36 protein-coding genes and 1 tRNA gene are annotated in these 47,127 nt (G+C 31.5%); 25 read left to right on the plus strand and 12 right to left on the minus strand.

Features of this window, described 5'->3' with window-relative positions:
* The 6 genes from ACWVCY_RS11515 to ACWVCY_RS11540 all read left to right on the plus strand — a co-directional run.
* The coding region (locus ACWVCY_RS11515) for a S8 family peptidase (RefSeq protein ID WP_455142973.1) at window positions 1-2,687 on the plus strand (2,687 nt) is incomplete at its 5' end.
* Window positions 2,684-3,580, plus strand: a complete 897-nt coding sequence (locus tag ACWVCY_RS11520) for a hypothetical protein (RefSeq protein ID WP_455142974.1) — start codon at window positions 2,684-2,686, stop codon at window positions 3,578-3,580. The genes ACWVCY_RS11515 and ACWVCY_RS11520, both read left to right, overlap by 4 nt.
* 220 nt (window positions 3,581-3,800) lie before the next feature.
* Window positions 3,801-5,006, plus strand: a complete 1,206-nt coding sequence (locus tag ACWVCY_RS11525; protein ID WP_455142975.1) for a glycosyltransferase — start codon at window positions 3,801-3,803, stop codon at window positions 5,004-5,006.
* A gap of 88 nt (window positions 5,007-5,094) precedes the next feature.
* Complete coding sequence (locus ACWVCY_RS11530; RefSeq protein ID WP_455142976.1) at window positions 5,095-5,529, plus strand: hypothetical protein; 435 nt, start codon at window positions 5,095-5,097, stop codon at window positions 5,527-5,529.
* Between the two features lie 173 nt (window positions 5,530-5,702).
* Window positions 5,703-6,506: a hypothetical protein gene (locus ACWVCY_RS11535; RefSeq protein ID WP_455142977.1), complete on the plus strand. Its 804-nt coding sequence runs from the start codon at window positions 5,703-5,705 to the stop codon at window positions 6,504-6,506.
* A gap of 116 nt (window positions 6,507-6,622) precedes the next feature.
* Complete coding sequence (locus ACWVCY_RS11540) at window positions 6,623-6,958, plus strand: hypothetical protein (RefSeq protein WP_455142978.1); 336 nt, start codon at window positions 6,623-6,625, stop codon at window positions 6,956-6,958.
* 13 nt (window positions 6,959-6,971) lie between these two features.
* Here ACWVCY_RS11540 and ACWVCY_RS11545 read toward each other — a convergent pair whose 3' ends face one another.
* Entirely contained in the window at window positions 6,972-7,508 is a 537-nt protein-coding gene (locus ACWVCY_RS11545; RefSeq protein ID WP_455142979.1) for a GNAT family N-acetyltransferase, read from the minus strand.
* 204 nt (window positions 7,509-7,712) lie between these two features.
* Between ACWVCY_RS11545 and ACWVCY_RS11550 the strand changes: the two genes are divergently transcribed.
* Window positions 7,713-8,744 (plus strand): glycosyltransferase family 4 protein, encoded by a 1,032-nt coding sequence (locus ACWVCY_RS11550; RefSeq protein ID WP_455142980.1) that lies wholly within the window; start codon window positions 7,713-7,715, stop codon window positions 8,742-8,744.
* A 40-nt stretch (window positions 8,745-8,784) separates the two neighbouring features.
* Here the strand turns inward: ACWVCY_RS11550 and ACWVCY_RS11555 are convergent, their stop codons facing one another.
* Window positions 8,785-11,646, minus strand: coding sequence for a hypothetical protein (locus ACWVCY_RS11555; RefSeq protein WP_455142981.1), 2,862 nt, complete (start codon window positions 11,644-11,646; stop codon window positions 8,785-8,787).
* A 237-nt stretch (window positions 11,647-11,883) separates the two neighbouring features.
* On the opposite strand from ACWVCY_RS11555, the gene ACWVCY_RS11560 reads away from it, so the two are divergent.
* A complete protein-coding gene (locus ACWVCY_RS11560) occupies window positions 11,884-13,731 on the plus strand; it encodes a hypothetical protein (protein ID WP_455142982.1) in 1,848 nt (615 codons plus the stop codon).
* 14 nt (window positions 13,732-13,745) lie between these two features.
* Here the strand turns inward: ACWVCY_RS11560 and ACWVCY_RS11565 are convergent, their stop codons facing one another.
* Both ACWVCY_RS11565 and ACWVCY_RS11570 read right to left on the minus strand, forming a co-directional pair.
* Window positions 13,746-14,384, minus strand: a complete 639-nt coding sequence (locus ACWVCY_RS11565; protein ID WP_455143008.1) for an adenylate kinase — start codon at window positions 14,382-14,384, stop codon at window positions 13,746-13,748.
* A 22-nt stretch (window positions 14,385-14,406) separates the two neighbouring features.
* The gene (locus ACWVCY_RS11570) at window positions 14,407-15,147 is read right to left on the minus strand and encodes a hypothetical protein (RefSeq protein WP_455142983.1); all 741 of its coding nucleotides are present in this window, start codon (window positions 15,145-15,147) and stop codon (window positions 14,407-14,409) included.
* 358 nt (window positions 15,148-15,505) lie between these two features.
* Between ACWVCY_RS11570 and ACWVCY_RS11575 the strand changes: the two genes are divergently transcribed.
* From ACWVCY_RS11575 to ACWVCY_RS11590, 4 genes are all read left to right on the plus strand, one after another.
* Window positions 15,506-16,249, plus strand: coding sequence for a glycosyltransferase family 2 protein (locus ACWVCY_RS11575; RefSeq protein ID WP_455142984.1), 744 nt, complete (start codon window positions 15,506-15,508; stop codon window positions 16,247-16,249).
* Between the two features lie 228 nt (window positions 16,250-16,477).
* A complete protein-coding gene (locus ACWVCY_RS11580; RefSeq protein WP_455142985.1) occupies window positions 16,478-17,026 on the plus strand; it encodes a Rab family GTPase in 549 nt (182 codons plus the stop codon).
* 35 nt (window positions 17,027-17,061) lie between these two features.
* Entirely contained in the window at window positions 17,062-17,931 is an 870-nt protein-coding gene (locus tag ACWVCY_RS11585; RefSeq protein WP_455142986.1) for a hypothetical protein, read from the plus strand.
* 21 nt (window positions 17,932-17,952) lie between these two features.
* Window positions 17,953-20,442 carry a S8 family peptidase gene (locus ACWVCY_RS11590; protein ID WP_455142987.1) on the plus strand — a complete coding sequence of 830 codons (2,490 nt, stop codon included), beginning with the start codon at window positions 17,953-17,955 and terminating at the stop codon, window positions 20,440-20,442.
* Here the strand turns inward: ACWVCY_RS11590 and dcd are convergent.
* Complete coding sequence (gene dcd / locus ACWVCY_RS11595) at window positions 20,439-20,981, minus strand: dCTP deaminase (RefSeq protein WP_455142988.1); 543 nt, start codon at window positions 20,979-20,981, stop codon at window positions 20,439-20,441. The two genes, ACWVCY_RS11590 and dcd, sit on opposite strands and share 4 nt — an antisense overlap.
* Window positions 20,982-21,112: 131 nt before the next feature.
* Between dcd and ACWVCY_RS11600 the strand changes: the two genes are divergently transcribed.
* The 3 genes from ACWVCY_RS11600 (at window position 21,113) to ACWVCY_RS11610 (ending at window position 24,053) form a co-directional block, all read left to right on the plus strand.
* Window positions 21,113-22,174: a hypothetical protein gene (locus tag ACWVCY_RS11600; RefSeq protein WP_455142989.1), complete on the plus strand. Its 1,062-nt coding sequence runs from the start codon at window positions 21,113-21,115 to the stop codon at window positions 22,172-22,174.
* Between the two features lie 14 nt (window positions 22,175-22,188).
* A complete protein-coding gene (locus tag ACWVCY_RS11605; RefSeq protein WP_455142990.1) occupies window positions 22,189-22,875 on the plus strand; it encodes an MBL fold metallo-hydrolase in 687 nt (228 codons plus the stop codon).
* A 200-nt stretch (window positions 22,876-23,075) separates the two neighbouring features.
* The gene (locus tag ACWVCY_RS11610) at window positions 23,076-24,053 is read left to right on the plus strand and encodes a hypothetical protein (protein ID WP_455142991.1); all 978 of its coding nucleotides are present in this window, start codon (window positions 23,076-23,078) and stop codon (window positions 24,051-24,053) included.
* 7 nt (window positions 24,054-24,060) lie between these two features.
* Here the strand turns inward: ACWVCY_RS11610 and ACWVCY_RS11615 are convergent, their stop codons facing one another.
* A complete protein-coding gene (locus ACWVCY_RS11615) occupies window positions 24,061-25,848 on the minus strand; it encodes a hypothetical protein (protein WP_455142992.1) in 1,788 nt (595 codons plus the stop codon).
* Between the two features lie 97 nt (window positions 25,849-25,945).
* Window positions 25,946-26,047 (minus strand) — tRNA-Cys (locus ACWVCY_RS11620).
* Between the two features lie 473 nt (window positions 26,048-26,520).
* On the opposite strand from ACWVCY_RS11620, the gene ACWVCY_RS11625 reads away from it, so the two are divergent.
* Both ACWVCY_RS11625 and ACWVCY_RS11630 read left to right on the plus strand, forming a co-directional pair.
* Window positions 26,521-27,384, plus strand: coding sequence for a hypothetical protein (locus ACWVCY_RS11625; protein WP_455142993.1), 864 nt, complete (start codon window positions 26,521-26,523; stop codon window positions 27,382-27,384).
* Between the two features lie 181 nt (window positions 27,385-27,565).
* Window positions 27,566-28,876 (plus strand): hydroxymethylglutaryl-CoA reductase, degradative, encoded by a 1,311-nt coding sequence (locus ACWVCY_RS11630; RefSeq protein ID WP_455142994.1) that lies wholly within the window; start codon window positions 27,566-27,568, stop codon window positions 28,874-28,876.
* Window positions 28,877-28,893: 17 nt separating this feature from the next.
* On the opposite strand, the gene ACWVCY_RS11635 is transcribed toward ACWVCY_RS11630, so the two are convergent.
* The gene (locus ACWVCY_RS11635; protein WP_455142995.1) at window positions 28,894-29,580 is read right to left on the minus strand and encodes an NUDIX hydrolase; all 687 of its coding nucleotides are present in this window, start codon (window positions 29,578-29,580) and stop codon (window positions 28,894-28,896) included.
* A gap of 102 nt (window positions 29,581-29,682) precedes the next feature.
* On the opposite strand from ACWVCY_RS11635, the gene ACWVCY_RS11640 reads away from it, so the two are divergent.
* From ACWVCY_RS11640 to ACWVCY_RS11650, 3 genes are read left to right on the plus strand one after another with little or no spacing between them, the layout of a single operon-like run.
* Window positions 29,683-30,066: a hypothetical protein gene (locus tag ACWVCY_RS11640; RefSeq protein WP_455142996.1), complete on the plus strand. Its 384-nt coding sequence runs from the start codon at window positions 29,683-29,685 to the stop codon at window positions 30,064-30,066.
* A 16-nt stretch (window positions 30,067-30,082) separates the two neighbouring features.
* Complete coding sequence (locus ACWVCY_RS11645) at window positions 30,083-31,843, plus strand: hypothetical protein (RefSeq protein ID WP_455142997.1); 1,761 nt, start codon at window positions 30,083-30,085, stop codon at window positions 31,841-31,843.
* Window positions 31,843-33,786: a tetratricopeptide repeat protein gene (locus ACWVCY_RS11650; protein ID WP_455142998.1), complete on the plus strand. Its 1,944-nt coding sequence runs from the start codon at window positions 31,843-31,845 to the stop codon at window positions 33,784-33,786. The genes ACWVCY_RS11645 and ACWVCY_RS11650 overlap by 1 nt, the downstream gene beginning before the upstream one ends.
* A gap of 21 nt (window positions 33,787-33,807) precedes the next feature.
* Here the strand turns inward: ACWVCY_RS11650 and ACWVCY_RS11655 are convergent, their stop codons facing one another.
* Together ACWVCY_RS11655 and ACWVCY_RS11660 are read right to left on the minus strand one after the other, a co-directional pair.
* A complete protein-coding gene (locus ACWVCY_RS11655) occupies window positions 33,808-35,967 on the minus strand; it encodes a hypothetical protein (protein ID WP_455142999.1) in 2,160 nt (719 codons plus the stop codon).
* 214 nt (window positions 35,968-36,181) lie between these two features.
* Window positions 36,182-40,492, minus strand: coding sequence for a 3'-5' exonuclease (locus ACWVCY_RS11660; protein WP_455143000.1), 4,311 nt, complete (start codon window positions 40,490-40,492; stop codon window positions 36,182-36,184).
* Window positions 40,493-41,082: 590 nt separating this feature from the next.
* Between ACWVCY_RS11660 and ACWVCY_RS11665 the strand changes: the two genes are divergently transcribed.
* Together ACWVCY_RS11665 and ACWVCY_RS11670 are read left to right on the plus strand one after the other, a co-directional pair.
* Window positions 41,083-41,343, plus strand: a complete 261-nt coding sequence (locus ACWVCY_RS11665) for a hypothetical protein (protein WP_455143001.1) — start codon at window positions 41,083-41,085, stop codon at window positions 41,341-41,343.
* Window positions 41,344-41,363: 20 nt separating this feature from the next.
* Window positions 41,364-41,741 (plus strand): hypothetical protein, encoded by a 378-nt coding sequence (locus tag ACWVCY_RS11670; protein ID WP_455143002.1) that lies wholly within the window; start codon window positions 41,364-41,366, stop codon window positions 41,739-41,741.
* A 10-nt stretch (window positions 41,742-41,751) separates the two neighbouring features.
* Here ACWVCY_RS11670 and ACWVCY_RS11675 read toward each other — a convergent pair whose 3' ends face one another.
* On the minus strand, window positions 41,752-44,220 hold the full coding sequence (locus ACWVCY_RS11675) for an N-6 DNA methylase (protein ID WP_455143003.1): 2,469 nt from the start codon (window positions 44,218-44,220) through the stop codon (window positions 41,752-41,754).
* Window positions 44,221-44,310: 90 nt separating this feature from the next.
* Entirely contained in the window at window positions 44,311-45,069 is a 759-nt protein-coding gene (locus ACWVCY_RS11680; protein ID WP_455143004.1) for an A/G-specific adenine glycosylase, read from the minus strand.
* A 255-nt stretch (window positions 45,070-45,324) separates the two neighbouring features.
* Between ACWVCY_RS11680 and ACWVCY_RS11685 the strand changes: the two genes are divergently transcribed.
* The 3 genes from ACWVCY_RS11685 to ACWVCY_RS11695 form a co-directional block, all read left to right on the plus strand.
* Window positions 45,325-46,140, plus strand: a complete 816-nt coding sequence (locus ACWVCY_RS11685) for a hypothetical protein (protein ID WP_455143005.1) — start codon at window positions 45,325-45,327, stop codon at window positions 46,138-46,140.
* 46 nt (window positions 46,141-46,186) lie between these two features.
* On the plus strand, window positions 46,187-46,648 hold the full coding sequence (locus tag ACWVCY_RS11690) for an Lrp/AsnC family transcriptional regulator (RefSeq protein WP_455143006.1): 462 nt from the start codon (window positions 46,187-46,189) through the stop codon (window positions 46,646-46,648).
* A 219-nt stretch (window positions 46,649-46,867) separates the two neighbouring features.
* Window positions 46,868-47,127 (plus strand): hypothetical protein (locus ACWVCY_RS11695; protein ID WP_455143007.1); only part of this gene is annotated, 260 nt, incomplete at its 3' end.

Genomic DNA, 47,127 nt, shown 5'->3' on the forward strand with positions numbered 1-47,127 from the left:
CAACTAATAAAGGCAAAGGAGTAACTTTACTCTTAATACTATTTTTTATGATTACTTTAACAAATTATTCAGAAAATTTTCCCTTAATAGGTATATTAAACGAAACTATATCTGTTGAATCTGGCTTAAAGACAATTCCTTTCTTAGATTCCCCATCTAAGGATAGAGACAATTCACCAGACTTGATTTTCTCGTATAACAGCTTAGAAGATATGGAAAGTAATTTTAGTACAATGTATTCACTTGTTAACCCTTCAAAAGCTTTGGAACAGAACTTAACAGGTAAAAATATAACAATTGCTATTATAGACTCAGGAATAAATGATAATAACGATTGGATATCAAATCTTATAGGTAAATTTTCAACAACTAATAATAATTCTGATGTCGATGATCTAAACGGACATGGTACTTTAGTTGGCTCAATAATAGCTAAAATAGCCCCAGAAGCAAAGTTAGTGAGTATTAAAGTGACTGATAAATCTGGGATTATAAAATCAGAATGGTTACATGATGCATTTGAATTAGCAAAAACTCTGAATGTCTCGATAATACATTGTTCAATTGGGTCAAAAAACCTTAATTTATTTAATTATTCCTTAATTCAAGAGATAATAGCTCAAAACATAACCATAATTGTTGCTGCTGGAAACTCTGGCCCATATGGACAGAGTATTGAATCTCCAGCAAGTTTTTCTGAAGTCATTTCAGTTGGAATGGTCGAAAATAGAACTTTTATCCCGTCGATCTCGTCCTTAGGACCCCGTCCTCTTGGAAATCTAGGTCCCGATATTGTGGCACCAGGTGTAAATATTTTTGGATATAATTATAATAATGAATCAATAATGGGCACAGGTACTTCCTTTGCTGCTTCATTTGTTACTGGTGGTGTCGCACTTCTAGCAGAGGCTTTTCCAACAAGTTCACCAACGTTATTAAAGGCTATAATTCAAGAATCAGCTCAATTTCTTAATAATATATCACCCATAGTTCAAGGAAATGGACTTTTGGATATTAGTGCTGCATATGGATTATTGGCAAATACTAATGATAGTAAACCACTAATTTCATTCTCTCCAAAAAAAATCTCATCTAATTTTTTGTATTTTGGACATTCAGTAAATGGTGAAAATAGAACATATCAATTATCAGTTTTTAGTTATCTTAATTCATCTTTAAAAAGCTTGAATTCAACTTTAATATCTCCAATAAATATTACTACATCAAATATTTCACAATCATTGGTAAAGGGATTTAATTCTATAGATCTGGCGATTTTTATACCTCCTGATCTAAAAATGTCTCACTATACCAGAAATATTACATTTGAATTTGAAATTAAAATGAATAATATAACTAAAAATATCCCAAAGAATTTCTCAATTAATATTGAAAATAGATATCCAGGAGGTAATATATTATTTTATCAAGGATATGATAATGATATTTATGTGCCTGACGGACCTACTGGTCGTTATACTATTCTTCAATCTGTTTTAGAAAGAGAATTTGGATTTAATGTTTGGGGAGGAATGAAGATACAAAAACCTTATGGACCAATAATTAATGTTAATAAGCAGGGCCTCACGACTGAGGACCTCCAGAATACTCAAATCCTCATTCTATCTGATATTGAACATGCTATATCAGACGTAGAGATAGACGTTATACAGTCGTGGATATCTTTAGGTCGTTCTCTAGTGATTTTTTCATATCCATCCTTTATCTATAATGAAACAGAAATTTTATCTAATCAAAGCTCTATTAACAGGTTGGTGCAAGATTATGGACTAAAAATAGCTAATGACCCAGATTATAGCATCGATAGAAGGTTTAAGCACTTCAATACAGCCCAAATTAATAATTCTTATGGGATTTTTGATCAAGATGACTTGAAATTCTCATATAATGGTACATCAATATCAATTGATTATTCGAAAGGAGCTAGGGTTCTAGCAACTGCACCCGATCTTTTGAACGAAAATAAATTAGTTCCTACTGCTGGATTTTGGGAGGATTCAGATTCCAAAGGAAAAATTGTGTTATTCGGAGGAATTTCTTCATTTGATGATTTAACACTATATAATAAAAAGAATCCTGAAAATCTGAAAGTAATTACTGGATTAATTAGGTGGTTAATACAATTTCAACAGAATCGCTATAGCTATTTACTTACATCAGACCCACCGCAATCTAAAAGACAAACACAAATCCAAATCTCTTTTCCTGAGGAAGATTTTAAGGGAAAATCCTTTAATGGTACAATTATTGAAGCTAATGGATCCTATACTCAATGCACCTTCATAAGAAAAAATAATATTTATATTGCTAAATGGACTCCAAAAGCTCCAGGTAGTGCGGTATTGTGGATCAATTTACAGATTCAGGATGAAGTACCTATAAATGGAGTATTAGAATTCTATGTGCTCGATGGAAGCATGCCTGACTTTCTCACCATCTTCCTGCTAGGTGGATTTATCTTTATTGCACTTGTTTATTATTTTTTATCAACTAGGAAACCTATTCAGACCTCACCCGTTGAACAAAGATTATATTATGAGATGTCGAAAAAGAAAAGTAAACCCAAACACAAAGGGCTAGAAATAATGTCAGTTTGCCCAGTTTGCAAAACTCCTCGATATAAAGATGAATCTAAATATTGTTTTAAATGTGGTCAAGAGTTATGATTATTGTAACTCATACTGATCTCGATGGAATTTGTTCTGCAGCACTCTTTATACGAAAATATGGAAATAATGTCGAAATCCAGTATGCATCGGTTAAAGAAGCGAAAGAATTACATCAATCAGGATTTTCTCCAGATTACACATGTGATCTCCCTAAAATTGGGAGATCAATAAATATAGATCATCATAAATCAAATTATGAGGATTTAGTAACAAATAATCGCATGTCTGAAGATGATTTAGTCAATCCTAAAGCCTCTTCAGCTACTGAATTAGTTTTTAGATATTTAAAGTTTTCAGATGATCCTGTTGCCCTTCAAATTCGTGAGCTTGGAAATTTAGCTGATACCGCTCAGCTCCCAATGGAATATAAACCTCTAGATGTAATTTTAAACTTGAATAACAGTAATTATATAGTTATGAGGGATATTAGTAATTTATTAGCATTGGAAGGAAAGAATATTCTAGAAACAGAGTGGTTGGCTTTCCAGTATAAGCAAGTGGCTAAAGAATATTCAGAAACACGGTTAAAGATAGATTCATTTATCGAAAAATATCAGATATTTCCACGTATACTAATCCTTGATACTCGTGGAAAAATCAATGAAAAATTAGCAAAAGAGGTTTTTCAACCTCTATTTCATTTTAATATTGCAATAATTGCATTAGTATATATGAAAACACCTGAAGAACCTCTTAAAATAAGTCTGAGAGTAAAAAAGTCAGAACAGGAAAATTATGATGTATCTCTTGTAGCTAAAGCGCTTAATGGTGGCGGGCATAGAATGGCTGCTGGTTGCAATCCAAATCCACAGGATTTTCCTCTCAATCTAATCAATGAGCTTAAAAAGATTAAAAAACCTACTGATTCAATAGAAACAATGATATTATAGTAAATTATAATTAATTAGGCAAGTTGTTATCCATTAAAGATCTAATCAAATGGAAAGTATAATCTTTGTCTTTATACGATGAAGAGCGCAAATCGCTATTTATAAGATGAACCATAAGACTTATTCAGTTACTAAAAGATTTTCTTAATTATAAAGAGAAATATCAAAATAAAAATCAAATTGTATCTGCTTCTTAATAAAAAAATTTGGATTTGATGATGTGAGAATTGCTATCTTTTCAGATTCATGGGTACCAAACCTAAATGGGGTAGTTATATCGATTATCAATGAGGTAATGAATCTACGTGATAATCATGAGTTTGTAATATTTGTACCTAAATTAAAGCAAACCACTCCTTTTAAAATTGAAGATGTACCAATCTATGAGATAAAAAGCTTTCCTTTTCCTCCCTATCCTGGTTATAATATAGCATATCCTACATTGAGATTTACTCATGCTTTAAGAAAAGAAAAATTTGATTTTATTCACTGTCATTCACCTTTTTCTTTAGGTTATGGCGCTATCCTATCAGCAAGGGTATTCAATGATCTTCCTCTGCTAAATACATATCATACAGATTTGGTACGATATTCAGGACATTTAATTGGTGGATTTCAAGCAGAACGATTTTCTAAAGCAGTTTCTCAAGCGGTTTGGTTCTATGTGCGTTCATATTACCGATTCTCTGATGTTGTTATCACTCCCTCAAAAACGCTTCAAAGAGATTTAATTAAACACGGTGTATCCCCTCCAGTTTATTCTTTACCTAACATGATATCTCGAGTCTTCTTTAGAAAAACTATTGATTCATCGAAAGATGTAAAATTTCAAGATGAATTAAAAAAACGATTCAAGATTAAACCAGAACATCGTATCATCTTGTACTGTGGGAGGATTTCCTTCGAAAAAAAACTTGAAGTTGTTTTACATGCATTTAAAAAAGTAGAAGAAAAGTATCCCGCTGCATTTCTTCTTATTGTTGGAGATGGTCCTCATTTAAATTCATATAAAAAAAAGGCTATAGATTTAAATCTTAAGAATTATGCATTTTCAGGCTTTATAAGTCACACAAAACTCCCAATTGTTTATCAAATGGGAGAATTTATGGTCACCCCAAGTGATACAGAAACCCAAGGACTTACTGTAATAGAAGCAATGAGCCAAAAACTACCAGTTATTGGAGTTGCGGGTGGAGGGGTATTGGATAATATTGAACACGGAAACAATGGATTTCTTGTCGAACCAGGAGATATATCCGCCTTTTCAGAGGCAATAATGACTTTTTTAGAAAGCGATCAGCTCCGAGAAACAATGGGAAAAAATGCATACAAAACAGCTTTAAAATTTTCTCAGGATGGATTTATTGCTTTATTAGAAAGTGCTTTTCAGAAGACTATAGAAATACATTCTTCAAAAAAGTCCTAGCTCGTTCTCAGTTGAAGCGAATGTATTTATATGTTTAATTAACATATTCATCTTTGCTTTAAAATTAGTATTAGGTGATGAAAAACTCATGTTCTTACAACAAAATCAAGCAGATTTAAGTGATCCAGTTACATTAATTCTACTAATAATATCTATTATCCTTGTTGCTATATTTTTATATTTAGGAACCAGATTAATAATTGGTAAGAAGGATATGGATAAAGGTTATGTCATTAGGCTTCTTGTTATCGCAGCAATTATTGTAATTCTAGTAGCATTAGTTATTGGTGCAATCGTTGGAGTTGTCCAATCACTTCCATTCATAAATGAAGCTGCAGCAGGATTAGTGCCTGTACTTATCTTTGTAGCGATCGTATATTTAATTAAATATCTGCTAATCCCTGAAAAAGGTGAAGTCTGGCAATCTTCAATGTGGATCGCTATAATTATGTTATTTTTAATTTATCTGATTAACGCGATTACGATTGAATTTTTTTCAATACCAATAGTTTATGGGATTTGATAAAAGATAACCTATAACTTCTTTTTTTTTCTAAAATTCTCCTGAATCTAGAAAAATGATGCTATATAGGATTTTGATTTTTCACAAATAAGCTAACATTTATTATTGAGAATCTATCACCTAAAATCGAATAATTTATTCCATTTCAGTGAAACCTAGGAATGAAAGTAAAAATGCGAAGAAGCTCATTAGATACAACTACTCGTGCTTTAGGAAGATTAAAGTCTCTAATTGTAATATCTGATTGGATTAATTTTGCTGATAATAATTTCAAAGGAAAATGGAATTATAAAACTCAAGATGTAGTATTTATAGATACTACAAGTGTTATCTTAGTTCCAGTGGACTTCACACGAATTCTTAAGAACGGAGAATCCTTTATTCTTCTATATGGGGCGGGAATATACTGGACTAGATTTTCAGTGATTAAAAGAGCAATTACCACGGATTCAAGATTTATTACTGGACTTTTAATACCTGAAAAGCAATGGTTAGATTGCCATTTTAACACGGAACCATTTATCTTCCCTCCTATGCATAATTTCATTATTAATGATTTTCTTCAAGAATTTCCTTTCAATGCACTCCGACCCAGAGAGGACGATATTGATGGGGCACGTCGACGAGCTTTTGGTCGAGGATTGATATTAGCACAATTAGTATTTCCATTAAAAGAATCTTTGATGCTTTTAAAGAAGGCTACTGAGAGATATGAGAATTTTGATGCTCCTGATTCTCCAATGCGAATCCTTATTTCTGAATTCACCTCGGAAATTAAAAATGAAATTATTATTGAAAAACCTCAAAGTGATTATCAGATTATGATTCCTGGAATTCGTAATATAAAGTCTAATCTTCTAGAAATATTCCCTGAAAAATGGAAGACTGAAATTTATTTGAGAGGATTAAGGAGGGATATTGCCCATATTGCAAAGGATTTTGCATTTATAGGAGCTCCATTGATCTTAAGATCATGAAAAGGAAGATAGGATAGGATATGATAGATATCTTTGCAATAATAATACAATAACCTTTTAACTAAACATTCTATTATATCCTAATAAATCTCAAATTCATGCAGGGTTGAGTTCTTTTGTCCAAGATTTGGAATGAAGACCAAGCAAAACTTTTGGATTTCTCTGTTCGGAATTTTTTTGCCACTTTTAAGCAAAGAAATAAATATCAATCTAAGAAATATTACTTAGCTGTACCATTTGATCGTGGTTATCGATCTTTTGATATTGTAGCCAATTCATTAGAAGAAATTATTTTTAAGGCAAGTGAAACACTAAAATCTACTGAATTTGATCGTTTAAACATTGAAAAAGAAGATGGAATCCCCATCCTAACTATTTATCTCGAAAAAGGATCGATAGTTGTAATTAAAGATATAATTACAGATAAAACGATCTGTAGCATTCAACTTTGATTTTACATTAATATTAATAATATGTTAAATTGTCTGGTACTATCAATCTTAAACGCACTAGGTCAGTATTAGCATATTTTAAATATTCATATGGTCTAAATCCTAATTTTTTGTAGAAATTTAATGCTTTAAGATTGTTACGTTGAACTCCAAGCTCAATTCCTCTTTTATTTGCTTTCTTACTCTCTTCTATCAAATAATCCATAATCTCTTTTCCCACGCCTTTATGTTGCCATTTCTCACCTATTACAAATCCTGTAATCCAAAGGATTTCGGGTTCTTCATTCAACCATAAATAACCAATTGAGAGTTCATCAATTAGTATGATAAAAACACGCTGAAATTGGTCTTCTATTGCCTCAGCAATATCTCTAAACCATGATTTCCAATTAAATTTTCCTTGCCATGCTTCAGTCACAACATTATCCATTTCTGAAACTGATAAAATACTAATAAATTCTAGATCATCTTTTTCTGCATAACGCAGTACTAGTTTTAGTTTTTCAGAAATTATGACATGCATTGAATCAAACATTTCGAATTCATTCACTACTTAGTTCATTAAATGTTCTTAGAATCATAAATATTTTGATTATGAATGGACTATTGATAAATATAAATCTACACTAAACAAACTTAGAAAAAATAATTTGAATTTTCTGTCACAAAAATGTTTCTATTTCATCATTATTTGAAGACCATTGCAAAAATCTAAGTAAAAAAATGCTTATCCTTCTAGCGGAGTGCTATCTGAATGAAAGTCAATTTTATTCTTGATATGGAACGAAGTTTAATCGGTAGTGGAGTATATAGCTCAGCAGTACGGCTAGCAGAGAAGCTAAAGGAATACGGAATACATACTGATATTAACGGAGAACAGCATCCATATGATATATACCATTTTCAGACATCTTTACCCCAATCTTTCTTGAAGGCAAAGATTCTATCAAAACAAAAAAAGCGTAAGTATAAAATATTAATGACTGGACATACAACAATTGAGGATTTTCGGAATAGTTTTCTTTTTTCAAATAGAATAGATCCAATATTAAGCCCATATCTTCGGAAATACTATTCCTATGCTGATTATCTTATTGCTGTCAGTGAATACAATAAAAAGATTCTACTTGGATATGGTTATGATCCTTCTAGAATCAAAATAATCTCAAATGGAATTGATCTTTTAAAAGTAAGAAAAAAGCTTGATTTGAGAAAAAAAACGCGTAAGTTTCTTGGAATTAATGAAAAACAACTATTAGTTGTTACAGTAGGCATATGTATATATCGAAAAGCCCCTGATATATTTATTGATGTTGCTAGGACTATTCCAGAACAACAATTTCTATGGATTGGAAAATATCTTCCTTTAGGGACAATCGCTCACTCAAATTATTTACGCAAAAAATTTGAGCTCTCCAGACAGCTGAAAAACATGCAATTTACTGGATATGTGTCTAAGTTTACCCTGGAAGGACTTTTAAACGCGGCAGATATTTTTCTTTATGTAAGTCGGGAAGAGAATCAAGGAATCGCGCTTTTAGAAGCTATCGCTTATGGATTAGTCCCTGTAGTTCATGACCATCCTGTATTCAGCTGGCTAACCCATGAAATAGATTGTTTAAAAGGAAAATCAGTCCAAGATTATTCAGAACAGATCAATCGATTATTAAATGATTATAATCTCCGACAAATACTACAAAAAAAAGGAGAACAGACATTAAAAGACCATGATATTAATTATTCAATCAATCAATTAGCTGATCTTTATTCATATCTTGAATCATAAAAAAAGGAAAAAGAAGTAAAGAAAGAACTAATATAAACGTTTATAGTCCTTTATTTACTCGAAACATCCCAAATACAATTATAACAGCAACAAGAGCAAAAAAACCAAAGCCAAGAAGGGAAATAATAATATCTAGACCTGAATCTTGATCAGAACCAGTTGTAGTTTTTTCAATTATTTTAAAATTAATAGTACCAATGGGATCTAACCGTTTGTCCAAAAATAAATCAATGATGTAGGTTGCTGGTGGTGAATCAAGATCGATTGATAGATCAATTTTATAAACACCATCCTCTTCATAGGCAATAAACCTGCCGGAAGTAAGATTTCCTGAAACACGACATGATAAATCTAACCCACCAATCTTTTTTCCTGTTTCTAATAATCGAACTGTAAAATTAATAGTTTTAGAATCTCCCTGTTTTATTTCGGGAATATCTAAAGAGATAATTTCAAATGTACCACTGATTGTAATTTGATGGAGACTCATATTCAAATAAGCTTGATCTTGAATATCGAATATATGAGGAGTACTCCAACGGACTTTGAAACTATAGTTTCCAGGTATGAGTGCTGGATTAACAGGATCTAACCAAAGTACTGTTTGCTCAATAAAGTGAAAATGAAATGTCTGTTTTATTTCTACTTCAGGAGTAGCTGTTTCATCCAGAAAGAAGATAAGGTCGAGATCTGTCATAGGAATTTCTAGTTCTGATGTAATATTTCGATTAGGATAATTCACTTCAAGTGTATCATTGTAGTTTAAAAATTTTAAAGTTAAATTACCACCTAATAATTCTGTAATATAATAACTTGTTCTAGGTAAATTTTCTTCAACAACAACAGTTCTAAACCTAACTGTAGGAATATCAATAGGTATTACAATTTTTACTGGAGCACCTCCACTAGTTGATGTCACAGTTATAGTTAAGTTAGCAGTTATATTACCAAAAATACCTCTCTTAGGAATTTCAAAATTTAATCCCATGGTATTAACCCTTGAAAAAGGATCGCTAAAATTCCCATCTAATATTGTTTCTCCTTCACTATTATAAGGAATAAAACCAAAAGTTTTCCAAGTGATGTTCTCACGAGAGGTCCATTTACTATTCCATCTATAAACTACCTCTGCAGAACTAATAATAAGATAATCTAAAGAATAAAACTCTCCTTGAGACGAATTAGCTTCAAGGTAGCCTAGAAGGGTAATATTATCACCTGGTGAAATTGTTTGAAGATCAGTTTCCTGTTCATAATAGATACGATAATCTGAAGTGTTATCAGGAGCAGTCTGATTCGTAGACCCGCGTAATATATAGAGATCCTGTTTGACATAATTCATCTCATCTTTTATTACATAGGTTATGTTCACGGTTTTATCGTCGATAAAATCACCTTGTGAGTCTGCACGATGGATAATAAAAACAAAGGTCCATGTTCCAAAGTACACCTGATGTGTAGGCAATTGTAACTCGATTGTAGCAGTGCTATCTCCACCCACAGAAGTATTTACAGCCTCTTCAGCTTTTATACGATATTTACTTTCTAATGTCTCATTATAGCCTTGATGAAACCAGGTAGAATAAACGCTTCCAGTTTTTAAGGGAGCTCCTGGATCAATAATAGTTGTTTTTTCAGCTATTACTGCATAATTCACAATAAAATTATCAATGAACCAATATGAAGTTTGATTATTTGAATAGGAGTTTGTATCTGGTAAGATTAATCTAAACGTTTTGGTAATAGGTGTAGAGGTTGCCTCTGTATCAACTGGAAAGGTAATAGAATTCCATTTGTGATTGCCTACACCTACGTCAGGAATTGTTTCATTTTTCCAAGATGTTCCTTTCCAGTATGAAAATGTCAATCTAGGAGGTACAATTGCCAAATAACAATCATCTAACCATCCAGTATATAAAGTATCAGCTGCAGCTCCAGCATCAATTCCCCAAAAGACCACCCGTAAGTAACTTGAATTTATTGGTGTTGTCCAACGTAGAATCATATTATAGATATAACCTAGGTCATCTTCTACTAAAGTTCTCGAATCAGTAGAATCTATTTGGCCAATGTTAAATCCACTAGCATTATATGCCTCAATTCTTAGTTTCCAATAATTTGCCTCTGTTTTTCCAGTAGCTTTAGCAGAAAGAGAAATAGTCCGTCCTCCTGCAATTGTAATGTTTTGTGTTACTAAAAAGCCTTCAGTTCCATTTATTTTTGCATAATTGGAACCATCAGCTGCATTATCTGGATCAGATACGATTTGAACAAAAGATGAATTTACATCCCAGCCAGTTGTGTCACCAGTTTCAAAGCTTGGGTTTAGTAAAAGATTTTCTCCCTTTGACATGTAATCAAATGAAACATAATAACGACTTGAATTTAAGAGAGTTGTTTCATTATAAAAGATTTCTGCAGCAATCTTATCTGCATCCATCCCTTCTGTTAACGTAAGATATCCCTCAGAGGCAGTTACAGAATCAAAATTAGCATTATACCAATCAGGAACGGATAAATTATCGAAATAAGGATCTTTTAAGATATTCTGATAATTACTCCTGAAATCAAAAGCAACCTCATCAATTGGGGATTCTAGTTGCCATTCTAATGATCCGTTCATCTCAGAATATTTACTATCAGCAGTGATTTCTAACCATTCACCCGGAGCATAAATATCTTTATTAGTAGTTAATGTTGTTAATCCAGATGTCACAGAAGTCCCTATTCTTGATTGAATCATTGGTTCGTTATTATTTTCTGCTGAATAAGTTTCTTTTAGCGTATTTTGTCTCGAATAAGAAATTGTTTGGGAATTCTGGTAAATTATTAAGGAACTTGGAATACTAAATGTTATTATTGTAAGAATGCTTAGAATTAATAAATTTCGAATTATGTTCATATGGCTCACCGTAATCAAGGTTTCTTAGATAGATTAATTTTTCTTTTAGAAAATCTCTATAAATAGTTGTATTATATCCTAAATCTCCATTGTGGGGTCTGATTGGTTTGATCCAACCTTATTTTTTTAAGTTTATTAAACGCTTAGTTGGCAAAAAATTAAAGACATTTATTCTGTACAAAAATGAAAAAATACGAAAGCTTTAATTTATTGGTGATCTTTAGATTAAATGATAACATGATAGGTCTTAGAGAACAGTTAGGGCAGCGAATTCAAGAAGGAAAACTAGCAATTAGTAACGAAGATTATTCTTTAGCTATCTTTTCCTTCCAAAAAGCTATAAAACTAGCTTCAGACCAATCTCCAGTTCTCAATAATATTATTGGGGTTTCTTATGCATATTTAGCTCTTTCTTTTTTCTATAAAGGGGATGAAATGCAAGCTCGTACCAATATAGATAAGATTGAACCATTTTTTGACCACAAACCATTTAATACTCAAGGATATGCTGCAATTTTATTGAGTATTGGACTGGATTTTCAACGTTTAAAGGCATATGAATTCTCAATAATTCCAATGAAAGTGGCTTTAAAACTTACTAGAGAAAGTTCTTTAACTGAAGACTTAGAAGCAATTTCAATAATCTCACGAAATCTCGCATATTCTTACTATAAAATGCAAAAACAGACAGCTGCTGCTAAGTTGTTTAGAATAGCAGGTGATCTAGAAGAAAATCCGAAAATAGCGATTGAACTATATCAAAATTCGTCTTATCTTTATTATCAAGAAAATATGAAAGAAGAGGCTCTTAATATTCTTGAAACAGCTTTTAATAAAGTTGACATTGCAGAAAACTCAGGTTTAATTAATTATCCTTTAAAACTAAAGAAAGAAATTGCTCATTTTCAAGCAATAATCGCATACGAAATTTATCAACATTATATTTCTTATAACGATCTTAATCAATCCTTAGATTACATAAACCTTAGTCAATCAAAATTTTCTTTTATTGATAAGGAGTTTTGGCCAACTAAAACACTTTATGAAGAAGCCATGATTTATAATAAATTAGACAAAATTAATAAACGTGACAAATTACTTGAAAAGGTAGTAGAACATAAATACACCGAAGATACTAACATTTTCATCATAAGAGCAGGACTTCTTCTTTTAATATCTTCTCTCGAAAAAAATAACTTCCCAAAAGTTGGGTATTATCTTCAAATTCTTTCAAATATAGAAATGGAGTATTTAAATCCTTCAATAGCTAATATAATTTCACAGATTCGAGAAATTTCGAGAAAATCATTAAAGAGAGGGCAAATTCAAACAAATCTTCGATTTACATTAAAAGATCTGGATTTACCAGTTGAAAAGTTAATAGAACAATACGAGTCTCTCTTCGAGGAAAGATCATTAACATTTACTCAATTCAAAGAGAAATCTCAGAAAGAAATTGATCATTCTATTGGTTTAACTGGAAAAATGTCTCAGTTTTCTGGAAAATTAAAACCCCCCTCTCTTGAGAGATTACAGGAATTATTTGAGGTAAAAGAAACAACAATTGAACCAAAAATGGAAGAAAGAGAAGCAATTCCCGAAACTATTCCAACAACTCAGGAAGAGTATGAGGAGGGACGTATTTCCCCCTCAGCTGAAACACTAAGTAATTTATTCCGTGAACACCGTATCCTCCAAGAAGAAGATAATATAAGCGAAATTAATATAACTACAGCAGAAGATACAGAAAATAAAGAAATTCAAGAAAGAATATCATTAGAAAACATTCCTACTCAAGCGGGAAGGTACTTTCAAAGAGCAGGATGGACTGTTCGATTTAACTTAACAACAGGACAACGTAGAGGAGCAGAACCAGATATAATAGCTGAAAAAGGGTTGATTCGGAGAAGAAAAAAATTAATCTTTTTTGCAGAGAATCCTACTGATGCGGAAATTTGTGGTTTTCTCCTTCAATCGAGCTTAGAAGAAGGAGAAAAACTAGTTTTTTTAATGAGTGGAGACCCACGAACCGTGAAGCTCTCACGAAAAGTAAAGCTCATAACTCACATTGATCAATTATTTTAATTTATCGAAAAGCTCTAATAAAAAGTCTCTTTAAGTAATGATTCGACTTTTAGTCTCATCATATCTATTGTACTATCACTCACTAAAGTTCTTAATTTTCCTTTCTTTAAAAAATACTCAATTAAAGGTTTAGTTTGAGTCTCATAAGTCTTAAGTCTTTTTTTAACTGTTTCTTCAGTATCATCATCACGTTGATACAATTCTCCAGAACAATTATTACAAAGTGCTTTTCTCTTTGGAGGACTGTAAATAATGTGATAGATTGCTCCACATGTTTTACATGTTCGACGACCAGTTATTCTTTCAACTAGCAGATTAAAATCCACTTCTATATTTATAACTAAATCGATCTCAGTTATTCTTTCTAAGTCTGTAGCTTGAGCGATATTCCGTGGGTAACCGTCAAGAATAAACCCAGCTTCACAATCTGGTTCAGCTAAACGAGCTTCCAGAAGTTCAAGAACTAATTTGTCAGGAACTAATTTCCCCTCATCCATGAAAACCTTAGCCTTTTTTCCCACCTCAGTTTGGTCTTTAATAGCATTACGTAGAAGATCTCCTGTAGAAATCTGGGGAATATTGTATTTTTCTGTAATAAATTTTGCCTGTGTTCCTTTTCCTGATCCAGGAGCACCTAGCAAAATTAATTTAATTTGAGTCAAAATATTCCACCTTTTAGCTCTTTTGAATATCATTATTTAACTTAAGAAGTATATCTCTAGCTTTTGATGCATTTTGTTCATTAATAACAAATATGAGTTGAAGATGGTCTGAATGATGTGATACTAATGTATCATAAAGAGAAATCGCTTGGTCTGCTAATAAAGAAGAGACATGTGCAAGAATTCCAGGGATTTGTTGAGCTTGTCGAGGTAAGATAAGTTTCAATAAACTCAAAGAATCTTGGAGTTTAAGAACATCAAGTCCCTTGTATCCATTTATTTTATCTAAGAATTTATTTTCAGCCATTTTTTTTACATATAATCCCAAATTATTCTGATTTAGATATGCTGAACTGATGTCCTTTGTATTTAATAAGTCTAATATTGCTTTAACAACAATAAATGGATCAGCATCTTCGTGAAATTGAATTTTATAATGTTTCAAACCATCTGTAACCTCAGTGGTTCCCTTCTTTAATATATCCTGAACTCTTTTTACTCCAAGTATTTCTTCTTGTTGCTCCCGCATTTTTTTAAGGTATCGAGTTATAGCAACAGCAACATTACCCTCTAACTTAAGTGGATCCTTATCAGAAAATTGACCACCTTGTAACAATTTATTTTTTATCTCTTTGGCAATTTCACGCTGAGCTGTTTTACGTTGTTGGAGTTCATGGACAAGAGATGGATCTTGATCTAACATTTCACGAACGAATTTCGAAACGGATTTAGAATCGGGTTTATCATCACTCATATATCTTCTTCCTCTAGCTATCACTTTTATCGTATTTAAAAACCGGTATAAATACAGAGTTGATCATTAATAATTAAAATGATTTACAAGAGTTTCAAATGAAAAGCCTGAAGCATCTTCAAAGTGAAGAGCACAATTCAAACTCAATAATCTACTTTTATCTAACTTTTTTATAATTATGTAATTCAAATTGAAACATTGAAAATTATGACGATTAATGAAGTATTTAAGAAAAATTTTTATTATATCAATTCGTTAATTAGTGTATTTTAAAACAATTTATATTTAGAAGGGAAAAAAGTCTATTAAAGCTCGGATAAACAATAAAAGACCAAGTTAAATGTATATGTGAGATGTTTTGATAACAAATGACCTTATAATTCTGATCCCCTCATTTAATGAAGAAGAAAATCTATCAGATATCCTATCTAAGGTTATGAAGTTTGTACCACGAGAACAAATCATCCTTGCAGATGATGGTTCAACAGATTGTACAATGCAAATAGCGAAAGAGTATCAGATTCGGATTATTAGATCAAAAATAAATGTGGGAAAGGGCTACATACTTAAAAATGCCTTTAAAGCGATTATAAAGTACTTACCACATTATAAATGGATTATAACACTTGATGCTGATGGTCAACATAATCCTAAAGACCTAATATCATTCTTTAAATCCAAAAAGAATGATGAGAACGTAAGTATCTTCGTAGGAAGTAGGGACTTTAGGAAAATGCCTAAATCTAATTATATATCTAATATTTTAACCTCAAATTGGTGTAAATTCTGGTTAAAATGGGAATTGGAAGATTTACAGTGTGGATACCGTTGTTACAATACAAAGAGATTAAAACAGTTACTACAATACGGATTGTCCAAAAAAAACTTTGATTTTGAAACAGAAATATTATTTGTAGCATGGTTCTTAGATATGAAGATAAAAGAATTACCCATTCAAACAGTTTATTTCTTTCGACATAGGAAATCCCGAGTTCTTCCATCTATAGACACTTTGCGTTGGATTTGGTTAATTATATCTTTTGGACTGAATACTCAATTCATGCGTAAAATTCTCTTGAAAAAAGGTTTTATTAGATCATAAATTCAAAATATCTTTAGAATATTTCTTTCTAGGGAAAATAAAAAATCTAATAATCTATTATAGAGCTTAAAAGAATTAGGAAGGACTTTTTATCATTTATACTTGCTGCCAAACAACTTAAATGTTCAATTTCGAAAGAGAATTAAAGAACCTTTAAATTAGTTTATTCATCAAAACCAGAAGGAAGCGAAAAGAATTAGCTATAAAGCTGGATCCGGTGTCCAACTAATGAAACAAAAATTAGTACTTAAATTAGTCCTCCTAGGTGATCCTGGTGTAGGAAAAACAAGTTTAATTAGTCAGTTTGTACACTCACGGTTTAGACATTCGTATCAATTGACTGTGGGACTTGATATTTCTTCAAAACAAGTCAAACTTAAAGATGGAAGAACTGTTACCCTCTCTATAAATGATATAGGAGGACAAGCAAGATTTGCTGCTATTCGACATATGTTTTTTAAAGGTGCTCATTTAGCTATGTTTGTTTATGATGTCACCCGTTCTGAGACTCTAAGCAATATCAAAAGTCCTTGGTATAGTGAATTAATGGAATTTTGCTCACAACCTGATACTACTAAATCTGCAATCAAAACTATACTCGTTGGAAATAAAGCTGACCTAGAAGATTATCGTATGATTGAAGAAGATGAGGGGGAAGCTTTAGCAAAAGAAATTCAAGCTATAGATCATATTTCTGCTTCAGCTAAAGAGAATCATCATGTAAACGAGGCATTCCATAAACTAGCACAAAGTTTTTTTGACGAAATCGAACATTAAGAAATTTTTCACCTGAATAACAGGAGATATTCTTGTTGAGTATTGAGATAGATTATGAAGTGCTTGCAAACATTCCCAGTTCTTTATTCCAACGGTTAATTGAACAATGGCAAAATAATATTGTGAACCTTGAACCTTCAAATATATTTTCGTCTGCAAATGAAGGAACAACCAAATCTATCCTCGCTACACTACCCCAGGCAAAACTACGAAATTTACTAAAACTTGGTAGGATACTAGAAATAAAAGATATATGGTGGGAATCTTATTTAGTTCCCAAAATTAAATCATTTTCTAATTTTGAAGGAAGAATTAAGACCTTTGAAGTTGATAAATATATAGATACAAGTGGATCAAAAGCTAAAGCGTTCCTAAATGTTATAGAGCTAAGTAGAAATGCATTATTGGTATTAATTGAATTTTCTTCACGTTCTCCTAGTTTAAGAAGAATTTATCGATATATTTTCTTTCCAGCTGTTAAAATAATTCTTCTTGAACCTCAGGAGTATGCTGTTGAATTATTCCAAGATCAGGTTTTGCCCTTTATTTCAAATGAAAGTCAAATCACACTCAAACCGGTTCGTGCTAAATTAATAAAACAATTTACAAAAATAAGTGATAATAAAGAAGCCTCCATTATTCTCACACATTTAAAGATACGAATTTCCCTTGAAACCTCAGGAATAGAAGGTTTAAGTCAGATAATAATCGAAGGAAAAGACGTTATAAGAGGAGCTGAAACTCTAGAACAACGTCATGAAATTTCTCTTAAATTCATGCAATCAGGGCCTTGGGTCGGAGCTGGAACAGATGATTTTATTATTGAAGTCGGAAAAGGTATCCAGATCATTCAGATTGAAGAACAATCTCTTAAGAACATTGCTACAGTGCTAAGCTGGTTATAATTTCCTTTTTGAGGCGAAAAAATGTTTAATCTAAATTTTCTAAAATCAAAAATATTTTTTCTAAGCTTAATTTTCCTTTTATGTACCATAGTCATTCCTTTGCAGACAAACTTACGAAATGGGTATTTAACTTCCCAAAATAGCACAAAAATCATCAATGGGAATTATCCTATAAATTCAAACTTTTTAGTTTTTTTTAAAACAAAAGTTCCAGGATTAAAAAATTATGAAAATAATCTCATTAAACGATACAAGACTTTTCCAGCTATTTATATTAATTTTCAAGAAAAATCCAGTATGGAAACTTTCCTCACCTCCTTTAAAGATGAAATAATAGAAATTGAGTTAAATAAAGCAATAAGAACGTCTTTAGCTAGTGTAAAAGAAACCTATCCCCCAAATTTAGCTGCAACAAGTCCTGAGCTAAGGAGTTATACAGGTACTTCATATCTTCATCAAATTGGGCTTACAGGATTCGGTGTCAAAATAGGAATCATTGATTCAGGAGTAACAAATCATTCAGAATTTGGAAATAGAATTATAGAAAGAGCTTCTTTTGTTTCACAAGAAAATGGATATTCCCAAGATATTTCTAGTGTTTCTGATGATTATCTTACTTCAGGACATGGTACTCAAATCGCAGGGATTGCAGCAGGATCATCAACAGGTATTGCTCCCCAAGCAGAAATATATAGCGCAAAAATTATTCATAATCCAACGGTATTGGGAGCAGGTGGGGGGGGTGGAGAAGAAACTACTGCAGGAATACTAGATGCGATTGATTTTTTGGTTAATAAGTCAATTGACATTATAAATTTATCTATTGGACAATATCACAACCTCCCTGGAGGTATAAGGGATGAAGTGATAAATTTTATCTCAGAGGCATATGATATATTAGTCACAGTTTCTGCTGGTAATTCAGGATCTTCGTATGGAGATAGAGGAACCCTCCATAATCCAGGAACGGCCTTAGAATGCATATCAGTTGCTGCAAGTGATGTAACAGGTACCTCTATAGCAAGTTTTTCTTCTAGTGGATTCAAAGTTGATTATTCATTAAAACCAGACCTTTCAGCACCAGGAATTTCTATTCCAGGACCTAATGGAGATGGTTCGGGTTATGTAACCAAATCAGGAACATCAATTGCAGCACCTGTTGTAGCAGGCGGAGCTGCTTTACTAATTGAATATCTTCGAGATCATGGAATAAGCTATACAAGTGGGACTTTGAAAGCTGCTCTCCTTGAAGGAGCCCAAGAAATGAATGCTCCTGTTTGGAAGAGAGGTGCAGGTTTCTTAAATCTTACAAAATCATTAAATGTTTTAAATTCGTCTAAAATAGTAGAGAGTTATCCAGAATTAATAATAGCTCATCCAAAACGCTTACCGATAGACCCATATGAAGTTTTGTTTACAGGAAGCTCAATAGAATTTAATCTAACAATTATAAGCAGTAGAAAGACAGAATATGCCTTGGAAATATCAGAACCCTTACAGAATTTTGTGAAAATAAAACCAAACAATATTCTAATTAATGGATCTTCTTTACTTCCAATAAATTTCACAATCCCGAATAATACTGTCCCTAGGTTTATAAATGATACTATTAATATTGGAAACTCTAAATTACAGGTTCAATTTGAAATTAGAAAACCTTTGGCTAGAATATTATTTGATGAGAGCCTTAATAGTATAGTACGACACGGATATGGTACAGGAATGTATGATACACAAGGAGATTCTTCAAACACAGTAGGAATGTATTCTTCTTTCACTAAGTTTTTAGTAGAGAGCAATTACTGTGTGATTCCGCATTTAAGCAGAGAATTTTCTCTTTCTGAATTAATTAAATATGATGTTCTTGTTTTAGCAAATCCATTCTCTTTAATTTCTGATATTTATATGGATTGGGTTATAGATCCTGGAAAAGACTATTTTTCTCTAACTGAATCCTCTTTAACCTCAATTCTCCAATTTTTTGAACTTGGAGGAGGCATTTTAATCTTAAGTTCGGTTGTAGATTATTATAATATAACAGAATTTAATGTTTTTTTAGCATATTTTGGTCTAGCTATAGACGAGACGGTGTCTTATGGGGTACAACAATCCATCATCAATAATCCACAAAAATTTACAAAAGAAATAACAGAGTTCCCCTTTCGAGGTAACTATTTGAAAGTTCTTGTACCTTCGAATCAAACCAAGATTATAGCAGATGTGGAAGGTAAACCAACACTGATTAGTCACGAGGGAATATCGGGAGGAAGAATTTTATTATTTGCCACTGATTTAATATTTGATAATATTGGATTTTCTAGCTTTGCTTATGGAGGAAATTCCGAGTTTAATCGTATCTTGGCTTTTAATTCAGTTGCATGGTTAGTAGAAGGTGAATTCAAGGAAACATCTACTATTCCAGAATATCCTGAATTATTCTTCTTCTTTCTTCTTATCATCTGTGTTTTTGCATTATTCATAATTTACACTCGGTTTTTAAAGAAAAACTAGATTTGAGGATCATTCAATCCAATATATCTACTTTTAGGTCGATCATCATAACCAACGGTTGCAGGAGAAGAAAGACGATGATAGATTATTTGAATTATTGGCATCCCTGGAATTAATTCTACTGGAGAGTTTGCTTGATGAGCGATTTCTAGAGTTAAAGTTGTGGGGTCATTTAGTCCTGTTCCTGGATTTACTAATCCTGCTGCTTGGACAACTATACCCAATCGTGCTATGGAGGATTTTCCTTCTAATGTTGCTGCATATTTCTTTGAAATTGATATTTTTTCTAACGTAGAGGCTAAAACAAACTGATTGGGAGATAATACGAAAGGTTCATCATCAACTCGAATTATTTCAGTATTTTTATGAATTGCTGTTCGATCATTTGGTCTAAACATTCTTCCATGACGAAAAACCAAAAATGTATTACCTAGTTTTAGATCTACTGAACAAGGTCCAATTGCATTTTCATCAAACGGATTTATTGATATTTCTTTTTCCTTTATAGCAGTAATAATGTCCTGATTAGACAGAATCATGCTTTTTATTGCTCCTGATGCATTAATTTTGCTTTGAATAGACTAATTACAGATTATCCATAAACTTTTCAATTGATTGATTGAATTAGATTTATGAAGTAACATAAGGTCTTATTTTTAGGAAGATTTTTATGCAAGATGAACGTAATTCTCGTCTTCAAAAAGTATTAATGGGAATTATTGAAGGATTTTCCGATTATTTTGTGTCTGTTTTAACAAAATATCATGGAAGAGCACCCTCTAAAATTGAAGTTAGTAATATTACTGTTGAAAAGCGATTAGGTGCCACAGGTATTCATATAGTTAAGGTCCTCTTAGAGTCAGATCTAGGTAGTGACGAGGCTAGTATTGCTGTAAAAATATATGAAGAAAATTCCCAAGCAACAACTGTAGTAAAAAAAATTAATTTCTTAGAAAAGAGAATTATGCCATATAAGAAATTGGGGATATTTTCAGCTTCAGTTATCTTTTTTTCAGGAAGTGTTGTAATAATGGAGGGTATTCAGGGTGACGATTTCCGTGATTCTAAAATTCCAAAACCTCAAAAATATCGATATGCGGGTAAGTGCTTATCAGCATTCCATAGTACATCGATCACCAAACCATGGTTTGATAAATATAAACTATTAAGTAATAGAAGTATTGAAGAAATCCCTGTGGATGATTATACAAGGCAAAAAATAAAGGAAATATTTAATTCACAAATACCCATGGTGGAAAAGAACTCCATAAATTCAGGATCAGTTAGTTTTGGTGATTTTCATCCTGGTAATCTAATCTTTGATGTAAAAATTGGGCAAAAACCAATGATTCAAACATATATAATTGATCCTGAATTTTTAGATATTAATAGTGAACATGATCGACTTGAAGACATAGCGAATTTTTTTACAGTCGAGGCAGTAGATCAGTATCGATTAGATAAGTCATTAAGCAGATTAACTACAAATATGAAATCATTTTTAAGTGGTTATAATGAAATTCTTGCACTTGAGCAACTATCTTTAAATTCGCTTTATCCCTCAGGTTATATCCCTTTAAATTTTCATCTAGCTCTTATGATACTAATGAGTATCCTAAATATTCAAGGGATGCTAGATATATTTGATACAGAGTTGGCAATGGCCAATGAGATATCACTTCGATGCGAACTTATTCAAAAGCTCCTTGAATGGCAAACATTCCCTGATTAGGTATTGTAATAAAAATGAAACATCAGCTCCTTTTTTCTTCTGCTGGTATTGCAACCCAAATCTTAATTTCTAGCGAAAAAGACACTATTCTACTAGATATTGGGGATGGAATTATACGAGATCTCTTAAAAACAGAAATTAATTTTTCAAAAAGTCAATCGTGGCACATTTTTATTAGTCATGGGCACTATGATCATTGTGGAGGATTATTTTCGTTCTTAGGGTTTTTACGCATGTTAGGATTACCATCTAATATCAATGTTTACTACCCCAGTGAGAGTATTGAGGTGGAATCTTTATTAGATGTATTTACATCAATCTATAAGGATTCGTTACCTTTTAAGCTAAAAAATCGTCCCCTTAAAAACAATGAAACAGTAAGAATTTCCCGGAGTATTTATGTGAAATCTTATCCAATGGTTCACTATGGATCAATTGTAAACCAAGGCCTCTTAGCGAGAGTACCAACCTATGGTTATGCCATATTTCACAACAAAATTAAATATTTAGCTTTTACAGGAGATACAGGCATAAATAATAATTTAGTCGATCTTGTAAAAGACGCAGAATATGCCTTTATAGAAGCTACAAATCCTGAGGATATAAGCTCGAAAAATCATCTCAATGAAGAGGAAGCTCTCAATTTAGGAAAACTTGCTAAAAGATTTTTATTAATTCATACTAAATACGATTCTCGATAGTTAAAACACATAAAATCTTACCATCTTAATGGATATGAATTATCAAATCGGCAATTTGACTAGTATTAAACAATAGGTTGATAATTGAACAGCTTTCTTGGTTAGAAAGTAGTTAATAAAACTGTAAATGAAAAATAACACTTACGAATTATAATTATTAAATATTTAAGGAACTTAAGAGTTTGTTATCTAAAATATTTATGAAATCAGTTGAAACCATCAACAATGATACTCAAAATGGTGCAACGCAAATCGCAGAGGACAGCCTTCGTGCCTTAAAAAGAGAATGTCTAAGAATTGGAACCCAACTTGATGAATCAATACTGAAAACAGCTATTCAACTCCTTCTAGATACTCATCCCATGGCTACTATCGAAAATGCTCTACTACCTATATACATTAGACTGGTTGATCTAATAGATTCAGAAGGATTGAAATCAGGGAACGCAAAAGCATCAATCGAAATGATTTTTGCAACTCGGAAAGAACAGATGCGGGTTGGTGAAATAAATACAATTAATCGTCTAGTAGAGGAGTTAAGAGAAAAAAAATCGATATTAACATTTTCTCACTCTTCTACTGTTATAAAAGCATTATTACAGTTAGCTAAAGATGGCTTTAATGATAAGGAAATATACGTCCTAGAATCGAGACCTTTAAAAGAAGGAGAAAGAACAGCTCATTCACTAGCTAATGCTGGGTATAGAAAAACTCATCTAGGTATTGATTTCTCAATAAATGAATTTTCAGAATTAGCAGAAACCGCTGTTATTGGAGCTGACATGGTTCATTTTGATGGCCATATCTTAAATAAGATTGGTTCAGCTACAATTGCTAAACTTTTTCACTCACAAACAAAGGAAGTTATTGTAGGCGCTTCACTATCAAAAATTTGTCTTCGTGGGATTATAAATCAAAAGAAAGACTGGAATCCACTTATTCCTAACAGAAATCCCAAAGAAGTAAGTTCTATCTCCAATCCTAATTTAAAAATTTGGAATAAGTACTTTGAAATAATTGAGCCAAAATTTATTTCCACATTAATAATGGATAAAAATAAGTTTTCACGTCCTATTTCTTCGACATTGAAAGAATTTATTCTTAAAAATCCAGCAATAACAAGACAAGTGAGGGCTCTTCACAAATTATGGTATAATGTTAATTTTATTATGGTTTAATTTTTTTTTACCATGGTTTGATCATTTCAGGTTGAATTGCAGGATTATGAAAGATGATTGTACCTCTGAATATTTGACCTTTTTTTGCAGGTCTAATGTCTTTAATTGTACCTGATGTAATTTTGATCTTTACACTCTCTTCTAATGCTGGCTTATAAGCAGCATCTAAAACTAAATTCCAAGTAGAATTATTTCCTTCATTCCATACTATTGCATTTAATTCATCACGATCATGAACTTCCTTAATATCTAAAATATGATAGAATCCCTTGAACTCCTCATTTGGTCCTTTGTCCTCTGCAGGAGATAATTCTATTGGAAGATTATTTCTTAAGGCTGTAGAAATTCCTCTCTTCGTGTTATCTTGGGAGTCCTTTCTTAATTTTTGTTTAAAGATCTTTTGAACTTTAAGATCTAAATCAACAAGATCTGTTCTTAACCTTGTTAATATAAATAATCTTTTTATAGATCTTTCAATTTCCTCTCTGTCTGTATAATTCTTTACAATAAATTTTAATATTTCTATGGCTAGTTCACGTTGATCATGTGAATATAAATCATTTGCATAGGTATGCATTGAAATTAACATGCCATCTAAATGAGTTCGATGTTTATTTAACAGAAAAAATGCTTCGTTGAGCTGTTTATTAGCTATCAAAGATATAGTAAGTCCTAATAACTGTGTAGTCGAAATTTCATTATCTTGTGGTAGTACTCTTTTAAATAGACTGAGAGCTTGCTCATAACGTCCAAGTAATAAATATAAAAGCCCTTGCAATGAAATTAAATTTTCAATTGCTTCTTTTCCAACCGATATAAAGTTCATATAGACACGACAAGCTTCAGCATGCACCAAAGCTTCAATAATTTGATTATGTGTTAACTTAAAATCAAGTAACCATGAGTGATGTTCAAAAAGTTCAGATCGAAGCATACGTTCAACAATTACCCGTTGTTCTAGTCCATCAATCTTATAAATAAGTTCAGAGCTTTTTAATAGAATCTCTAAAACCATATTCTCCGCTTCTTGAAGATTGAATTTATCACGAGATTCCCGTGCTTTTATTATAAGCTGTTGGGCAATAATCAGGGTATCTTCAGGTTGTATTATCTCAAGTTCCTTTTTAGGTGATAATATTCCAGAAGACGCAGTATCACTTCCTACTTGAGCTGCAGACCTAACAAATCGGGCTGTATCGGTAAGATCATCAATAAGCATGGCAACATCAATATATCTACGAGTTTTTTTCTTATAACTCCAAGAAGCTTTAAACACACGCTCTACTGTATCATCTAGGATCTTTCGCATTCCAATATCAGAAACAGAGGCAGCTAAAACAGAAACAAAAGATCCACAAGAGAGATGTTCAATTGAATTAAATTGTTTATTTTCTTTGATGATACGTGCAACACCTTCATCATCAGAAACTAAAGCCACACGATGGTTATTTCGAAGACTAAATTTCTTTGCGAGTATTACAATATCAATATCAGCAGGATCCTCATTCACACGAACCATTCTTTCGTGAATTGCATATCTTGCAGTATTTTTCCAAAGCTTTGAATCACGATTTACTGGTTCCATTTGGATATACTTTGGTACCAAGGTTCTAAGCTCTCTGTACTTCCCTGGAATATCTGACTTCGGAATTTCTTCGGGAATCATCACAGTCATACCCACAGAACTAGCAATATCAGTCAAATTCGGAAGAAGCGACTCAATAACTCCAGCGTTTAACAAAGAAATGAAGAAATTTGTATCGATAACAACTACATCGAATAATTGAGTAGACATTAATTCAAACTCCATAAATGCAATATGTTCTCTCTTTTTAATACTCTTTTAAAAAAATATAGTTTAAAAAATTTCAAGATTTAGTGGAAAAGAGGAGAGCGGAGGGTGCGATTTGAACGCACGTAATACGGCTATCTAAAAGGAAATAAAACTTATTTCCTTCTTGCAGGCCGCTCCATAGCCACTTTGGTACCTCCGCTTAGGATTTAAGGTTCTTTTAACTTTCATATACTCAATAAACATTGTAGAGAATAGTGGTTATCTATTTATCACTTTAATTCTTCAATTTTTTAAAGTTTATTTATATAGTTTAAATTACCATGTTATTGTTTCCTATTTATGATTATCACAATTATTATATTTTAAAATTTCTAAATCAAATTGTATTTGACAGAAAAATATTCAAAAAGGTAAATTATAACAGTAAGTATTAATCGTTTAAATTCTAATTCATGTATCATAAGTTTTCTACTTTTTAAGCAAACTTCTTTTACCATATTTTTTAATATAAATTGTATTATCTGATAGGATAGCTCTTTTTATAAATTTCTTCAGAATTTTGACTTTTTATTTGCAAACCTTAAATAAGTACACATTTCATTGTCTTTTTGTAAAAATTCTACGTAGTTTTCCTTTTAATAAACTGTATGAACCTCAAAAGTAGGGATATAAATGGACTCACAACGTGCTTATGCTTTTATGCCATCCCCAGACGGGGAATACATCCCAGTAAAATTTAAGTCTCCAAAAGATCTTAAAGAAACCGAAGTAATTATTTTTCTTGATGAAGAAGATCGTCAGATATTTATTTGGACTGGTTCAAAATCAAATGTCCGTAAGCGATTTATTTCTAGTCAAATTGCACGTCAAATGCGATTAGAAAAAGGTTTAACACATAGAATATCTACAGAAGATCAGGGGAATGAAACCTCAAAATTTCTAGAATTTATTAATATAGTATCTGAGAAAGGTCTATTATCTGCGAATACACTATTAGAAGTTACTCCTACTTCCTCATTTGACGTAATTGATGAAAAAGATATGAAAAGCAAAAAGACTATTCCAGAGTCTATAATCCCTAAATTAGCCCCAGAGACCCCCCAAATGTCAACCACGAAAATTCCATTTGATACTATTAATAAATCAAAAACTATAGAAGCGGAGAAAGAATCTATTAGTTTGGAGAGAGAGGAGATTGAAGAATTTGAGGATGTTCAATATTTCTCTTCTGATAATGTTGAAGAAGTTTTGGATTCAAAAGCAAAACTACTTTCACCTCCAAGCGAAAAAGATCTTATTTTTACTAATTTAATTCTGTCCTCAGCTTCTTTAGGAGGAAAACTTTCATTCTATTGTGCACCAAAGGATTCTAAAATTCTAGATTGCAAGTCTCAAGCACCAATTTTAGCGATATATATTCAAAAAAACTCATCCACCATTGAACTTGATGATCTTTTTATACCAATTCCTAAAGGGAATTCTATTTATTTTTCAAGTCCTGCTTCCACATTTATTGGAATTAACCTAACAAGCTAGTTAGAATTCTATTAGAAGTATATAAACTACCTGTTTATGTAATTAGGATAGATCTTATCATTTTAAAATCTCGATTTCAAGAAATTTTCAACTAAAAGAAATATTAAGAGTGATCCTTTTATGATTTTATAATCAATTAAGAATAATTTTATTCTAGGATTTTGATTTAGGTGGATAAATGATGAATAAAAGAAAAATTAATTCAAGAATTACAGGATTTTTTAAAAAAAATGTAGAAGAAAGGCAAAAATTAATGAAGGAACTATGTAATCTGAGTTCAGACGAATTACAATGTCTTAAAGATTCTACATCTATCCTAGACAAAGCAGGACATGGTCATTATATTGAAAATACAATTGGAGTGATGCAAATCCCTTTAGGAATTGCAACAAACTTTACAATTAACAAAAAGGATTATTTAATTCCTATGGCGGTTGAAGAAGCTTCTGTAGTGGCAGCTGCCTCAAATAGTGCAAAAGTGGCAAGAGAAAGCGGTGGGTTTTTTACAAGTAATACCGCACCTATAATGATTGGTCAAATTCAACTAACAGATATTCCTGATCCTTTTAATGCACGAAATAAGCTTCTAGAAAAGGAAAAAGAGATAATTGAGATAGCTAATCTACAAGATCCTATTCTCTTGAAATTTGGAGGAGGTTGTAAAGGAATTATGGTTAAAGTTCTTCCAGATACCCCACAGGGAGCTATGGTTATTCTAGAGCTGTTAGTTGATGTACGTGATGCAATGGGAGCTAATGCAGTTAATACAATGAATGAATCAGTTTCTATCTTAGCTCAGGAAATTACAGGAGGAAAAGCTCTCCTAAGAATAATATCAAATCTTGCTGATAAACGAATAGTGCGTGCAAGAGCAATTTTTAAAAAGGATGATCTAGCGACAAAGGAATTTCGTGGAGAGGAAGTTGTTGATGGTATATTAAAAGCTTATGCGTTTGCAGAAGCTGATCCTTATCGCTGTGCAACACACAATAAAGGTATAATGAATGGTATCGATGCGGTTGCACTTGCTACAGCTCAAGATTGGAGAGCGATTGAAGCAGGTGCACATACTTATGCAGCTACAAAAATACCTGAAAAATATTCTTCATTAACAACATGGGAAAAAAATAATACGGGAGATCTTGTTGGTACAATTGAGCTACCTTTAGCTGTAGGTTTAGTAGGAGGAGTTGCTCGTATTCATCCTATAGCTCAAATTTCCTTCAAAATCCTTAACCTTAGCATTCCTGGTGGTGCTCTGGAATTGGCTGAAATAATGGCTGCTGTTGGATTAGCACAGAATTTTGGGGCTTTAAGAGCATTAGCTACGGTTGGAATACAAACAGGCCATATGAAACTTCATGCAAGGAACTTAGCTGCCTCTTTAGGGGCTAAAGGAGAAATGATTGAAAAAATTCTTAGTTTAGTGGAAGAAAGAAATCTAAAAGTTACCTTTGATAATATAAAAGAAATCTATGAGGAATTAAAGTAATTTAAATTTCCTTTTCATTATTCTAATTCAAGAGGATATGTTGAATAAAGAGACTTGTCATTGGTTTCCCTTAATATCCAAGAATCATGTTTCATTAGATTAATCTTGCATCCAATGTCAAGTTTCTTTAATAGATTAAATAAATTAACTAATATTCTACCAGTAGCTCCCCAAATAATTTCTTCTTGGAAATTAAAGAATGGAACATGAAATTTAATTCTGTTTTTATAGGTAACTTCCTTAAAAGAGAAATACTTAGGTTGGTTCAAAACATTTAGAGGTGCTTCTATAACATAATTTGTTTCTGCTAAATCAAAGCATTTTCGATCCAGTTCTTCGTTTGCTTGGATGAATCCTATCACTGGAGTTACAACATATTTACTAATAGTGAAAATATCATCAATTATCCCAAGAATGTCGATTGTTTTTACTCCGATTTCTTCAAATGCTTCTCTTAAAGCCGTATCAACAAGATCTTTATCTTTATCGGGTTCATATCGTCCTCCTGGAAAAGAAATTTCGTTTTTATGATTAGTTACGATTTCTGTACGACGAATGAATATAAGTTTCCATTCTTTATTTCTTAGAAAAAAAGGTACTAAAACCGAGGCTCGTTGAAACCCTTTAGGTAAATTAATAATAGTTCTGGTATAGCTTGAAAGTAAAAAATGTAATTTTTGAAGACATAATGGTCGTTGAATCACTTAATAACCTCATTACAATTATTAAAGGAATTTACGGTTTTATGTTTGTTTAGCTAGGTATTTAATAAATTTCCAGTGTTATTTTTTATGAGGATTCCCTAAGTGCCATTCATAAATATCTCCTTTGCTGAAGCTAAGAATTCCTTAGAAGATTCAAATATAATACTTGAACTTCTGAAAAGTAAAAAAATTAATCCTAAGGAAGGAGATTTGTTAGAAAGGCTTGGTGAGTATTCTCGTAATCAATCAGAAGAAATTATAAACGATATAAAAGAAATGTGTTATTTATATTTCGGTGAAGATGGAAAAGACGCATTTGAAAAACTTTCAAGATTTATTGAAAGTGAAAATAAACGTGTCTCTTGGGTTATTTTTTCAAGACACTACCAATCAGTAAAATATGATTATAGTGATCCACTGGCTAGCTACACACCAAGAATCACTGAAGTTCTCACAATTAAATCAAAATATCGGCTAATTGAATAATTCGTTGGTCAATTAAATGCTAAAAAATTCTAGATGTGACGAATTAGCAAAAAATGGATTAGCTGCAGCTAAAAATAACTTAGAATTAGCCGCAAGTATTTTGGAAGAAACAGCTAGCTGTTTTGATAGCTCTGGAAACAGAAAAAAAGCTGGACAATATTTAACTTTGGCTGGCGATTTCCATATGGATCTTAATGATCTAGAAAAAGCAGCTAGCTGTTATGGAAAGGCAATATTAAGATATTTAATGATTGAAGATTTCGATACAGCTCAATTATTACTCAAAAAAGGCAAAGAATATGGATTTACTTCTTCCTTTCATCAATTCAGTATTGCTCAAGATGCAATAGAGAGAAAATTTGCTACAACACAAGATAATCAACTAAAAAAAACTGATGAAAAAGAGGTGCAAGAAGAGGTATTTGACATTGATATCGTCCCACTTGAATCTGAACACACAATTGTATCTATAAAATTTGATGAAATTCATGAAAATGATGAAGTCATTCAAGATACAAAAGACTATATAATTCCTCAATTACAGGAAAGCAAAACTAAGTTAGATACTTTTAATGTTATGACTGCTGTTTCTAAAGCGACAAGACAGAAGAAAAAGACAAATTTTCAAGCCAATGCAGTTTTTAGAGATAAAAAAGGGGAAACACGATTAACGGAACCTTTTACGACTTTAAATCGTGGTAAAAGAACAAATAAGGAATTAAAAATTGTTGATCTTATCAATGAAGATAATATAGAGCTAGAAAAAGAGAATGAACAATTTTTAATGGATTTTTCAGAACCAGATATATTAGATCTAAATTATACAGCACGAACTGAATTTATCAACGAATATGAAGAAGAATTAGCTGATATTGAGCTTGTGGATACTATACCATTTCAATGGCAGGTTATTGATGTAAAATCAGACTTTAATCTAGAAACAAAAGAACCAACGCAAACTGGAATGGTTTTTACATGGAAAGCAGATAAAATCGACCCTGGTTCAAAGCTTGCAGTAGAATATGTCCTTAGAAAAAGAGTAGAAAGATCAATTCTATTAAGAAGAGAAACCCAAGTCTCGGTTATCACGACCTATCATTCTATAAAACAAGATTTACAAGCAAACCTAGATTTTGTGAATACAACGGGGAAAATCTATAATGAAATCTTAATAGAAGATGTTATTCCTCCAGAACTAATTGTGACTGATTTTAAGTCATCTCAAAATCTCAAACCATATACAATTCCCACTCATGATTCCACATTATTTAGATGGACTTTTAATACATTTAATCCTGGTGATAACTTTCAAATTTTATATAAATTCCGGGAAAAACCGATAACAAGACATTATATTGAGGAAATTATAACTAATACTGGTTTAATCAAAATAGAAAAAATTTCTCAACCTCTACATGACTCCATAACTTATGATTATATTTGGTATTATTCAATAAAGAACTCTTCTGATAATAAATTCATCTTAACTGATCGAATACCACCGGAATTTGATATAGAATTAGTAGATCCTATTTATCTAAAGCCATCATTGAAAAAGGAAAAAAATCAAAAAATTCTCAAATGGAATTTTTTAGATAAAAAAGAACATCATTCGTTTATCATTTTGCGAATCAGAGGAAGTGAATCTTTTACTCCAGTTGGACCAACAATTATTGTTCCAGGAAAAGAGGAACTCTTTTTATTAGAAAGAAATTCAATTTCAGAGAAGAAGCTTATAGATTTAAGAAAGTTGAAGAAAATAGAAGAGACAGAATAATGATTGATCCTTTAAACTTAGGTGTGAGCATTCTCGCAGTTAGATGGGATGATATTACTGGTCCGTCAATAATTTCTCTTTTTCCTCCTACTGAACTTGTTGATCCCGAGTCTATCGCCCTTCAAATATATCTTGCATCAGTTACAGTATTTGGTCAACATGGTCAATCTCAAAGAACAGAATTTTCCGTTCCTATGTTAAGCTTAGGACATGGAGTTACAGCTAGAGTAGCTTTTGATGCGTGGCCAGATCAAAACCTTCGTGGAAAGGAACGACCATTCTTTTTAGCTTTCATCCTTGAACAAGAGACTGAAAAATATCTTCATGAACATCTGGATCTCTTCATATTTAATTATCTTGATATTTTAAAAATTAAGGAAGATGAATTTAATTCTCAAGAAATTTGGAATAAACTTATTGAGACTTTTACTACTCATGAAGATAAGAAATATACTAAATTAGATGAAAACAACCTCAATATTGAGTATTCAATTCCTCGTGCAACTCAAGATGTTGATTTAGCCTATCATGCTTGGACAAAGACACACGACCGTAATCAATTATGGACCGCTTTAAAGGCAGCAAATAGACTAGAGCACGTAAATGATAACAAGGCGGGGGAGGCATTTAAGCTTGCAGGACATATATTCTTTGAGGGAAGAAATTATCACGACGCAAAAGATGCATATGAAAAAGGATCAAATGCATTTGCTAGAGCAAGAACTTTCGAAATGGCTGGAGAATGTTCTGCGTTGGCAGGAAGATGTGCTTATCTCCTTCAAGAATATCAAAAGGCTATAGAACTATTACAAGCGGGATCTTTATGGATCAATGATTCGAGTAATACCGCAGCTCTAAACTATGACATGGGTATAGTTCTTCACGAGCAAAATCGATTTGAAGAAGCATATTCCTGTTTTGAAAAGGCAATTAAGCTTATTTCTGAACTGGACGCTTTAAATGCAGCAAAATATTCAGCTACATTTGCCAGTAAATTGTTCATTCACTCTGAAACGGAAAAAAAAGAGAATATTGACTATTCCTTAAGTTTATTAAGAAGATCAGCAGCTCAAAGAGAAAAAGTAGCCAAATTTCTACTCAAAATTGATGGAAAGATAAAAAATGCTGCTAGCTCTTTAATTCTAGCAACATCATCTTATTTTGCTTTAGGGGAATATAATAAAGCTATTGAGCTTCTTGAAGAATCAACTCGTCTTTTTATAGAGATTGAAGATTATACTTCTGCTTCAAAATCATTATATGAAGGTGCAAGAGCTGTAAAAAATGATTTAGAAAGTTCTTTAAGATTGTTAAATCAAGCCACGAGTTTGGTTAATAAAATGGAGGAAGGAATTCATAAATTCAGACTATTAGGGTCAATATTTTTTGAGATTGGACAAATTGAGAGAAAAAAAAATAGAACTCTTCCTGCTTTCAATGCTTTCAAATCTGCTCTAGAGAACTTAAAAAAATCATCTGCTGCAGAAGTAGACTTAATCCCTGTTCACATCCAAATTGCTAATTATTATTTTACCTTTGAAGAATTTGAAGAAGCAGCAAGATTTTTCTTAGAAGCGAACGAATTGTTAAAATCATTACCTGAAGATCAGATACAAAATTTCCAGCAAGAAAAAGTAATTCTAAACGCGGCAATAAGTTTAAGGAGAGCAAGTAATGCTTATCATTATGCTGCATTCATTGTACTCAAAACAGGGGATGAATTAAAATCAATTGACCTTTTTACTCGTTCAATTGCATTATTACTTGAATGGAGAGAATTAGCCATTCATAAATCTCCTGAAGAAGTAATTAAAGTATTTAATGATAGAATTTCAGTACTTTCGATAAAAAAAGACTTTTTATTACTCGCTGAATCAAAATATAAAGTTGAAACATTGATAAATAGCTTAAAGATTGCCCAGGTATTAACTGACGAAAATTAAGTGGTTATTAACAGAATTATTCTATAAATATTCCTTTTGTTCTTTAATTTTGTATAATTTATCTAAGAGCTGAGATTTTCTTTCCTCTAATCTTGTAACTATCTCTGTATGTTTATTTTCAGAGATTTGCATTGATAGAAATTTATCATCAGCCTCATTAATTAATGATTCAACCTGATATATTTCTTTTTCAATATCTTCAATCGCTATCTTTTTATTATCCTGAACCGTTCCAATTACTATTTTTTTACCAACTACTAATGTTTTACTTTCATCGATTTTTGGCCTAGACCGAAGAGGTTTAGGAGGAGGAGGAGGAGAAGGAGGAGGAAGAATTTTACTAGGTTGTAATTGTTCTGCAGAACTATCATTGAGCAAGCTATCTTCTCCAACTAGGAATCCTAGTCGCTCTCCTTTTGATTCAGTTAATAGAAGTTGAGGATTAGTCTCAAATAATCTCTCCAATCGGGCCGTAAATAATTGATTAAATTTAGAGTGATCGGTAATGATTTTCTCACGAAATTCAGCTAAATCAATTTTTTCTCCATCCTGAATGTCGATTCCAAAAACTCTTACCATTTCACCTTTTGGTGTGTCTATTACTGAAACAACAGGAGTTTGTACAAATGTATAATCTCCTTTCTCTATTACGGTTACAATTCCTCCTAATATTTGTACATACGTACCTATTTCTTTTATTTCAATCACTTTAACTACTCCACCTAAAATATTAACCAATTCAAATTGTTTCGACTCGAAAACCTGTATACCAGGTAAACGAACTGAAGTATAATCCTTGGTCTCAGTTATAGCATATTTAGAAGGGGTAGGATCAAAAAAGGAGTTAAATATACCTTGGGGCCCTTTCCAATTTTTAAGAGTATTAAACGCGCTTTCTGCTTTAGCTGAAAGTTCATTCTTCGTGTTGATTCCTACTTGCAAAAGTTCAGATTCAGATATAGTTGATAAATTTTTTATAGTGAGCTGATTTTTAATTTTAGCCCACTCTTCGGGATTTAACCAAATAGTTGTAGTACCATCAATTTCCTTTGCTTCGTGCTTATTTGAATCATCTGTTGTCTCCATTTCAGACTTTCCGACTAAAACAAGAGCTGTTCCCTTATCAGTAACTGTCGGAATGGCTATTGCTCCTTTATTTGCCTTAAGTATTGTCTTTCCTTTATCAAGTAAAGTAACTTTATCATCTGATATGGTATAAATCGTTTCAGGCTTTTGAAAAGATGTTTGCTGAATTGTTTTAACAAAATTGTGGACTCGCGATCCTAAATCGCTATTGGGATCGAAACTGCCCCCTGATAAGGAACCTAAGAAATTTTTTACTCCGTTTTGTTCTTTAGGAGCAAAGATAAAGACAAAACCAAGGATTAAACTAATCACAGCTATATAAGAAAAGAAACTCTGATTTTCTGGTTGAATCCACCCTAGTACATTTAGAATAATGATAATAATCCCACTTATAAGAAAAGCATCTCTTACTCTCTCTCCTGGAGACTGGAATGCTTGGTATTGTTCAAGAATTGTTTCAGCAGAAATTTTAACCTTTTTTCGAGAAATTGGTAAAAAACTACTGAAAACATATAAAATATAAGCGATGAACAAAACTATGTCAAAATTAAATGGGATATTAGTTGGAGGTATAAAAATGTTTAATCCTTTGAAGATAAAAATAATTATAAGAGCTTTCCAAAATGACCTTAAGATCTGACTTAAGTAATAGAAATATCCCAAATTTAACGATTCAAGTGAAAAAGATTTTAAAATAACAACAAAAGGTATAATAAAACAGATAATAAACCGTTCAATTTCTGCATATGTAAGAATAAATAGATTATCAAATTCAGAGAATATTGGTGTTTGGGGAGAGGTTAATTGAATAAATATAAAAAAAATTACGAGTTTAATTGCTCGATTCATCATACTAGCCGAAGATTTTTCAGGTTTCCAAAGCATCATATAAATTTGTGTAAAGAAAAAAATCGTTAACACTACAAAAAATAAAGTTGAGCGTATATAAGAATTAAAAGCAAAGAGCCACCATAGAATTAAAAATAGAGTATAAATTAAATCAAGGAAAGTACGCGGTTTCATGAATTTTTCAGTTTGATCTAAAGCTATACTCTCAAGAGAACGAAAATTAGGAAATAAACCTTGATTTGTCACTTTAAGTGCTTCCTTTTAAAATAGTATTATTAGATCACTTCTTGAATTATTATGACCTCTTTTGAGGAATTATCTGAGATTTCAAGGTGAAATTTAACAATATTAGGTGTGATTTTTGTAAATTCCTATCCATTTAATAATAGATAGTACTTGTAATTTTCTTACATTTTTTTGTAAAGATGTTTTTATGGTTATCTATTACGGTAGGGAAATATTATATTTTCCTCTCTCCACAAAAAGGACAACCCGTTGGTAAGAGGTCATTAATATTTATTAGGGTTCCACATTCAGAACAGAACATTTTGAAATCATCAGAAGGCTGATTTGATTCTTTGTCAATCCTTAATAAATTTATTCCTTTGGTAAATAAATTTTCGCTTTCCAATTCAGATATTTCAGAGGATGATAATTCTAATTCCTCAATCATCGATGCTTCTTGCTTCATATCATTTTTTTCTAGAATGTTAATTCCTAGCATTTGATCTAAACCAACATGCTTTATTCCAGATTTCTTACTTTTTTGGCTTTTCTTATCTACTTTTATTTGGTGAGGAGTACTCTCTCTGATTTTCGATTCTTCAATAATTAAATTTTCCTCTTGACTAATTATTGAATCATTAGATACTTCCGTTTCAATTTCAAAAGATGATTCAACATAGTCTAAATCAGAAAATTCTAATTCTTTTTGTTCTTCAATTATTGCTTGTTGTATTTCCATTGGGTATTTTATCATGCGATCAAATATTCTAGAGGGACCAAAAATCTCTTTTATGTACTGATTTACATCGATCAGACTTTTTACATCAGCTACAGTCTTAAATGAGTCTATCTCGAAACTCAATCTGGCAATATCATGATTCATCAAAATACGTTTAATAGTTGAAAAGTCAAAATCAAAGACTTGCTTTGGAATGACACGATTTCCTTTTATATTAAGCATCTGAACTCTTGTACCTAGATCAACGGAAAAACCTAAATCAATTAGTATCTTCGCTGCGTCTACTTGTGGTAATTTAGATTTATAGTCTGTTAATGATTTGTTAATGGCTTTGGGTTTTACTAAATAAGAGATATCAATTTCTCCATTAGTTATTTCAGAATGAATACGATCAGAAACCTTATTTGCTTCTTGATATAGTTGAGAAAGACTCAGAGGAGAATCAGGATTATAATTCTCTAAATATGCCCTAATAATTTCTTCTTGAAAGTATTTTTGTAATTCTGAAAAGTCAGCTCGTTTTGACTCTAGTCCAGTAAGCTCCTTTTCTTCCCAACTCTTATTATCTTTATCGTAATTATAAACAATATACTTCTTTTTTCCCATGACAAATTGAAAATCATAGGGACCATCCTGCTCAAATCCTATAAGCGAATTACTTGTTCTTTTGATTGTTTTACCGTCATTTATCCAATAATTATCATTTTGTGAGACGCATTTAACTTTACTATTAAGAATACTATCAATTAGGTTAATTTCCATGTTTAAAATTTCCTTTTTACCTCCTGATGGATATGAAACTGAAACAGGAAAATCATGGGGAAAATCTTTTGGTATCCAGAGCCATATACCATCTGTGTCTAATTCAGTCACCAAACCTATTTTTTCTAATTCTTCTGCTGCCCAATGAATTAAATCTGCAGATAACTTCGTAGTTATTCCTGCACATGGGGTACTGGCGTTTCTAACTCCAGCCTTCATTCCTAAAAGACCATAAATACTATTAAGAGGTACTTTCATTCCTAATTGTGTACTATCATGGAATTTCTGTTGACGAATTAATTCAGCGGGAACTTCTTGATTTAAAGTATTTCTGTGAGTTATTATAGAGTAAAGTCTTTTAGCTTCAACCTTATGACGAACTCTTTTTTCAAAAAACTCATCCATTATTCGAGCAACAAAATTGTACGATTTTTGACATACTCGAGAATAAACAGAGAGAAGTACTGTTATATTTTTCTTCCGAACATCAACACTCATGAAAATTTTCTGTGGTAAGGTAATACTAGCTGGTAAATCGTCAAAAATATCAAAATGATTTTGATCCAAAGTTGTAATAATTTGTGCTCCCTCGATCGAATCCCGAATCCATTTTTGGAGTACTGAATAAGGATCTTTCGTCATTATGGATCCAAGATAAGTTTTATTTAGGGGAACTTTTCTAATTTTATTTCTTTTTATTTTATAAGCTTCAGTAGTGACCCCATCATTCGTGAAAATTTCCTGTGACCGTGTTATTCCATTTAATAATGGTTCATATTTTTTACATTTAACTTCATCTTGATTCCTACATTTGGAGGGATCACATGGCCCCGAACTCACTTGTTTGTGACGACATGGACGAAGAGCAGTTAGTTTAACGACCCAATCCTTTTCAATAAAGCAGCTTTTGTCCGATTCATAATGTTCACACCTACCACAACGACTAAGTGGAATAATAGCTGATGGTTGAAGCTTGTATTGCCGGATTTGTGAGGGATACATTGATGTAACGTCTACATGAATCCCCTTTAGTTGAGTTTCATCTTTTAACTCACTGATTTTATTGAGTTTGTCAATAACATCATTAATTGTCTCATTTTCTCCGAAAATCTGGAATTTTGATAAATCTTCAAGAATATTACTAACAAGAGATAAAGACCCCTTGAGAGCATCACTAGATATACCATTTCGTAAAAATTCTCTTTCTACTTCATGTAAAATATAGGGTGAATTAGTAGAAAGATCTATTCCATCTAATTCTATTCGTGTTCCAAGATCTTGAAGAACCCTCTTGTCGAATTCCTCTTTGATAATTTTTTTTAGATAATTTTCACTTTCATTTCTAATTATTTGTGGTAATAACTCTTTTAAATCATCTAATGCCTTTTTATTTGGATTGTATTTATAAAAAAGATCACTTCGCCAGATACCAGGTCTTTTAGCTTCTACTAGCCCTCCAGTATATGCTAATGATTTTACATTTATATTTGAGGAGAAATTATCAATGGATTCCTTTTCAATACGTCTTTTGGACACTATATTATTAATAAAGCCCTCTGCATCAATTAATAGGTCATCTAGAGACCCTGCTCTACGTGTAAGTATCTCACTTGAGGGTACGGGAAACATTTGACCTATTGAAATGAAAAAATCGAGTACAATTTCTCGTACATACTTCCAAGTAATTAAACCATCACAACTAGCATATGCTGCTGCATTTACTGGATCGTCTTTAATAGCAAATAATGCTTCTCTTCCTATTGGAATAATTTTGAGTTTTTTTTCTACACTTGGTTTTAAACCTAGATCTTTTTTGGGAAGATAACTATATTTTTCATTGAAAAGATAAGCATCGAGGTGGATCACTCCTCCTCCTTTGACATGATCAATACTCCCAGGAGAATATCGTTGTTCAGTTGTTTCCAGATGCTTAGACTTACTTCCTTTGTATTTTATAATAAACCCTGTCTCTTTTTCCCATGAAAATCCATGTCTTTGCGATCTGTATGCAAGGAATGGGATATCAAATTGACTACCAAAAAAATCAGCGATTACATCTGGTTTATAATCTATTAAAAATTTATAAAAAATTTGTAGAAGTTCTTTCTCATTCCTTGAGATATAAACTTTAACAGTGTGTCTTTCTATAATATCTTTAGGTGATTTTAGAGAATCTAAATAAATCCAGTCAATCCATGGTTTGGAATGTTCATCATCATTCTTCCTTATAAGAATCTCCATATCCTGCATATCTTTGGCTTCAACCTCCTCAGAATTAATTATTAATAAATTTTTATAACCTGTAAACAGTGATATCATGGTTATCGAATCTTTTTCGGGATTTGGATCTCTAGTTTGCTCAAAAACTGTTTCAATATCGAAAGCAAGAATTTTTAAATCGGGTGGTGCTTTGTTTGGAATCAATTCTAAATTCTGAATTTCACAATTTCGTATTTGAGCTTTGTACCAATATCCTACATGTAGTTGATGATCAATTGCCGTTCGGTGATGAAAAAGAACATCAGCTTCTCTCCACTCTACAACTCCTAGGATTTCTTCGCAATTTTTTCTTAATTCAGGTACGGATCCAGGATGATTTACGGTTATTTTTAAAAAAAATTTCTTACGTAAAAAAGTTAAATCTGCAGCATCATAACTAAGCTGATTCTCAATTTTTGTGACACGATATCCTCCAATGTTTTGAACTTGAGTTATAATGTTCCCTATTTCGTATTTACTTAAATCATCACGAAGTAGTAGATAAAAATACGGATCGTGACGTAAAAAGGCTTTATGTTTTTCATGGTTTTCATCTAGGAAATACACTTGAACACCATTGACTCTTTTTGAGCGACGTCGATACTCATTCTCATAATCAGGAGATTCAAGAGTATTATCATCTAAATGATTCGTTTCATCATCCTTACTATCAGTTTCATAATCTAAAATGAAAATTAAGAATTCTCCTCTTTCTTTATTAGTATAGGAAGCGAACCAAGAACGATATCCGAGATTTGAAGTTATTTTAATATCTAAAGTTGACATTATATCGACCATAAAGATTTCAATAAGTTTTAATCTTTTTATTACGTTTGGAATACCTTTCTTTAAATTTAATAACTATTTTTTCTCTTTTCAATTATTTAAAACCGTTTATGAAAAATTATTGTAATTTTCAACTTTACTGTAAGTAGAAAATAAATATAGAGAATAATCATTGACAGAAGGGTTTTGAGATCAGGTGAAAGACAGATAAACCACCATCTAATTATATTATAAAAATATATCTCTGATTTTTAATACCCTAGAAGTACTTTATAAGTAGTACATGTTTATTAACTAATGAATTACGTGATACCGGCTTTTATAAATAAAATCCTTTTCCTTTATAAAGACTTATAGAAATTCTTTTAGATCAAGGGATTAATTACATTAACATTCTAAAGTTTGAATAATTCAAACTTCCTAAGACAAAATGTCGGATTAAATTAACTTTTAATAAGAAAGAAGATAAAATATTAATAATTATCTTTAAACAATCATTAGATCTAATATGTACGAATAAACCTTTGAGGCAAAAGATTATTCACAAAATGAATATAGCTCTAAAAATATAATCAAGAGGATTGACGATTATGGCATTTCAAAGATTAGGTGAGTTTAAAACCGAATTTGTGGCAACCTTGATCGCTATCATATTTATTATTGCAGGTTTAATGATACCAGAAATTTTACCTGATACATTTCCATTCGCAGTTCCAGGTTTTCAAGACACAACTTGGTTTAAGACTATAATCTCAGTATTATTAATTGGGATGGGAGTTGTAGCCTTCGTTTGGCTTGTTGTTATTCACAGGTTTATTTTAAGAAAATCAAAGAAAGATTATATGTATTAATTTTAGGAATTGAGAATTCGATGAGTAAGAAAGTTAAAGTAACAGAACCACTTAGAGTCTCCTCAACGGTTTGGAAAACCTTACTAGAAATTGAAGCGTTAAGAACTCGGGAACGAAAAATAATTCGCAATCTCTGGCGCGATTTAAAAGAAGATAAAACTCAGACAATCCACCAACTTGTATTTGAACAAGCGATGTCCTCAAGTTCAGCATTTCCATCAGTCTCCAAGAAAGAATTAGAAGATTGGATTATTGAAAATATTTCAACCGTAATTATCACACTAATCGAACAAGGAGATATCATAGTCTTAGAACAAGAACCAAATAGGACAGTGAAATGGTTGAAGAACCAATTAACGAAGATAACTGAACGTAAAGAAGAGAAAAAAGCCGAATAATTTGATAATTTTATCTTTTTGCTTTTTCTAAACGATTCTGTACCATTTTATTAAAATCAATAAGTAAATCTGAGACAATATTATTTTCAATATTTAAAATTTCATTCAATTTAAAACTAAGTTTCCAAACTGGGGAAGTTTCATTGATTTTAATTATAGGTTCAATTGGATATAGGAAGATGTCATTGAACAGTTTATTAATTCTTGGATCTTGATTTAATACGCTAAGTACTTTGATGGGAATTTTAAGAAGACCATACTCATACACCTTAATATCTAATCCCCCTTCTCCAAGATTAACTCGTCCAAGCAATTCTAATTGTATAAAGGTAAAAATTGAATTAAGATATAGAAATAATATCTGATAATTCGTTTTAAAGTCTTTTTGTAACCTGATACCATAAAATCGAGCATCAAAATAAAGGTTTAAAGGATTATTAAAGAATATAAACCTATTATTGATGGTCATCAAACACAAAAAATCAAAAGTATTATTATTAAAAGAAGGTAGCTCAAACCAAGAACTACGAGTCTTACATGTTGATCTCTCGTAATAAGGTTTTCCATTAATAGGTTTCCATGATTCACCCCATTTTATGTATTCTAAGATACCAGGTTTAAGTAAAGATCCATTATTTACTAGAAGAACAACGAATTGGGTATCTTTTTCTAATATGTTAATGAAATGGAGGTTTTTTGGGGATTTAATTAGGTAATTAGGAATCCATTTAATACCCTCTGGATCGGTAAATGAAATCTCCCAGTTATAATTGTTAGATTTCTTTATTGGATGCATCCAATATTCCTTTTCAATTACAAAATTTGGTGAATTTGATCCTAATTGTTCGACAAATAATTCTATGGTTTGATCATCTTTGACGGTTAAAATCAGATCTCCAGTATTTGGATTCCATTTAGATCGAAAGTATTTATTAGAAAAACCTGGTTTACCTAAATAAAAGAAGTCATTAGCTCCAGTAGTAAAACCTCTTTTTAACACAGAAATTTCTGAAAGTTCCACATTCCCTAAATCGAGAATTTTATGGAATAAATAATAATTATAGGGGGCTCTAAAATACTTTCCCCATTTATTATCATTCATTAGTATTCTAGATTTTATAACATTTGATTCAATAGTCTTATCTCTTTTATTTAGGTTTTCTAATAAAGATTTATCTGTGAATAAAGTTTTTAATCCAGCTTCACCAATTATAGAAGTAAATTGAATATCATATATTATACTAGGAATTGTTGGATTACACCTTTTCAGTGAAACAATTACTGTATTTACATCAACTGAGGGAATTAATCTCTCATACTCACTTATTACCAAAGATTTAATCTGATAAAATCTTAGAAGAAAATTCTGTATCATTCGTCCATAATCAACATCTAACCATGAATTAGGGATAATAACACCCATTGTATCATCTGTTTTTAGAAAAATCGTTGCATGAATTATAAAATATATATAAAAACTGATTCTCTTTGATAATAGATTAAAACTGGCAGAATAATCCAATGTCCGAAGATCTTGTTTAATTATGTTTATTACAGCAGATTTATAGTCTTTTGGGATTTTTTCATGTCTTGTGTAAGGAGGATTCATCAGTATAGTAGTTTTATGAAATTTTAAATAAGATAAAACGTTTTTTGGAGTGCATTTAAAGAAGTCTGTTCTAATAATTTGTACATCCACATTTTTTGAATTTTTTAAGCTCAATCGGAAATTTAATGCACTCTCTGCAATATCTGCTAGGAACTCATCATTCTCGATTCCCAGTAATACAACCTTGTTTGATTGAGAAATAATCTGTTCTAATGCAGTTAATAAGAGTATACCCGAGCCACAACAAGGATCTATAATTTGAGACGAATTTTTTATAATATTTTCTTGACATAAGAATCTAGAAACATTTAATGGTGTAAAAACTTGTCCAGTAGTCTGTTTACGATAATCAGGTATAAAATTGTCCACTAAATATGGCAAAACTAAACTATCTATTTCTTCTTTTCCTATTCGTTTTAAATATTTATTAATTTCCAAAAGTATTTTAATATCAGATAATAGATAACTTATAACTTTATATAAGGCGAACTCAGGTGCTAAAATGGTAAAATATGTACTTTCATTGTAAATACTTGACCATGTATTTGTTAAATAAGTTGAAAAGCTAGAAAAATCCTTTATCGAAATCATATATGTCAAATCTGAAGAGATTTTATGAAACTCAGATGAAGACATTGACTTCATTCGTAGAATAGTTAGTTTATCAAATAAATATACAGTTATCAATCTTGATAAATTATAAAGAGAGAAATCTTCTTTGTTGTAACAAACATTCCATTTTAATTGGTTAAGAACAGATTGAATGGTCTTTTGCCCATTAACAGACGTTAAAGTTTTCTTAAGAATAATCTGAATCCTAGAAATAATTACTGACTCAAATTCTAAATACTTACTTACCAGAGAGTTCATTTTTATTCAGATAAGGTGATTTTGTTTTATAGATTTACTAGAAACACTTGAATAAATATAATGATTAAAATTTCCTTGTAAATTTATCAATTAATTATTAAAAAAATTATCTAAAGGAATTATTTTAGGAACGACTTGATTATAATACTTACAAAAATCCTTCATCGGGCAAATCAGGCACTTTGGATTTTTTGAAATGCAGATGAGAGCTCCCAAATCCATTATGCCTTGATTTATTTCCCAAACATTTTTTTCATCAAGCATATCTTCCGAGAGTCTCCATATTATCTTATTAAAGTTGGAATTCTTTTCTAAATCCCATACACCAAAAACACGACTTAAAACTCGTTCTACATTAACATCAACTATAGCTGCTGTTCGTTCATTTACCCCAAAGGCAAAACTCAAAATTGCACCTGCAGTATATCGACCTATACCTTTAAGGGAAAGAAGACCCTCTAAAGTTTTCGGAAATTCACCATTAAAGTCATCCATTATCTGTTTAGCAATTCGATGTAAATATTCCCCTCTTTTTTTGTATCCTAGCTGGTCAGTTAATATTTTAACTTGTGATAAGGGAGCTTGTGATAAGGTTTGTAAAGTAGGAAATTTTTTTATAAATTTTTTATAAATTGGAATCACTATTCCAACATTAGTCTGTTGTAACATTATTTCACTAACTAAAATGTGATAAGGATCTCTAGTATGTCTCCAAGGTAAATCACGACCTTCCTTACTAAACCATGAGATGAGAGATGTTCTAAAACGATCCATTAAAATATTATTATCTTCAGATGAGGAATTCATTGAGTCTTTCTCAACGGTTTTAATTTTTAATTTATCATTCATTTATATTACCATTTAAGAAATCAAGCTACTAGGTACTTGAGTTAGTTTATTAGTCCTTTATAATGACATCCAAAATTCAAAAGGATGTAATGTGATGATTTTATTTCAATTAAAAGCGAGCTTTTTCATAATGATATATAGATTCCATGGGTCAAAAAGAGATCTTATTAAAACTCATTTTCATTCACCCTCAAATGAACACTTAAATAGGTTTACTCCCAACAATAAAGAAAATCACTAGGAATTGAGTGGAAGATGAGTGAGAAGAAAGAAAGTACTACAAAAAAATTAGGACGATATATTGGTAAGAAAGCTGTCGATGCTAGTCGTCTTATTGACCATGAAATGAGAAAAGCAGGAAGAATAGCAAGAGAAGAGTTGAAAGATCTTGATATTGGAAATATTATAGTTGAGCCAATAAAAAGACCTAAAAATGAATCTAGAATCCAATTTACGAATCGGACACGACCTACAAAGACTTATACTCAAGCAAATAAAACTTTACAATTCTTTAGCAGGAATCCAGAAAAAGAAGTGATGAATCCAGGAATTGATGGATTGGTGAGCTTTTCCTTATTAATCGCCCCTTTTGCTGCATTTGTCGGAATTCTAATTCTTGTACTTGAATTCCCAAAAACAATTGCAATCTTACTCCTATTTCTATATACTCTTCTTATTGCCATACCTGGAGCTTATTTAGGTGTAGATGCAATTTTAGCTGGGGCTCGTTCAGTTATAGTAGGTAGTACAACTACTATTATGATGATACTACGTGGATTTGGAGAATTCATCTTTTTAATGGCTAAAGGATTTGTAGAATTATGCGTTCTTCTGTTGACGAATATATTTGGCTTTGCACGAGGTGCATTTGAGACAATTACAGATTATATCGCATTTATCTTAGTTTATGGAATATTTACTGTCGGGTTATGGATTTTACTCCTAAATATAGGACTCGAGACAAGCGATTTTATCATTATCAGTTTTATAGTCCTACTACCTGCTCTCCTACCAGCGAGTATTGCTCATAGGTATTGGGTCTTATGGAGAATGAATAGAAGGAGTAATTAACTATTCTTACTATTCTTATACCAGAAATAAACAGGATTTATAACTCATGAAATTTGATACTATTGATACACAAGATACCACAATAATCCGCTTACTAAGTAAAGATGGCAAGACTACATATCAAGAAATTGCAAGTCTTCTGAATTTCTCGCCACAAACAATATCCGATCGTGTTGATAAATTAGTCAAAAAAGGAATTATAAAACGTTTTACTATAGAAGTAGATCCTGAAACAATTGGGTATGAAATAGAATTCATCTGTGAGCTAGATATTGATGCTAGTGTCATGGAAGAAGTACTTGAAGTGCTACAAAAGATACCCGAAATCCACATGATAAGAATCACTACAGGGATTCATGACATCTTATGCATTGGCAATGCTTCTTCGATACAGAATCTTCATGATGTGGTAGAAAAGAAAATTTCAACCATAAAGGGAGTGAGAAAAACTTATACCTCAATAACACTCCGAAAAGTAAAAACTAGTCAAGTGATGAATCTGGTTTAAGGATAAAAAGTAACTAATATTACTTGTTGACTATGAATATATAGATGAATTTACACTTCTGATTCAACATGAACTATTACGTTTTCTTCATATCCTATCACACTTTCTAGAGTGGTGGATCTTATTATCTCCACTTTTTAAACTGAGAAAGGTCAGAGCGGGATTAATTGTTTTATTTAGGTCTAAGAATATAAAAAGGAGACTAAAGAAGGAAAAAGTATGTATGAAGGTAGAAGACTTTATCAGGAGATCCAAAAGACAGTTCCCGAAACAACTTCCATACTGGAAAACTATGTCCTGATCACCGCCAACGGAGAATTCTATAAATGTTATTTACATCCAACAGCGGTCGAAAGCTATGATTTATTCTATGGAGAGGAAGATAATTGCTACAGAAAAGTTACTGAAAAATTTCCAGACCCATTAGTAGATCATATCTATGGAATAGAAGCAAAAACAGGGAAAAACTTGTTGCTAGA

The organism is Candidatus Hodarchaeum mangrovi (assembly GCF_975850365.1).

Excerpts from the sequence above, each read along its gene's own strand:
- ACWVCY_RS11535 (WP_455142977.1), top strand. The coding sequence starts at position 5,703 with ATGCGAAGAAGCTCATTAGATACAACTACTCGTGCTTTAGGAAGATTA.
- ACWVCY_RS11605 (WP_455142990.1), top strand. The coding sequence starts at position 22,189 with ATGAAACATCAGCTCCTTTTTTCTTCTGCTGGTATTGCAACCCAAATC.
- ACWVCY_RS11630 (WP_455142994.1), top strand. The coding sequence starts at position 27,566 with ATGAATAAAAGAAAAATTAATTCAAGAATTACAGGATTTTTTAAAAAA.
- ACWVCY_RS11615 (WP_455142992.1), bottom strand. The coding sequence starts at position 25,848 with ATGTCTACTCAATTATTCGATGTAGTTGTTATCGATACAAATTTCTTC.
- ACWVCY_RS11580 (WP_455142985.1), top strand. The coding sequence starts at position 16,478 with ATGAAACAAAAATTAGTACTTAAATTAGTCCTCCTAGGTGATCCTGGT.
- dcd (WP_455142988.1), bottom strand. The coding sequence starts at position 20,981 with ATGATTCTGTCTAATCAGGACATTATTACTGCTATAAAGGAAAAAGAA.
- ACWVCY_RS11670 (WP_455143002.1), top strand. The coding sequence starts at position 41,364 with ATGAGTAAGAAAGTTAAAGTAACAGAACCACTTAGAGTCTCCTCAACG.
- ACWVCY_RS11550 (WP_455142980.1), top strand. The coding sequence starts at position 7,713 with ATGAAAGTCAATTTTATTCTTGATATGGAACGAAGTTTAATCGGTAGT.
- ACWVCY_RS11660 (WP_455143000.1), bottom strand. The coding sequence starts at position 40,492 with ATGTCAACTTTAGATATTAAAATAACTTCAAATCTCGGATATCGTTCT.
- ACWVCY_RS11625 (WP_455142993.1), top strand. The coding sequence starts at position 26,521 with ATGGACTCACAACGTGCTTATGCTTTTATGCCATCCCCAGACGGGGAA.
- ACWVCY_RS11675 (WP_455143003.1), bottom strand. The coding sequence starts at position 44,220 with ATGAACTCTCTGGTAAGTAAGTATTTAGAATTTGAGTCAGTAATTATT.
- ACWVCY_RS11560 (WP_455142982.1), top strand. The coding sequence starts at position 11,884 with ATGATAGGTCTTAGAGAACAGTTAGGGCAGCGAATTCAAGAAGGAAAA.
- ACWVCY_RS11530 (WP_455142976.1), top strand. The coding sequence starts at position 5,095 with ATGTTCTTACAACAAAATCAAGCAGATTTAAGTGATCCAGTTACATTA.
- ACWVCY_RS11645 (WP_455142997.1), top strand. The coding sequence starts at position 30,083 with ATGCTAAAAAATTCTAGATGTGACGAATTAGCAAAAAATGGATTAGCT.
- ACWVCY_RS11680 (WP_455143004.1), bottom strand. The coding sequence starts at position 45,069 with ATGAATGATAAATTAAAAATTAAAACCGTTGAGAAAGACTCAATGAAT.
- ACWVCY_RS11650 (WP_455142998.1), top strand. The coding sequence starts at position 31,843 with ATGATTGATCCTTTAAACTTAGGTGTGAGCATTCTCGCAGTTAGATGG.
- ACWVCY_RS11690 (WP_455143006.1), top strand. The coding sequence starts at position 46,187 with ATGAAATTTGATACTATTGATACACAAGATACCACAATAATCCGCTTA.
- ACWVCY_RS11665 (WP_455143001.1), top strand. The coding sequence starts at position 41,083 with ATGGCATTTCAAAGATTAGGTGAGTTTAAAACCGAATTTGTGGCAACC.
- ACWVCY_RS11610 (WP_455142991.1), top strand. The coding sequence starts at position 23,076 with ATGAAATCAGTTGAAACCATCAACAATGATACTCAAAATGGTGCAACG.
- ACWVCY_RS11570 (WP_455142983.1), bottom strand. The coding sequence starts at position 15,147 with ATGAGTGATGATAAACCCGATTCTAAATCCGTTTCGAAATTCGTTCGT.
- ACWVCY_RS11600 (WP_455142989.1), top strand. The coding sequence starts at position 21,113 with ATGCAAGATGAACGTAATTCTCGTCTTCAAAAAGTATTAATGGGAATT.
- ACWVCY_RS11590 (WP_455142987.1), top strand. The coding sequence starts at position 17,953 with ATGTTTAATCTAAATTTTCTAAAATCAAAAATATTTTTTCTAAGCTTA.
- ACWVCY_RS11685 (WP_455143005.1), top strand. The coding sequence starts at position 45,325 with ATGAGTGAGAAGAAAGAAAGTACTACAAAAAAATTAGGACGATATATT.
- ACWVCY_RS11555 (WP_455142981.1), bottom strand. The coding sequence starts at position 11,646 with ATGAACATAATTCGAAATTTATTAATTCTAAGCATTCTTACAATAATA.
- ACWVCY_RS11520 (WP_455142974.1), top strand. The coding sequence starts at position 2,684 with ATGATTATTGTAACTCATACTGATCTCGATGGAATTTGTTCTGCAGCA.